At 41.8% G+C, this 57,671-nt stretch carries 52 protein-coding genes and 1 pseudogene (1 of these 53 running past the window's edge); 4 read left to right on the top strand and 49 right to left on the bottom strand.

All coding sequences use genetic code 11. The features are described 5' to 3' along the window. The 31 genes from ROSEINA2194_RS09975 to ROSEINA2194_RS09825 all read right to left on the bottom strand — a co-directional run. Positions 1 to 231: the beginning of a CDP-alcohol phosphatidyltransferase family protein gene (locus ROSEINA2194_RS09975; protein WP_007886327.1), read on the bottom strand. It extends 423 nt beyond the left edge of the window; the window shows 231 of its 654 coding nt (coding positions 1–231); its start codon is at positions 229 to 231; its stop codon lies off the left edge, out of view. Beyond that, positions 228 to 809 (bottom strand): CDP-archaeol synthase, encoded by a 582-nt coding sequence (locus ROSEINA2194_RS09970; RefSeq protein ID WP_044927587.1) that lies wholly within the window; start codon positions 807 to 809, stop codon positions 228 to 230. The genes ROSEINA2194_RS09975 and ROSEINA2194_RS09970 overlap by 4 nt, the downstream gene beginning before the upstream one ends. Positions 810 to 873: 64 nt before the next feature. Next, positions 874 to 1,227: a diacylglycerol kinase gene (locus tag ROSEINA2194_RS09965; protein WP_007886325.1), complete on the bottom strand. Its 354-nt coding sequence runs from the start codon at positions 1,225 to 1,227 to the stop codon at positions 874 to 876. 137 nt (positions 1,228 to 1,364) lie between these two features. Next, the gene (locus tag ROSEINA2194_RS09960) at positions 1,365 to 3,833 is read right to left on the bottom strand and encodes a glycogen/starch/alpha-glucan phosphorylase (protein WP_007886323.1); all 2,469 of its coding nucleotides are present in this window, start codon (positions 3,831 to 3,833) and stop codon (positions 1,365 to 1,367) included. A 4-nt stretch (positions 3,834 to 3,837) separates the two neighbouring features. Continuing rightward, entirely contained in the window at positions 3,838 to 7,002 is a 3,165-nt protein-coding gene (ileS, locus tag ROSEINA2194_RS09955; protein WP_007886322.1) for an isoleucine--tRNA ligase, read from the bottom strand. A 525-nt stretch (positions 7,003 to 7,527) separates the two neighbouring features. Further along, entirely contained in the window at positions 7,528 to 8,997 is a 1,470-nt protein-coding gene (locus ROSEINA2194_RS09950; protein WP_007886320.1) for an ISLre2 family transposase, read from the bottom strand. A gap of 116 nt (positions 8,998 to 9,113) precedes the next feature. Further along, positions 9,114 to 10,106 (bottom strand): DHH family phosphoesterase, encoded by a 993-nt coding sequence (locus tag ROSEINA2194_RS09945; RefSeq protein ID WP_007886318.1) that lies wholly within the window; start codon positions 10,104 to 10,106, stop codon positions 9,114 to 9,116. A gap of 21 nt (positions 10,107 to 10,127) precedes the next feature. Further along, positions 10,128 to 10,769 carry an HAD family hydrolase gene (locus ROSEINA2194_RS09940; protein WP_007886316.1) on the bottom strand — a complete coding sequence of 214 codons (642 nt, stop codon included), beginning with the start codon at positions 10,767 to 10,769 and terminating at the stop codon, positions 10,128 to 10,130. Between the two features lie 40 nt (positions 10,770 to 10,809). Next, positions 10,810 to 12,312, bottom strand: coding sequence for a carboxypeptidase M32 (locus tag ROSEINA2194_RS09935; RefSeq protein WP_044927585.1), 1,503 nt, complete (start codon positions 12,310 to 12,312; stop codon positions 10,810 to 10,812). A gap of 109 nt (positions 12,313 to 12,421) precedes the next feature. Then, the gene (locus ROSEINA2194_RS09930; RefSeq protein ID WP_007886310.1) at positions 12,422 to 13,123 is read right to left on the bottom strand and encodes a hypothetical protein; all 702 of its coding nucleotides are present in this window, start codon (positions 13,121 to 13,123) and stop codon (positions 12,422 to 12,424) included. A 17-nt stretch (positions 13,124 to 13,140) separates the two neighbouring features. Then, entirely contained in the window at positions 13,141 to 13,809 is a 669-nt protein-coding gene (locus tag ROSEINA2194_RS09925) for a hypothetical protein (protein WP_007886309.1), read from the bottom strand. Between the two features lie 2 nt (positions 13,810 to 13,811). Further along, the gene (locus tag ROSEINA2194_RS09920; RefSeq protein ID WP_007886308.1) at positions 13,812 to 14,636 is read right to left on the bottom strand and encodes an ATP-binding cassette domain-containing protein; all 825 of its coding nucleotides are present in this window, start codon (positions 14,634 to 14,636) and stop codon (positions 13,812 to 13,814) included. A gap of 164 nt (positions 14,637 to 14,800) precedes the next feature. Then, a complete protein-coding gene (locus ROSEINA2194_RS09915; RefSeq protein ID WP_007886307.1) occupies positions 14,801 to 15,169 on the bottom strand; it encodes a GntR family transcriptional regulator in 369 nt (122 codons plus the stop codon). Between the two features lie 754 nt (positions 15,170 to 15,923). Continuing rightward, positions 15,924 to 16,763, bottom strand: a complete 840-nt coding sequence (locus ROSEINA2194_RS09910) for a CPBP family intramembrane glutamic endopeptidase (RefSeq protein WP_007886306.1) — start codon at positions 16,761 to 16,763, stop codon at positions 15,924 to 15,926. 453 nt (positions 16,764 to 17,216) lie between these two features. Next, positions 17,217 to 17,498 (bottom strand): cell division topological specificity factor MinE, encoded by a 282-nt coding sequence (minE, locus tag ROSEINA2194_RS09905; protein WP_007886305.1) that lies wholly within the window; start codon positions 17,496 to 17,498, stop codon positions 17,217 to 17,219. Between the two features lie 15 nt (positions 17,499 to 17,513). Beyond that, entirely contained in the window at positions 17,514 to 18,305 is a 792-nt protein-coding gene (gene minD, locus ROSEINA2194_RS09900; RefSeq protein WP_021922885.1) for a septum site-determining protein MinD, read from the bottom strand. Between the two features lie 25 nt (positions 18,306 to 18,330). Next, positions 18,331 to 19,035, bottom strand: a complete 705-nt coding sequence (gene minC / locus ROSEINA2194_RS09895; protein WP_021922884.1) for a septum site-determining protein MinC — start codon at positions 19,033 to 19,035, stop codon at positions 18,331 to 18,333. Positions 19,036 to 19,347: 312 nt separating this feature from the next. Next, positions 19,348 to 20,622, bottom strand: a complete 1,275-nt coding sequence (gene purD, locus ROSEINA2194_RS09890; RefSeq protein WP_007886302.1) for a phosphoribosylamine--glycine ligase — start codon at positions 20,620 to 20,622, stop codon at positions 19,348 to 19,350. Between the two features lie 54 nt (positions 20,623 to 20,676). Beyond that, on the bottom strand, positions 20,677 to 21,309 hold the full coding sequence (gene purN, locus ROSEINA2194_RS09885) for a phosphoribosylglycinamide formyltransferase (RefSeq protein ID WP_007886299.1): 633 nt from the start codon (positions 21,307 to 21,309) through the stop codon (positions 20,677 to 20,679). Beyond that, entirely contained in the window at positions 21,303 to 22,328 is a 1,026-nt protein-coding gene (gene purM, locus ROSEINA2194_RS09880) for a phosphoribosylformylglycinamidine cyclo-ligase (protein WP_007886297.1), read from the bottom strand. Before purM ends, purN begins: the two co-directional genes overlap by 7 nt. A 250-nt stretch (positions 22,329 to 22,578) precedes the next feature. Beyond that, a complete protein-coding gene (gene purE, locus ROSEINA2194_RS09875) occupies positions 22,579 to 23,079 on the bottom strand; it encodes a 5-(carboxyamino)imidazole ribonucleotide mutase (RefSeq protein ID WP_044927610.1) in 501 nt (166 codons plus the stop codon). 252 nt (positions 23,080 to 23,331) lie between these two features. Continuing rightward, positions 23,332 to 25,359 carry an aminopeptidase gene (locus tag ROSEINA2194_RS09870; RefSeq protein ID WP_007886291.1) on the bottom strand — a complete coding sequence of 676 codons (2,028 nt, stop codon included), beginning with the start codon at positions 25,357 to 25,359 and terminating at the stop codon, positions 23,332 to 23,334. Positions 25,360 to 25,377: 18 nt separating this feature from the next. Further along, entirely contained in the window at positions 25,378 to 25,713 is a 336-nt protein-coding gene (locus ROSEINA2194_RS09865; RefSeq protein WP_007886281.1) for a DUF6142 family protein, read from the bottom strand. Between the two features lie 74 nt (positions 25,714 to 25,787). Continuing rightward, positions 25,788 to 26,171 carry a VanZ family protein gene (locus ROSEINA2194_RS09860; RefSeq protein ID WP_007886279.1) on the bottom strand — a complete coding sequence of 128 codons (384 nt, stop codon included), beginning with the start codon at positions 26,169 to 26,171 and terminating at the stop codon, positions 25,788 to 25,790. Between the two features lie 116 nt (positions 26,172 to 26,287). Then, entirely contained in the window at positions 26,288 to 26,968 is a 681-nt protein-coding gene (gene pyrE, locus ROSEINA2194_RS09855; protein WP_007886278.1) for an orotate phosphoribosyltransferase, read from the bottom strand. Between the two features lie 63 nt (positions 26,969 to 27,031). Beyond that, complete coding sequence (locus ROSEINA2194_RS09850; protein ID WP_007886276.1) at positions 27,032 to 27,937, bottom strand: dihydroorotate dehydrogenase; 906 nt, start codon at positions 27,935 to 27,937, stop codon at positions 27,032 to 27,034. Then, entirely contained in the window at positions 27,937 to 28,704 is a 768-nt protein-coding gene (locus ROSEINA2194_RS09845) for a dihydroorotate dehydrogenase electron transfer subunit (protein ID WP_007886274.1), read from the bottom strand. Before ROSEINA2194_RS09845 ends, ROSEINA2194_RS09850 begins: the two co-directional genes overlap by 1 nt. 89 nt (positions 28,705 to 28,793) lie before the next feature. After that, the gene (locus ROSEINA2194_RS09840; RefSeq protein ID WP_044927607.1) at positions 28,794 to 30,122 is read right to left on the bottom strand and encodes a dihydroorotase; all 1,329 of its coding nucleotides are present in this window, start codon (positions 30,120 to 30,122) and stop codon (positions 28,794 to 28,796) included. 43 nt (positions 30,123 to 30,165) lie between these two features. Beyond that, positions 30,166 to 31,410, bottom strand: coding sequence for a GTPase HflX (hflX, locus tag ROSEINA2194_RS09835; RefSeq protein WP_007886272.1), 1,245 nt, complete (start codon positions 31,408 to 31,410; stop codon positions 30,166 to 30,168). 33 nt (positions 31,411 to 31,443) lie between these two features. Continuing rightward, positions 31,444 to 32,529 carry a tetratricopeptide repeat protein gene (locus ROSEINA2194_RS09830; protein ID WP_172727087.1) on the bottom strand — a complete coding sequence of 362 codons (1,086 nt, stop codon included), beginning with the start codon at positions 32,527 to 32,529 and terminating at the stop codon, positions 31,444 to 31,446. A gap of 400 nt (positions 32,530 to 32,929) precedes the next feature. Continuing rightward, on the bottom strand, positions 32,930 to 35,182 hold the full coding sequence (locus tag ROSEINA2194_RS09825; protein WP_007886270.1) for a glycogen/starch/alpha-glucan phosphorylase: 2,253 nt from the start codon (positions 35,180 to 35,182) through the stop codon (positions 32,930 to 32,932). A 340-nt stretch (positions 35,183 to 35,522) separates the two neighbouring features. Between ROSEINA2194_RS09825 and ROSEINA2194_RS09820 the strand changes: the two genes are divergently transcribed. Beyond that, entirely contained in the window at positions 35,523 to 36,407 is an 885-nt protein-coding gene (locus ROSEINA2194_RS09820; RefSeq protein ID WP_044927582.1) for an AraC family transcriptional regulator, read from the top strand. A gap of 9 nt (positions 36,408 to 36,416) precedes the next feature. On the opposite strand, the gene ROSEINA2194_RS09815 is transcribed toward ROSEINA2194_RS09820, so the two are convergent. The 6 genes and pseudogenes from ROSEINA2194_RS09815 to ROSEINA2194_RS09800 all read right to left on the bottom strand — a co-directional run bounded on the left by ROSEINA2194_RS09815 (position 36,417) and on the right by ROSEINA2194_RS09800 (position 39,417). Continuing rightward, positions 36,417 to 36,911, bottom strand: a complete 495-nt coding sequence (locus tag ROSEINA2194_RS09815) for a phosphatase PAP2 family protein (protein ID WP_044927603.1) — start codon at positions 36,909 to 36,911, stop codon at positions 36,417 to 36,419. A 63-nt stretch (positions 36,912 to 36,974) separates the two neighbouring features. Continuing rightward, positions 36,975 to 37,424, bottom strand: coding sequence for a signal peptidase II (locus tag ROSEINA2194_RS09810; RefSeq protein WP_044927581.1), 450 nt, complete (start codon positions 37,422 to 37,424; stop codon positions 36,975 to 36,977). A 144-nt stretch (positions 37,425 to 37,568) separates the two neighbouring features. Continuing rightward, a pseudogene (locus ROSEINA2194_RS23550) lies at positions 37,569 to 37,667 on the bottom strand (carbohydrate ABC transporter permease); the annotation flags it as partial. 20 nt (positions 37,668 to 37,687) lie between these two features. Then, entirely contained in the window at positions 37,688 to 37,849 is a 162-nt protein-coding gene (locus tag ROSEINA2194_RS21075) for a hypothetical protein (protein ID WP_007886266.1), read from the bottom strand. A 117-nt stretch (positions 37,850 to 37,966) separates the two neighbouring features. Next, positions 37,967 to 38,422 (bottom strand): ferritin-like domain-containing protein, encoded by a 456-nt coding sequence (locus tag ROSEINA2194_RS09805; protein ID WP_007886265.1) that lies wholly within the window; start codon positions 38,420 to 38,422, stop codon positions 37,967 to 37,969. 77 nt (positions 38,423 to 38,499) lie between these two features. After that, complete coding sequence (locus ROSEINA2194_RS09800) at positions 38,500 to 39,417, bottom strand: AraC family transcriptional regulator (RefSeq protein ID WP_007886261.1); 918 nt, start codon at positions 39,415 to 39,417, stop codon at positions 38,500 to 38,502. Between the two features lie 427 nt (positions 39,418 to 39,844). Here ROSEINA2194_RS09800 and ROSEINA2194_RS09795 point away from each other — a divergent pair, with 427 nt between their 5' ends. The 3 genes from ROSEINA2194_RS09795 to ROSEINA2194_RS09785 all read left to right on the top strand — a co-directional run bounded on the left by ROSEINA2194_RS09795 (position 39,845) and on the right by ROSEINA2194_RS09785 (position 43,599). Beyond that, complete coding sequence (locus ROSEINA2194_RS09795) at positions 39,845 to 41,542, top strand: alpha-glucosidase (protein WP_044927580.1); 1,698 nt, start codon at positions 39,845 to 39,847, stop codon at positions 41,540 to 41,542. A gap of 369 nt (positions 41,543 to 41,911) precedes the next feature. Next, entirely contained in the window at positions 41,912 to 43,138 is a 1,227-nt protein-coding gene (tyrS, locus tag ROSEINA2194_RS09790; RefSeq protein WP_007886259.1) for a tyrosine--tRNA ligase, read from the top strand. A 26-nt stretch (positions 43,139 to 43,164) separates the two neighbouring features. Next, a complete protein-coding gene (locus ROSEINA2194_RS09785) occupies positions 43,165 to 43,599 on the top strand; it encodes a GNAT family N-acetyltransferase (protein ID WP_227970547.1) in 435 nt (144 codons plus the stop codon). Positions 43,600 to 43,687: 88 nt separating this feature from the next. Here the strand turns inward: ROSEINA2194_RS09785 and ROSEINA2194_RS09780 are convergent, their stop codons facing one another. From ROSEINA2194_RS09780 to ROSEINA2194_RS09725, 12 genes are all read right to left on the bottom strand, one after another. Then, positions 43,688 to 44,995, bottom strand: coding sequence for an ATP-binding protein (locus tag ROSEINA2194_RS09780; RefSeq protein ID WP_044927578.1), 1,308 nt, complete (start codon positions 44,993 to 44,995; stop codon positions 43,688 to 43,690). Positions 44,996 to 45,214: 219 nt separating this feature from the next. After that, entirely contained in the window at positions 45,215 to 46,354 is a 1,140-nt protein-coding gene (gene ytvI, locus ROSEINA2194_RS09775; RefSeq protein WP_007886254.1) for a sporulation integral membrane protein YtvI, read from the bottom strand. Positions 46,355 to 46,530: 176 nt separating this feature from the next. Further along, positions 46,531 to 47,592, bottom strand: a complete 1,062-nt coding sequence (locus ROSEINA2194_RS09770; RefSeq protein ID WP_007886253.1) for a lysylphosphatidylglycerol synthase transmembrane domain-containing protein — start codon at positions 47,590 to 47,592, stop codon at positions 46,531 to 46,533. A 39-nt stretch (positions 47,593 to 47,631) separates the two neighbouring features. Then, positions 47,632 to 48,201 carry a hypothetical protein gene (locus ROSEINA2194_RS09765; RefSeq protein ID WP_007886252.1) on the bottom strand — a complete coding sequence of 190 codons (570 nt, stop codon included), beginning with the start codon at positions 48,199 to 48,201 and terminating at the stop codon, positions 47,632 to 47,634. A 28-nt stretch (positions 48,202 to 48,229) separates the two neighbouring features. After that, positions 48,230 to 49,249 (bottom strand): glycosyltransferase family 2 protein, encoded by a 1,020-nt coding sequence (locus tag ROSEINA2194_RS09760; RefSeq protein ID WP_044927575.1) that lies wholly within the window; start codon positions 49,247 to 49,249, stop codon positions 48,230 to 48,232. Positions 49,250 to 49,366: 117 nt separating this feature from the next. Beyond that, positions 49,367 to 50,758: a magnesium transporter gene (gene mgtE, locus ROSEINA2194_RS09755; protein ID WP_055169577.1), complete on the bottom strand. Its 1,392-nt coding sequence runs from the start codon at positions 50,756 to 50,758 to the stop codon at positions 49,367 to 49,369. Positions 50,759 to 51,104: 346 nt separating this feature from the next. Then, positions 51,105 to 52,343: an aminopeptidase P N-terminal domain-containing protein gene (locus ROSEINA2194_RS09750; protein ID WP_007886248.1), complete on the bottom strand. Its 1,239-nt coding sequence runs from the start codon at positions 52,341 to 52,343 to the stop codon at positions 51,105 to 51,107. Between the two features lie 121 nt (positions 52,344 to 52,464). Next, positions 52,465 to 52,647, bottom strand: a complete 183-nt coding sequence (locus tag ROSEINA2194_RS09745; RefSeq protein ID WP_021922519.1) for a hypothetical protein — start codon at positions 52,645 to 52,647, stop codon at positions 52,465 to 52,467. 176 nt (positions 52,648 to 52,823) lie between these two features. Continuing rightward, entirely contained in the window at positions 52,824 to 53,582 is a 759-nt protein-coding gene (locus ROSEINA2194_RS09740) for an adaptor protein MecA (RefSeq protein WP_007886243.1), read from the bottom strand. Positions 53,583 to 53,715: 133 nt separating this feature from the next. After that, positions 53,716 to 54,399, bottom strand: a complete 684-nt coding sequence (locus ROSEINA2194_RS09735) for an NUDIX hydrolase (RefSeq protein WP_007886238.1) — start codon at positions 54,397 to 54,399, stop codon at positions 53,716 to 53,718. 28 nt (positions 54,400 to 54,427) lie between these two features. After that, positions 54,428 to 56,158 carry an ABC-ATPase domain-containing protein gene (locus tag ROSEINA2194_RS09730; RefSeq protein WP_007886236.1) on the bottom strand — a complete coding sequence of 577 codons (1,731 nt, stop codon included), beginning with the start codon at positions 56,156 to 56,158 and terminating at the stop codon, positions 54,428 to 54,430. A gap of 37 nt (positions 56,159 to 56,195) precedes the next feature. Further along, positions 56,196 to 57,326: a glycoside hydrolase family 5 protein gene (locus ROSEINA2194_RS09725; protein WP_172727086.1), complete on the bottom strand. Its 1,131-nt coding sequence runs from the start codon at positions 57,324 to 57,326 to the stop codon at positions 56,196 to 56,198. Positions 57,327 to 57,671 lie beyond the last annotated feature (345 nt).

Below are 57,671 nucleotides of genomic sequence, written 5' to 3'. Positions count from 1 at the left end.
AACTCCAAAAGCTTTTTGTGTTTCATTTCTGTTGCATTTTCTGGCAATAAAGCCATCAAACAAATCACACAGACCAGAAATGATCAGACAAAACATCACAAGGTTCATTTGCTCCGCTTCCTGTAAATCTATTAATATAAAAATGCCTGCAAGGGCAAAAATAACTCCAATGTACGTTAAAATAACCGATTTATTAAAGCATCCGATGAATAACTTCTTTTCCCTTTTCATACATTTCTCCTGACTTTGATTTTGTATAAAAATAAGTTTACCATAATATGAGTGAATCCACCAATGAAAATATACGCAAAGTATTGTTTCCAGGAGATTTTAGCAAATATCACTAAAATCAGCATGACTCCTATGAGGGAATCGATCTGATCTATGACAAAGAATAATTTTCCTATTATATTTGTATTTGTTTTTCCACATTCAATATCCAATCTTCTTTTTATAAATGAATTTGGCAGTTCAAACAACATGTACATAAAGCCGAACAAAAATCCTGTCAAAACATTAACCCCTACTTTATTTTCATAAAAACGATAGATTTGGTTATGATTATTGATATTGAAAGCATTACAGATAAAACCTATAAATACCTGAGATAAGATGCAACAGACAATCATGGACACAATACCTATCCATGTTTTATTGTCTCCAAATATCCTTTTCCCATCCCTGAATTTTCTGTTACAGTCAATCGGATATTTATACTTTTTATAAAAATTTGTTTTTACAAAAAGCATGTTCAATATACCACCCAATATAACGGATAACATCGTTAAATACATATCTAAAATTATCATATATTTTCTGCTATGATCCAGCGCATCCCAAATAGGATTGCCTGCCGGGTCTTTCCTCTCTTGTTTACACAAATTTAGTGATAAAAACTATTCCCTCTACAATAAAAAAAGCAAATCCCTGCATTAACACAATACCGGAACCAATATCTTTTGCTAATCGAATCTCCTCATTGTATTTACCTGATATAGCATTTGCAACATGTTCAATAGCTGTATTCGCTAATTCAGCCATCAAAACTCCACTTGTTACAATTATGTACAAAATGTAATCCAGTTTTGTTGATTTTAATAAAATATTTAAAATCAGAAAAAATAAGGCAATAAAGAAATAATATTTAAAATTTTTTTCTGTTTTAAAAGCATACTTCATTCCCTTTACAGCACATTTAATGCTGTCTAAAAAAGTTATATTTTTCATAATGATTTAGTGCCTTTCAAATCAGCTTGCTGAAAATACTTTTAGATTTCAAAAATGCAGTTCCATGATAGATACGTTTCCCAAGCAATGACTATATACCTATCACAGAACTGCCTTCTGATCAAAACATCTATTCTTTATTCCACATCAACCTTTACCTTCGGTAAATGCCAGATATCATCCACATATTCCTGAATCGTTCTGTCGGATGAGAACTTGCCGGAATGTGCAGTGTTTAAGATAGCGCTCTTTGCCCAGGCGCTCCTGTTCTTGTAATACTCCATGATCTTCTTCTGCGCTTCTGCATAAGAACGGAAGTCTGCAAGAATGAAGTAAGTATCCGCGTACTGTGTACTGTGTGTATTCAGCAGTGAATTGTACAGGTCACGGAAAAGTTCGGAGTCGTTCGGTGAGTAGAATCCGTTCACTAACTGTGTCAGAACTTTGCGGATATCCTGATCCGTGTTGAAAATCTGCATCGGATCATAATCACGGTTATGCTCATGTGCGATCACTTCGTCAGAACTCATACCGAAAATAAACATATTATCCGGTCCGACTTCCTCGTACATCTCGACATTCGCACCATCCATCGTTCCAAGTGTCAGGGCACCGTTTAACATGAACTTCATATTACCGGTACCGGATGCCTCTTTACTTGCAGTCGAAATCTGCTCGCTGACATCTGCTGCTGCAAAGATCCACTCTGCATTGGAAACTTTGTAGTCCTCGATAAATACCACTTTGATCTTATTATTGATACTCTTATCATTGTTGATCACTTCTCCAACGCTGTTGATCAGTTTAATGGTAAGTTTTGCATTTTTATAACCGGCTGCTGCCTTTGCACCAAAAATGAATGTTCTTGGAACAAATTCCATATCCGGATGCTCTTTGATCTCGTTATAGAGATACATAACATGAAGGATATTCAACAGCTGACGTTTGTACTCATGAAGACGTTTCACCTGCACATCAAAGATGGAATCCGGATCTACATCAATTCCATTGTGCTCTTTGATATATTTTGCAAGGCGCACTTTATTCTGGTGCTTGATCTCCAGAAACTCCTGCTGTGCTTTTTTATCATCTGCATAAGGCGCAAGTTTCCTGATCTGGGAAAGGTCTGTGATCCAGCCTTCTCCCACATGTGCTGTCACCCAGTCAGCCAGAAGCGGGTTCGCATGTGCTAAGAAACGTCTCTGTGTGATACCATTGGTTTTGTTATTGAACTTCTGCGGCATCATCTCATAGAAATCTTTTAACTGCTCTTTTTTCAAAATCTCTGTGTGCAGTCTGGCAACACCGTTGACAGAATAACCTGCAACGATCGCAAGATGCGCCATTTTTACCTGACCATCATATAAAATTGCCATTTTTGCAATTTTATCATTGTTGCCCGGATACTGCTCCTGGATCTGTAAAACAAAACGGCGGTTGATCTCTTCCACGATCTGATATACACGCGGAAGCAGTCTCTGGAAAATCTCGATCGGCCATTTTTCAAGAGCCTCAGCCATAATGGTATGGTTGGTATAAGCAACACAGTGGGTTGTGATATCCCACGCATCCTCCCAGCTTAAGCCTTCCTCATCCAGCAAAATACGCATTAACTCTGCCACTGCAACCGTCGGATGTGTATCATTCATCTGGAATACTGCTTTCTCAGGCAGCTGATGGATATCCTCATGATGCTTTTTGAATCTTGCGATCGCACGCTGTAAACTTGCAGATACGAAGAAATACTGCTGTTTTAAACGAAGTTCTTTTCCCTGAATATGATTGTCATTCGGATAAAGGACTTCCACCAGGTTACGTGCAAGGTTTTCCTGCTCTACCGCTTTGTTATAATCTCCTTTATCAAAGGAATCTAACTGGAAACCTTCCTTAGGCTCTGCATCCCAGATCATCAGCGTATTTACCATATGATTATCATATCCTACGATCGGCATATCGTATGGGATCGCCATAACGGACTGATAGCCTTCATGGATAAATCTGGTGTTGCCATTTCCCATGTCTTCGGTACGGACATAGCCGCCGAATTTGATCTCGTAGGAATACTCCGGTCTGCGAAGTTCGAATGGGTAGCCATTCTTTAACCAGTTATCCGGTACCTCTACCTGAAAACCATCCGAAATCTGCTGTTTGAACATACCATAACGGTAACGGATACCGCAGCCGTAAGCTGCGTATCCGAGTGTTGCCAGTGATTCCATAAAGCATGCTGCAAGACGTCCAAGACCACCGTTTCCGAGTGCAGGATCCGGCTCCTGATCTTCGATCACGTCAAGATTCAGTCCGATTTCTTCCAGAGCTTCTTTCACTTCTTTGTAAGCTTTTAAATTGATCAGGTTATTTCCAAGCGCACGGCCCATCAGAAATTCCATTGACATATAATAGACAATCTTTGGATCCTGATCGTCAAATGCCTGCTGGGTTGCCAGCCAGTCATCGATCACAACGTCTTTTACGACGTAGGATACCGCCTGGAAAATCTCCTGCTGGCTTGCTTCTTTTAACTGTTTGCGATACATATGACGGACTGTCTCTGTTACATCATTGATAAATTTTTTCTTATTGAAGACTGCTGCTGTTTTAGACATTTCCTTACTCTCCTTTTTTTACACCTAAAAGAACGGTTTCCCCATTAATATTCCATTCTTTCTCGTATCCATCCACACTGCCAGCTACAACATCAAGTCCGAGTACATCTGCTTTGATCGCATCACCATATTTGTCAAAGATGGCAGCCACTTTGTCATCTGCCTGATAAGAGATCATGATCTTATCCATCACTTCGAATCCTGCTTCTTTTCTCATGGTCTGGATCTTGCTGATGATCTCACGCACAAATCCTTCTTCAATTAACTCCGGTGTTAAGTTGGTATCAAGGACAACGGTTACTGTATTGTCCCCCTCCGTTACATAACCTTCCATCTGTGTCATTGTAATTAACAGATCTTCCTCTGCTAATTTTACATCATCACTGACAGACTTCAAAGTGATAAATCCATTTTCCTTTAACTCTGCCATAGCAGCGTTTCCGTCAAGTTCCGCTAAAGCTTTCTGGATCTGTCCTAAATATTTTCCATATTTTGGTCCTACAGTACGGAGCTGTGGTTTGAATGTATAGCTTGTGTAGGAACTTACATCATCGGTAAAGGAAACTTTCTTTACATTCAGCTCATCCTCGATGATCTCTTTGAAGTACTCTGAAAGTTCAAATGGAGCTTTGACAAACATATTTCCGATCGGCTGACGGTTCTTGATGTTTGCTGCATTACGGCATGCACGGCCCATAACCACGATCTTTAATACCTCATCCATATTTTTCTCTAACTCTTTGTCAATGTATGCTTCATTAACGGTTGGGAAGTCACATAAATGAATACTTTCCGGCGCATTTTTATCAATGCTGCACACAAGATTCTGATAGATTTCCTCTGTCATGAACGGGATCATTGGTGCTGCACATTTACAGATCTCTACTAACGCTGTGTAAAGTGTCATGTAGGCATTGATCTTATCCTGCTCCATTCCTTTTGCCCAGAAACGTTCACGGGAGCGTCTTACGTACCAGTTACTCATATCGTCCACAAACTCATCGAGTGCTCTTGCAGCTTCCGGGATCTTGTAACTGCCAAGGTTATCATCCACAGCGCCGATCACGGTATTTAATTTGGACAGTAACCATTTATCCATCACGGATAATTTATCATATTCCAGTTTATATTTTGTTGCGTCAAATCCGTCAATGTTTGCATACAGTACAAAGAATGCATAAGTGTTCCATAAGGTGCTTAAGAACTTACGCTGTCCCTCCTGCACTGCTTTTCCATGGAAACGGTTTGGAAGCCATGGAGCGCTGTTGATGTAGAAATACCAGCGGATCGCATCTGCTCCGTAAGTCTCTAATGCATCGAACGGATCGACTGCATTTCCTTTGGATTTGGACATTTTCTGTCCGTTCTCATCCTGTACATGTCCTAAAACGATAACGTTTTCATAAGGAGCTTTATTAAACAGTAAGGTGGACTCTGCCATCAGGGAATAGAACCATCCTCGTGTCTGGTCTACCGCCTCGGAAATGAACTGAGCCGGGAACTGCTGTTTGAACAAATCCTCATTTTCAAATGGATAATGGTGCTGTGCAAACGGCATTGCTCCTGAGTCGAACCAGCAGTCGATCACTTCTGGCACCCTGTGCATGGTCTTGCCACAGTCAGGACATTTGAAGGTCACAGCGTCGATATACGGTCTGTGTAATTCCACTTTGGCATCATCCGGGTTTCCGCTTCTCTCTGCTAATTCGGCACGGCTTCCGATGGACTCCTGATGTCCGCAGCCTTCACATTCCCATACATTTAAAGGAGTTCCCCAGTAACGGTTACGGGAGATTCCCCAGTCCTGGATGTTCTCAAGCCAGTCACCGAAACGTCCTTTACCGATGGATTCCGGGATCCAGTTTACAGTATTATTATTACGGATCAGGTCATCTTTGACTGCTGTCATCTTGATGAACCATGACTCTCTTGCATAGTAAATAAGCGGTGTATCACATCTCCAGCAATGTGGATATTCGTGTTCGAACTTTGGTGCGTCAAATAATTTGCCCTGCGCATCCAGATCTTTTAATACTTCAGGGTCAGCTTTTTTTACAAATAATCCAGCATAAGGTGTCTCTTCTGTCATCTCACCTTTTCCGTTTACAAACTGGACAAACGGAAGATCGTACTTACGTCCGACATTCGCATCATCTTCACCGAATGCAGGAGCAATATGAACGATACCAGTACCATCAGACATCGTTACATAAGTGTCACAGGTAACAAAATGTCCTTTTTTATGCTGTTTTGCTGCCACTTCTGCTGCACATGCATATAACGGCTCATATTCTTTGTACTCTAAATCTTTTCCGGTGTAAGTCTCTAATACTTCATATGCTTTGACACCTTCCTCTTCATTGCCAAGCTTTCCTAACACTTTGTCAAGAAGTGCCTCTGCCATGTAGTAGGTGTATCCGTCTGCGGCTTTTACTTTGCAGTAAGTCTCATCCGGGTTCACACAGAGTGCAACGTTGGATGGAAGTGTCCACGGAGTTGTGGTCCATGCGAGGAAATAAGCATCCTCTCCGACAACTTTGAAACGTACCACTGCGGAACGCTCTTTTACGGTCTTGTAACCCTGTGCAACTTCCTGCGAAGAAAGTGGTGTACCACAGCGAGGGCAGTAGGGAACGATCTTGAAGCCTTTGTATAACAATCCTTTGTCCCAGATCTGTTTTAATGCCCACCATTCGGACTCAATAAAGTTGTCATCATAGGTGACATATGGGTTTTCCATATCTGCCCAGAAACCAACGGTTCCTGAGAAATCTTCCCACATTCCCTTGTATTTCCATACAGATTCCTTACATTTTTTGATGAAAGGTTCCATACCGTACTCTTCGATCTGCTCTTTTCCGTTTAAGCCGAGCATCTTCTCTACCTCTAACTCAACCGGGAGTCCGTGTGTATCCCATCCGGCTTTACGCGGAACATATTTTCCCTTCATAGTCTGGTATCTTGGGATCATATCCTTGATAACACGTGTTAATACGTGTCCGATATGTGGTTTTCCATTTGCAGTCGGAGGACCGTCATAGAATGTGTAGGTCTCTCCCTGTTTGCGCTGTTCCATTGATTTTTTGAAGATGTCATGATCTTCCCAGAACTTCTCTGTCTGCTTTTCTCTGTCAACGAAGTTCATATTTGTTTCAACTTTGTTATACATATAATCCTCCTCAATCTAAACAAGGCTCTCATCCTGTAAATAGGACGAGAGCCTTAAATAATCGTTGTACCACCTAATTACAATGTACAGATTTTATAAAAATCATATACCCGTTCCCTGTAACGTAGGAAAAACGTCAGTGCCTACTCAGTCAAAACATTTCGGACTGCGACTGGGAAGTGATGTTCATTCCTAAGATACTCGCACCGGTTCACACCAATCCCGGCTCTCTTTGCCTTTCTCTTAACAACTACTGTCTTCGTCATCGTCTTTTCTATTTGCAATGAATGGATCATTGCCTTTAACCTTCTGTGATTATACAGAGATTTCCCCGAAAAGTCAAGATTTTCCACCTATCTTGGTTGCGTAAATTTACCCTCGGAAATAATAGTGTAGAGTCCCCACGATGTACTGATAAAGTATGAAACAACGACTTGTGGATTTAATATACATCTTTTTTGCACTCAAAACAAGCCTAGCTTTCTTTCCAGGCTGTTTTCGGCTTTTTCCTTTTTTATTTTCTGCTTACAATCCCCATATATGCGAATTGAAATAAGCTTTCTTTTTGTTTTGGAGCGAAAGTGTATGTGTGATGCAATCTACATACTTGCCTAATTCCCCATGCCTGTTCTTTTCCGCTTGGAGCATATCGCTACTGTTTATAACATCGTATTCAGCACCGGCTGCTTTAGGCAATTCCCGTTTCTGATATCTTACCAGTGCCAACATATCTCCACCATTCATTTCATATGCCCTTAGTTTTGCCATTTTTGTAGCTCCTTGAATGCTCCATCCCATTGGTCTGGAACTCATTCTGCTGGACAATACATGGCTTACATGACCTTCGGTACTGCTCCCTTTTACACCGTTTTGGTGTCTCAGGCGAAGTTTAGCTGCCATCCAATTCGAGAGTATATAGTCTCTTGCTGCAGCAATCCGCTTTAATCCCGCTTCGTTCTCCAGACAGTCTTTCAAGCGGTCAACGATTTCCTCAAAATCCTGTTTTGTTTTACTCCTGATCGCTGTTCGCAGCTCATCCAGCGCATCTTCCCTGCTGTCTTTCATGTGGCTGGTCAGTTTAATCAGATATTTTTCAAGATGAAATTCATCCAGTACATATGTGATTCCTGCAATCCTTTTCATTCCGGATTTTATCCATGTTCCACCATCTGAACTTAAATATATTTTTTTCACTTTATCTAAGTCGTAATGATTGCTGATATATTCATACACCTCATCCCAAAATTCTGAGTTTTCTTCTCCGTAGCTGGTTCCACAGAAGTAGTACGGATTTACAAGTTTGTGCCGTTTACTTTTGGGTGCCTCTTTTTCAATTCCTTCATGAATATATACAAGTTTGGTTATCAGACAGTTGTTTTTCTGATGATTTTCATTTTCAACCAGATCACCTTTCTTCTCTCTGAACTGAAGTGATGCATGGTCTTCATCTGCCTCGATATAGAGATATTCAATCTCCTTTTTCTTTTCAGGTTTCTCGTTGTTTTTCGGAAATTCGAGAGCATGAATCTTATTTTTTACTGTCTGTTTTTTTACATCTGTTGTAAGGCTAGTTTCTTCTCCGCCTCGTCGATACGAAGTCTGAACTGCCTCTTTTAGCATTCTGGCCTGCGCATCTTCTGTAATTCGCTCATGTTTCTCGAGTCCAATAATTCGATCCAACAGGTATTCACTTTCGCCTGTCTCTTTGTTTGTAAACAATGTTTTTTCAAATGTGACTGTTCCCAGTGATGTAATCAGCTGCTTGGTGTCATGAGATTCAACCACCCAATGTTGCAGACGTTTCTGGCTCTTTCTAAGCATTGTGTTCATTTCTTCCAGAGATTCCTGTATCATTCGGAGGCCAAGGTTATGCAGCTCATCAGTGAGGTTTAGAATATACTCTGCCAGTTTTTGCGGCTCCTTTATAAAATCGTCCTCAAGTTTTTCAAATTTGCTAATGCATTCTTCTTCAAAATATTTTATACTGTTATACATAGAGAACACCTTTCCTTTGTTTGTATTTTGGTTGTCAGCCTTAAATACTTTATCACAAAGTTAGGTGTTCTCTAATTTTAATTTTTATTATCCGAGTAAAATTTTACGCTAGCCACCTATCTTAATGACTTTCGTTTCGTCCTGCTGATCACATCGATAAATCTTTCGCGGATGTTCTGGATCATCAGATCTTCCTCCCGGTCATTTCCGTCAAACGGCACAAAACCGCCTGCCATCGTAGCATGCCCGCCACCGCTTCCGATGCCTTTTAACGCCTTGCTTATAATTTTTCCGGCATCTAATGTGGGACGCTCACTCCGCACAGAAATTTTGATCCCTTCTTTTTTTCTGGAATAGACCACTGAAAAAGAGACTTCCACCAATGCAAGCATAAAATCTGACACACTGGCGATCAGAGCCTCCGGGCAATCCCTTCCGGTATCTGCAAAACTGATATTCTCAAACACCTCAATGCTTGAGATCGCCTTGGAATACGCCATCAGATCTTCAAAATAGAGTGTGCTGTTCTCTAAGAGATAAATCATATCCTGATCACACAGGTCAAACATGCGCCAGATCATTTCCATATCCATCTTGCATACGCCTCTCGACAATTTCTGTGTATCCATACGGATTCCAAATGTCAGCGCTGTTGCAATTCTTTGATCCATCGGTATTTCATTTTCAAAAAAATATTGTGCTATGATCGATGCGCAAGCCCCGACACCCGGCCGGATATCCGTAAACCGGTACTCCGTTTTCTCATAAACCGGATGATGGTCGATGCAGATGATCTCATCCCCGGTCATATCGATAATGTTGGAATTGCCCTTCTGCGCATCTACCAGGATAACCTCGTCGTCCTCCGTGAGTTCACTGTCAATATTCTCAATATTTACCAGTCTGATGTCCAAAATCTCTCTCAGCTTGTCTGTACTGTAACGGTCGATTTTCCCCTTATAGCAGATCGTCGCATGAATCCCGCGAAGCTTTAACAGTTCCTGCAGGCCGAACGCACTTGCGATGGCATCCGGATCCGGAAAATTATGTGTCTGGATATAAACGTGTTCTCTGTTGATCTGTGTTACTAACTCATCTAATTTTGTCATATGATAAACCCTTATAATTTCTTACCGCAGAGCAAAATATTGGTCTGCTGTCTCTGTAAGTTCCTCAAATGTATGGATTTCCGGCACGTCCGCTGCAATTGTTCCAAACCCATATGCTGCGTGGATGAACCCGACACCTGCGTGGCAGCTGGCATCATAATCCCCCTGGATATCGCCGACATACACTGCCTCTGTCAACCCGTTCCGGTCTGCTAATAATCTGATATTATCGCCCTTCTGTCTCAGATTATTTCCATAACACTCTATATCTTCAAAGTATTTTCCAAATCCGTAATGATCTAAAAATGCCTCTATATAACCACTCTGGCAGTTGCTCACGATGTAGAGCGGATACTTTTCTTTCAGTGCAGAAAGTGTCTCCTCCAATTTTGGATACAAAACTCCACCATGCTCTCTCAGGTAGTCATTTTCCATGGAACAGCACTGATCTAACAATTTCATGCGCACCTCTTTTTCCAGTTCCGGGAAAAGAATGTCTGCGATCACATCCATGGTCTTTCCCATAACCCCCTGAATATCCTGCTCCGTCAGTTTTTTATCAACAGAGCCATCCTGTTTTATGGCAAGATTCCATGATTCTGCAACGTTCGCTGCCGAGTCCCACAGCGTTCCGTCCATGTCAAAAATAATTCCTTTTTTCATACTTCTCCTTTTCTATCCATTATCCACAAAAATTTCTTTTTTAACCAAGATTATAAACTTTTGTATATTTTTCTTTGAAATAACGAATCAGCGGTTCTGCTGAAACTTCTTTGCCGCAGACGTATCTGATCACTTCTTTCGGGCTTCTGGTAGAACCATACTGATGAATCTTCTCATTCAGCCATTTTGTAATCTCACCGATTCTTCCCTCCGCGAGCAGCGCATCCACAGAGCCAAGTTCTTCCTCCAGACGATCTAAATACATGCCGTCATAAATACTGCCAAGCAGATAGGATGGAAAGTAACCAAAAGAACCGTCAGACCAGTGCATATCCTGCAAAATTCCTTCCGCATCATCTGCCGGAGTAATCTGTAAATATTCCTGCATTTTCTGATTCCAGAGTGCCGGAAGTTCCTCCACTTTCACATGGTCGCGGAAAATTGCCTTCTCGATCTCATATCTTAAAATAATATGGAAACAGTAAGTCAGTTCATCTGCCTCTGTGCGGATAAAACTGTTTCTCACATGATTGACTTCCTTATAAAATTCATCCAACGAAACGTCCTGAAGCTGTGGCATTTTTTCCTGCACTTTTGCATAAACCGGAATCCAGAAATTCTTATTTCTTCCAAGAATGTTCTCATAAAAACGGGACTGGCTCTCATGGATTCCCATATAACTGCAGCTTCCCGCTACCGTTCCGTCATAATCCGGATTCACATTCTGCTCAAAAATCGCATGACCACCCTCATGGATTGCCGAATACATCGCACTGAGCGGATCATGTTCATAAAAATGATTGGTCACACGCACATCCTTTGACGAAAAATTCAGTGTAAACGGATGTGTAGATTCCCCGGTTGTTCCTCTGTTCCAGTCAAATCCGATATAACTCAGCAAAAGCTTCTCCACTTCCTTCTGCGCATTCCTATCAAATGAAACATGAAACTTGCTGTCATCCGGCTGTTTCGCTGCAAGCACTTTCTGCACCAGAGGAATCAGCTCTGCTTTTAAATCTTCAAACAGGCGGTCCATCGTAGCGGAATCCATTCCTTTTTCATACTGGTCTAACAGTGCGTCGTAAACTTCTTTTTTCGGATCTGTGTAACCGGTCATCTCCGCTGTCATATCGATCATTTTCTGCAAATGTGGGGCAAAAATAGAAAAGTCTGCTTTTTCCTTCGCTTCCTCCCACGCATTCTCCGATTCCGACTGTGCTTTCACGAAGCTTTCATAAAATTCTTTTGGAATTCTGCGATTTCTGTCCATATCTGTTTTCATTTTATTTACAACAAACTTCCACTTATCGTCAAGCTTTTCAAACTCTTCCGGCTCTGCCAGTGTATCCAATAACGTTTTCAGTTCATCCGAGGTCGACATGGAAAACTGCTCCGTTGAAAAATAAGTGAGTGCATCGCTGTGTCCTGCAAATCCTTCCTTTGGTGTGTTGGTTCTCATATCCCAATACAATAATGTATTTACATGGTTGAACTGTTCCATTTTCTCTAAGTATTTCTGTAACTGTTCTAACTTATCGTTCATCATAATCCCCTTATATTTTTCCGTAATCCTGTTATCTGATTAGTGGTCGTCATAACAAAAACCATGCAGGTATTTTTCGCCCACATGGTTTTATCTTATCACAAAATATTTATGCTGTCACTCGCTGTTTCCGAAGAATGTTCCATGTGATCGCAGCTACAACAATTGTTAAGACAATCACCAGAACAACCCTTCCCTGTGGTGTAAGTTTTCCACCAAGAAACAGTCCGAGCTTTGCCAGTTCACCGGAAAGCTTTTCATTCTTTTCAATATTCATAGGAGCCAGGCAGACAATCATCCAGACCGCCCATAAAATCCATAACACTTTCATGCCATATCTTAAAATAACTGCGCCGAAAAACATTTCCACTGCTGTAAATACGACCAGGACACCTGACAGATAGTTCCATGTAAAAAAGTTTGTCAGGTCAATTTCCATAACCGCCTGTGGAAATGCATTTTCCAGCAAAAGCTTCTCAACTACACCAAACACAACGATCTCAAGTTCCAGCACTGCGATCTCCAGCAGATTAAAAAGTACATAGCCTGAGACAAAGCTTTTTCTGGTCGCACCCAGGGAAATTGCCATGTTAAAATCCCCCATGAAAGAAAAAGTAATCCCAAATAAATGCATAAAGGCAAAGGCGATGAACGCCAGCATAGTTCCGGCTGTGGCACAGGTATTCTCTTTTGCCACATTCATCACGATAAATACAACGATCAGACCGATCAAGTATCCCACAGCAGTAATTCCAAGAAACTGCAAAAGCTCTGTTTTCCGCACCTTACACTGAATTAAAAAACTGTTCATTCTTTCCGCCTCCCAACTTATGCTTTCACTTCGTAATATCTCATTTCACGGAAAAGCACCGTGACACTGACTGCATACAACGCAATGCTGACAATTGCTACTATCGCAAACAATGTCCATACTACATTTGTCTGTATTTTGTTGATCCACGCCATGATCTGGTCAATGAATCCAATTCCTGTCACAAATCCGCCGACCATGCATAATACCACCATGACAATTCCCAAAATCATTCCTTTCATTCCGAAATGCATCTGTGCAACCGAGACAAGCTGTCCGACCGCTGTCATAAATATAAACAGAACTGCTATCAAAACATCCAGCTTTCCATCTAATTTTCCACTGCTCATAATGCCTGCCAGTACCATAATGATATAGGAACTCACTCCATAAGCTATGCAGAAAATCTGTGCCCCAAAGACTGCTTCCCTTCTTCCTGATCCAAAAGACAATGCCATCGGAAGATAAGCGCCCACATAGGCAACCGGTCCGATCAGTGCAAATAAAACGCTTATGATCCCGCCATAAAAATAAGCTGTTTTCCAGAAATCCCCGAATATACTGCCGCTTCCCATATTAAACAGGAATCCATATACAACCATGAAAATCAACATGATGCCGGTCAGCTGCAATCCTGATTTTCCCCAGAATAGAACATTTCTCTTAATAATCCTGCTCTCTGCCATGTCTACTCCTCCATTCCGCAAAGGGATACAAACAATTTTTCCAGATTGAGCGGCTGTATGGTGACATCATAGCCTTCCGGCAGCTTCTGTCCTTCCTCCAAAAGGATCGTCACACTCTTGCTTCTTCCCATCTTCTCTTCATGATGTCTCTCATAGCCTTCCGTTGCCTGATCCACAACTTCTGCAAGACCACTTACATGGTAGCTTCTCTCCAGAAGTTCCTGCGTATTTTCTTTCAGCAGCACCTCGCCATTTTTGATCATGACCACTTCTTCCATCAGGTCTGTTGCTTCCTCGATAATATGTGTGGAAATAACGAAGGTACGTCCGGTCTCGGTGTATTCCTCCATTAGTTTATGGTAAAAATAATCACGCATTACAACATCAAGACCTGCCACCGGTTCATCCATAAACGTAAAATCGGCTTTGCTTGCAAGTGCTACGATAATTGTCACCATGGACAGCATGCCTTTGGACATTTTATTGATACGCTGCTTTGTATTCAGTTCAAACTTTTTGATCAGTTCCTCCGCAAGTGCCTGATCCCAGTTTGGATAATAATAGGACGCAGTTTTCAGATAATCTTTTACTTTCATGCCGCTCACGCCGCTTCCATAGAGATTGATGGACAACTCTCTGGAAAAGCAAATGTGATCTAACGCCTTGCGGTTCTCCCATACATTTTCACCATTCCATGTCACAGTTCCTTCGGATGCCGGATTCTGTGCCGACATAATGGATAACAATGTCGTCTTTCCTGCACCGTTTCTTCCGATCAGTCCATAAATCTTTCCTTTCTCCAATGTGAGATTGATATCTTTTAACACCTGTTTTTTCCATAAATTTTACCAATACCATTACATACGATTGATTCCATGAATCATCTTCCTGCCTTTCTTTTCAAAACTTTAAAATACAATTTCCTGTATCATTCCTCTTATTTGCATGATTCCATGCTTCCGGTATCACTGTTTTCCATCCGGACAGCTCTTTACGCTTCATTGCCGGATTGTATCAACTGAATGACTTCTTCTTTTCCAAGTCCGATGCTCGCTGCTTCCTCTAACAGTTTTTTTACATAGTTATCATAAAATTCATTCTTTCTCCGGCTTAAGATTGCCTCTTTCGCACCTGCTGACACAAACATTCCAATCCCTCTTTTCTTATATAAAACACCTTCATCCACCAAAATATTCACTCCTTTGGCTGCTGTCGCCGGATTAATGGCATATAGCTTCGCCAGTTCATTCGTGCTCGGCACGCGTTCCTCTTCCAGAAGAATATCCCTTAAAATATCTGTCTCGATCATCTCTGCGATCTGCAGATATATGGATTTCTCCTGCGTCAAAATCTCATTCATGCATAATATACTCCTTTCTTTCCAGAAATTATTCTGTTGCTGACAGCTTTTCAAATGCGCTTATCTGTCCTCTTGTTTTTCGTTCGTTATGCGGTTCATTACTTATGTAATTAACCATAACACTATGGCACTTTGTTGTCAATACATTTTTTCAAGATTGGAATTTTACAGGAGTTTTACTTAGGAACTGCCGATCGCAGGTGGTGCGGATTTTTAGATTGAATTTTATAATTTAGGTTATGAACAAAATATTGCAGTCTGACATGTTTATGAAAACATGAATGTGAAATGGACGAATCACAAGACATTGAAAATGACTGCATTTAGTCGACACCTCCTTTATAGGCACTCATCCCATAACCGTGAATTCCATAACGCAAATTGCAGATTCTGTGGTGCTTTCTTAGGGTGTAAAGGGCAGATATAAGCGCCCTCTCACAAGTCATTATTATATATGTTGATTAAAAAAAATCGTACAGACAAATATTATGTTTCTGTTCGCTCGGCATTCCGATAAGCCTCTAAAGAGTCTTATCTCCATAGCTCACAAAGAAAATAATATTTGTCTGTACGATTTTTCTTTTCATTTACACTGTGAATGACTTGTGAAATGCCGCTTATACATGCCCTGCCAACACTATGAATTACATCACAAAATCTGCAATTTACGTTATGAAACTCTTATTTTATAATAAACTTCTACAAACTAAAAATGGACAAGTTCCTTATAGCTTCACATTTTCAAACCGTCATATCAATTTTTCCTGTTCGATTTAATCATAATAAATGCTATGCCAGCAACTATTATGTATCCTATTAACGAAATAACAGACGATTCAATTCCAAACTCACCACCTGTAATTGCAAAAACTTTTGAATCAAGAACATATGTCATTACAGAATATGGATCCATTTTTTCCCCAATGGCTAATCCGCCACCAATGATCACAATGTTCCAGATAGCATGCACTATTCCACTATTCCAAACCGAACCACTCTCTATTGCAATCATTGAAAACATAACGCCTACCATAGTTCCAGCGATAATGACTAATAAACAACTGCCTATCGAAAAATCCTGTCCCAGAACATGTACAATACCAAATAACATTGATGGAACAATTACAGCCACCTTCATATCCCATCTTTTCTTCAATGCATTGAGTATAACTCCTCTAAACACCATTTCTTCAACAAATCCAGCCGCTATCCCGGTGAACGCAACCCCTGCACTTAAAGTATTGAATATCTCATTTCCATTCATATTTGAGGAGACATACTCACCATTGAATATTAAAACATAAATTCCTTTTATAATGCATGGCAATAATATAGCTATTAAAATCCATCTTATTTTAATTTCAAATTTAGGCATTCCGAAATCCGAAACAGGTAACTTAACAATCTTGCTAATAAACATTTTCAAAATAAGATATGTTAAGCCAACATATATAATTCCAGCGATAATATTACAAATTCCATATGGAATCTTTATAATAACAAACACACTTGCAATGACTTGTGCAATAATCTGCGCAATTATTAAAATAAATATGGCAACAAAAGATATGCCAATTGCTTTTTTTGTACTCATTTTATTTCTCCTGCTATTATTTAAAAATTAACACCTTTCGAATTACCCTATTGATCAATACCATGATTTTTACCATAGCCGGGAGTTCCATAACGCAACTTGCAGATTTTGTGGTGTGCTTCGTAGCATTGATTGGGCATGTATAAGCGTCCTCTCACAAGTCATCCATAACGTAACTGAAAGAAAAACGGTGCAGACAAATATGATTTCCTTTGTGAGCCATGGAGCTGGGATTCTAACAATCATGGAAGCTTCAGCTGAACATGATTGTTGATCAGAAGCCCAGCGGAATGCCCGGCGAACAGGAACATCATATTTGTCTGTACCGTTTTTCTTTTCATAAACCTATAAAATCAAGACTTGTGAGAGGACGCTTATATCTGCCCCTTCACCCCCTGAGAAAGCACCACAAAATCTGCGACACTACGGTAAGTCAAACTCCGGTTATAAATCTTAGCGTTTATCCGGTTTATGTTTCATATCCTTGATCGGGATATTTGCAAATAATGCTGGAACCATACCATTATTGGAGTCAGATTCTGTCTCTGTGATCTTCACATCCAACGCATCTGCATCAATATCCATGTACTTGGAAATTACCTGGATAATATCCCGTTTGATCATTTCCATCATCTCAGGAGAGCAGTTGGCACGGTCAGATACAAGTAAAAGTTTCAAACGATCCTTTGCAACGTCACCAGAACTTTTCTTTTTGAATAAATCCATTAAACCCATGTGGCTTCTCCCCCCTTAGTTTTTCTTAAATAAATCCATTAATTTTCCAAATACACCCTGTTTTACTTCCAAGTCTAAAAATGGAACATCTTCTCCTGTAATACGTCTGCTGATATTGGCATATGCTTTTCCTGCAAGACAGTCAGAACCAACCAATGGTTCGCCCTGGTTTGTAGAAACAACGATATGTTCATCATCCGGCACTGCACCGATCAGATTGACAGCAAGAATATCCGTAACATCTTCTACCTTCATCATATCACCACGTTTTACCATATCCATTCTCAGACGGTTTACGATAAGGTCGATACGTTTCATCTCATTTGCTTCCAGCAAGCCAACGATTCTGTCTGCATCACGGATTGCAGATACCTCAGGTGTTGTGACAACCAATGCTCTGTCTGCGCCTGCAATGGCATTCTTGAATCCCTGCTCGATTCCAGCCGGGCAGTCAAGTAAAATGTAATCAAATTCTTTTCTCAGTTCATCGATCAGCTCTACCATCTGCTCCGGTGTCACGGCATCCTTATCTCTTGTCTGCGCGGATGGTAACAGACATAATTCAGGATACTTTTTATCCTTGATGAGTGCCTGTTTCAAACGACATTTGCCCTCGATAACATCAACCAGATTGTATACAATACGGTTCTCTAATCCCATGACAACGTCTAAGTTACGAAGACCGATATCAGTATCGATCATTACTACCTTTTTATTCAACTGTGCAAGACCTGTTCCTACATTTGCTGTTGTAGTTGTCTTACCTACTCCACCCTTTCCAGATGTGATTACAATAACTTCGCTCATGATTTCCTCCTGTGCATTTCGCATTTTACATTCTGTTTAAAATATCTTTTGTGACCGGCTCAATATAAATATTGCCATCCCTCGCCACTGCGATCTGGGACTCTGCGGTCTGAACTTTTTCACGTCTCAACAGATGTTTTCTCGTTTTTTCTTTATCCGGGCTCTTGGCGATCAGATCACCGATCTGAATCTGGATTGGGTTCATATCAAGCGCAAAAATAAAACAATTGCGGTCGCCAGCGCTGCCCGCATGTGCATTTCCTTTCAACGCTCCAAGAATGACGATATTCCCCTGCGAGATTATCTTCGCACCTGGATTCACATCCCCGATAATGGTTACGCTGGATTCACTTTCGATAACCTGTCCGGAACGCAAAGTTCCTCTGTAAAAATCTCCGGAACCGGTGTTTGCATTCATAAACTGCTGCTGTACTGCCTGATAGTACTCAATCTGCTGTTTCATGACTGCTTCCTGTTCACTGCCATTTTGTACGATGCATAAAATCTGAATCGTCGTATTCTCTGTGATTGCCTCGATAATACGGTTTTCTTCCTCTTCCGAAAGCTTTCTTCCCTCAAAAGAAATGGCTAATTCAGCATTTTTAAAGAATTTTTCTGATGCCTTGAACTTCTCAATAACATCCTTTAACAATTCCACAAACGGTATATTCGGATCCAGCACCAGATTAATACCATATTTGTTGCTTTTAATCATTACAGATTGTGACATGTAATTCTCCCTGCTTTTTGGAAAAACTGTTTCTGGAATCATTTTTCCAGTCTGGTTTTCCTGAAATTCATTCCAAAGCTGGAATGTACCAACTGTAATTATACCCGATTGGGGCAAATATGCAATGTTTTTTCGCAATTATTCCATGTCTTTCTTTTCTGAATCTAATAGAATTCAGACTTCGCGGAATTTCCATTACTATAAGCAAAAAAACCGCTCAGACCTTTTCCAGCGTTTTCAAATCATAAGAACTCCATCTGACTTTCCGAAAACCGATGCATCCGGTCTGAACGATTTTAAATTCAAAAAATATTACGCCTCGTCAATTGCTTTTCCAATATCATGGCGCATGTATTTATTGGCGAAGTTTACCCACTCGGTTGCCTCGTAGGCTTTTTTTCTCGCTTCTTTTAAATCGGCTCCTGTCGCTGTGATTCCAAGAACACGTCCGCCGTTGGTCACAATCTTTCCTGCCTCATTGAATTTTGTTCCGGCATGGAAACAGAAGTAATCCTCTTTTCCCTCAAACTTCTCAAGTCCGGTGATCTCAAATCCTTTTTCATAAGCCACCGGATAACCGTCAGATGCAAGCACAACGCAGACTGCCGCATTATCTTCAAACTGAAGATCGATCGTATCTAATTTGCCATCTACACAGGCTTCCATCACATCAATGATGTCATTTTTCATTCTTGGAAGAACAACCTGTGCTTCCGGATCGCCAAATCTGGCATTATACTCTAACACTCTCGGTCCGTCTGCTGTCAGCATCAGTCCAAAGAAAATAACACCTGTAAATGGTCTGCCCTCTGCCGCCATTGCATCGACTGTTGCCTGATAAATATATTTTTTACAGAACTCATCCACTTCTTTTGTATAGAATGGGCTTGGAGAAAAGTTTCCCATTCCTCCGGTATTTAAGCCCTGATCGCCGTCTTTTGCACGTTTGTGATCCTGTGCGGAGGACATGATCTTAATAGTCTTTCCATCCACAAAAGATAAAACGGACACTTCACGTCCGGTCATAAACTCTTCGATGACCATGGTATTTCCGGCTGTTCCGAACTTTTTATCCTCCATGATCTCTTTGACACCGGCTTTTGCTTCCTCTAATGTATTGCAAATTAAAACGCCTTTTCCGAGCGCCAGTCCGTCCGCTTTTAAAACGATCGGCATTTTTGCTGTCTCCAGATAAGCAAGTGCCTCCTGCGGATCAGTAAAGTTCTCGTATGCTGCGGTCGGAATGTTGTATTTTTTCATAAGGTCTTTGGAAAATGCCTTGGAACCCTCTAAGATTGCCGCATTTTTTCTTGGACCGAATACTTTAAGTCCCTCTGCCTCAAATACGTCCACAATTCCGCCAACTAACGGATCATCCATTCCAACGATCGTGAAATCAATTTCTTTTTCTTTTGCAAAAGCAACTAATTTATCAAATTCCATCGCACCGATCGGCACACACTCTGCAAGTGCTGCAATTCCGGCATTACCCGGTGCACAGTAGATTTTATCTACACGCGGACTTTTTGCAACGCTGGTGCAGATCGCATGTTCACGACCGCCACTTCCTACTACTAATACTTTCATGCGGATTCTCCTTCTCTATGAAATATTGGCGAAACTCTTCTTTCGGTTTCGCTATTACTTATTCTCGTCAATTCGGACTCTGCCATCTACGACAGAGACTTTTCCGTTTGCGATTAGGTCGATCGCCTTCGGCATGATGATCCACTCCGCCTGCTCCATGACACGTCTCTGCAGGATTTCCGGTGTATCATCCTGCTCTACTTCCACTGCCTTCTGTAAAATGATAGGACCTGTGTCTGTTCCCTCATCTACAAAGTGTACCGTTGCTCCGGTCACTTTTACACCGCGGGATAGCACACCCTCATGGACTTTCAGTCCGTAATAACCGGTTCCGCAGAAAGATGGAATCAGGGATGGATGGATATTGATGATACGGTTTCTGTATTTTTCGATCATCTGCTTCGGGATCACAACCAAAAATCCCGCAAGAACTATTAAATCCGGTTGGCAGTCATCTAATTTTTCCAGAAATGCTTTGTTGAACGCATCTCTTGTCCCGTAGTCCTTCGGAGAAATGCAAAGAGCCTCGATCCCATGATTTTTCGCACGTTCTAAAGCGTATGCATTTTTGTTGTTGCTGATCACAACTTCCACTTTTGCATTGGTGATCGTTCCATTGTCTATTGCATCTAAAATCGCCTGAAGGTTCGTACCACCGCCGGATACTAAAACTGCAACTTTTAGCATAAAGTTACTCCTTTTTCGCCGTCTTTGATCTCACCGATCACATATGGGGTGTCTCCGGCTGCACGCATTGCTTCCATAGTTTTCTCCACATCCGCAGGATCAACCGCAACGATCATTCCAATACCCATGTTGTAAGTATTGTACATCATGTGCTCCTCAACATTTCCCTCTCTCTCCATCATTTTAAAGATAGCCGGTACTTCATAGCTGTCTTTTTTGATGACTGCATGTTTGCCTTCCGGTAACATTCTAGGAACGTTCTCATAGAAACCGCCACCTGTGATATGGCTGCACGCCTTGACCCGAACACCTGCTTCTTTCACGTTTTTCAAAGCCTTGACATAAATTCTTGTCGGTGCAAGCAATGCTTCGCCCAATGTCTTACCGAGTTCCTCGTGATATGTATTTAATGTCTCTTTGTCCATTTTAAAGATTTTTCTGACAAGGGAAAAGCCGTTGGAATGTACGCCTGTGGAAGCCATACCGATCAGCACGTCACCAGCCTTTAAGTTCTCTCCTGTAATGATGTCTTTTTTATCTACCACACCTACAGTAAACCCGGCAAGATCGTATTCATCTTCCGGCATCAGTCCCGGATGTTCTGCTGTCTCGCCACCGATCAGAGCACAGCCGGACTGCTTACAGCCCTCTGCCACACCGCTTACGATCGTTGCGATTTTTTCCGGGTAGTTTTTGCCACATGCGATATAATCTAAGAAAAATAATGGTTCACCGCCTGCGCAGGCAACGTCATTGACACACATTGCAACACAGTCGATACCGATCGTATCATGCTTGTCCAGAAGAAATGCCAATTTTACTTTTGTTCCACATCCGTCTGTACCGGATAAAAGTACCGGCTCCTCCATTCCCTTGATTGCTTCCATGGAAAAAGCACCGGAAAATCCACCAAGTCCGCCTAACACTTCCGGACGCATGGTTCCCTTTACATATTTTTTCATTAATTCCACTGATTCATATCCAGCTTCAATATCTACACCTGCGTTCTTGTAATCCATTTTTTCTCTCCTTTATAGTAGTTCTTATTTAAATAATTGCGAAACTCATGAAAACCTAAATTGAATTGTGAAAAATTAACAAAAGCTTGAGAAAACGCTGGGGAGCGGTCGGTTCTTAGAAGGCAGGTGCAACGCAAGTCGCAACTGGCTTCTTAGTACCGTTACCAGCGACACGTAGCGAGAGCGTGTTTTCGAGAATTTTGTTAATTTTGAACAATTTAAGGATGACTAGCAGGAGTTTCGTAAACATTTAATAGTTCTTGTATCCAACTTCCTGTAATCTTGCATCTTTTGCCTGAACCTGCTCCTTCATATCTTTAGAGTAGGCTTTCAGTCTCTCTAACAAAGCTTCGTCTGAAGTTGCAAGGATTTTAGCTGCAAGAAGTCCTGCATTTGCTCCACCGTTGATTGCTACAGTTGCTACCGGAATACCGGATGGCATCTGCACGATGGAATATAAGGAATCTCTTCCTCCTAAGGAAGTGGTATGCATTGGAATACCAATGACTGGCATTGGGAAAATTGCTGCGCACATACCTGGAAGATGTGCCGCCATTCCTGCTCCGGCAATGATGACTTTAAAACCTTTGCTCTCAGCCGATTTTGCATACTCAAAGAAAACATCCGGTTCACGGTGTGCTGAGATGATCGTCATCTCGTAATCGATTCCTAATTTTTCTAATATATCTGCTGCTTTTGCCATCACCGGCATATCTGAGTCACTGCCCATTACAATACCAACTTTTGCCATGATATTCGTCTCCTTTTCTGTTCGTCGTTCGTCAAATACAAATAAATTTGTATTTTCCTCTCTTGCGCTCATTATAATATATCTCAATTAAGAAGTCCAATTAATAATTGTTATTTGTTTTATTAAATATATTTATATATTGTTGCAATTTTATTACTCAATCACTTCACCGTTTATCAAATACAAAAATTCCGGACACCGTCAAATAATCCTATTATTTTGGCAGTATCCAGAATTTTATATTTTTCCCGTTTAGCGGTCCAGCGGCTTATTCAGTTCTTCGATTCCTGCGAGCACAAAACGTCCATCGGAAATAATATCTTCTGTCGTTCCATCCTTACGGATGACTGTAATCTTGTCAAGCTCATCATAAGGAATGGTAATATCTGTATGACAGTTGAAATATGCCTTGCTCATATCCTCGCTGCGGAGTTTTGAAAAATCGTTTTCTCTTGCAACGATCTGTTTTCCATCCGGGTTATAAGTCACCATGTCCTCCTCGTGGGAATAGCAGGTATCTCCCACTGCAAAGTGAGGTCCTGTCTTTTCTGCGATCAGGATTGGCAATTTATCTGCAATATCAAAATCTCTTGCCATGCGGTAAGCTGTGGTGTTGGTTCCGATTGCAAACTCACCCATTGGCAGTGTCTCATGATTCATTAAGACATTCTCTTTGATATATTTTCTGCACTCTTCCTCTTTTTCAAAGTTTGTGCAGGTGTAATCTCTGATCATTCCGTCCTCAAAATCAATTTCGAGATTGAGGTATTTCAGTTCATTCAGATAAACCTGACTGACAAACAATTTTCCGGTTGTTCCTTTTAATACCGGGGAAGTAAACACTTCACCTACCGGGATGTTGACATCTGCCACACAGTTTTCAAATGCAGATTCCTTTGTGGCATCTTTTAATGGCCAGATAGAAACATAGAGGTCTGTCTTATTACCATTTTTACCGGTGATATGCACTTTTTCAGCCTGATCTAATACATCAATGATCTTCTGCTGCATATTCTGGTATAAAGTATAATCCAATGTATTGATCTTGACTGTCTCGGCAAAAATTTCTTCAAACTTCTCACCGATCTCAGGCACCGGATATGCAATAATCGTAAAGCTGCGCTCCTCACCGATAATATACTGATTTGTGATCTGTCCCGACATGCTCATATCGTAAACACTTAACTGCTGCTGTTTTTCATCCAGCTTTAATACCTCTTTTTTGGTCTCCGGAGAAAATGGAATCTCGCCAAACACTTCGATAACAGCAGGACCAGCCTGACCGTTTGCAAGTTTTTTCATCTCTTCAAAAGAAGTTTTCATTACTTCCAGACGTCTCTCCACATATGCCTTATCATAATATAATGCTTTATCCTCTTTGTGGTCATAATCATACTGTTTATTTGCTGCAGAGGAACATGCTCGCATTGTTACTTTTAAATTTAATTTTTCCAGATTTTTTACTGCGGCACGCACCATGCGCTCAAAACCGATCGGGTAACGCACCTGTGCCGTTGTTTTCTTTGACAAATCTTTTCCAGTTGCCGCAAAACCAATGCGGTATCCTTCTGTGTAAGTATCTGCCATTGCCTGAATCTCTTCGTCAGACATACCATTTAAAAATGCCGCGATTCCGGTCTCATTTTTTCCGATATGCTGACCATACTGGTAGAGATAACGCAAGTCGTTCAAATCTGAGTTCATCACGATCTGATATAAGAAATCTTCTTCGGAATCCACAATTTCACGCACAGAATCTCCGATAAAGATTTCACTGTAATCATGGAAATACCAATAAATCGCCTGCTCAATTGCAGTTTTATCAATCCCCTCTTTGTCTTCAAAATAATTATAGATCTCAACAAATAATTCTGCGGTGATCGTCACGTTCATTTTTTTTGCAGCATAGACATCCGTAATACGTTTACGACACTCTGCATACAGTGCAGATAAAATCTGTCCGTACTCTTCTCCCAGTTTTTCTACTGCATAAGTCGGATTTCCATAACTTTTTCCATAATTTTCCGCTTTAATATCATCATAAAAAACTGCATTCCGTTTTTCACACTCTGTAAGAGAAGCATCTATTAATGTATCTGCCTCTGCTTTCTCTAACACACTCTTTAACTGTAATAAAAATTCTGCGGTCTTTTTAAAATAATCGTCAAATGTCTCCGGCACATCCGTTTCTTTTGCAATCTCTGCAATGCGCTCCATCACAAGAGAAAAACGCTCCTCGGCCTGTTCATTTGACTCTTTATAAATATCTCTGTATCCCATCCTGATCTCCCTTATTAACTATACGATTAAAAATCCAATTACATAAATTGCAATCCACACACCGGCTGCAAGAAATGACAGCACCGTCGACATGTATGGAAACAGCTTAAAAGACTCCTCCTCCCGAAGGCTCATCACTGCAAGTACCACAGCCACAAGTGCTACCAGCATGGAGGACACTCCTGCACTTCCAAGGTACATGCTTCCATTTCCGCCATGATGAAATGAATTTACAATTACATAAATAAAAATTGCAATCGAAAGCACAGCCAGAATAAAAGCTGCAATTCCCTTTTTTGACTGTGTCTTCTCTGTAAACTTATATCCGTATTTTCTACGTCTTCTCTGTGCCATAATGATACCCTGCCACTCATATTCTTTTTCTTACTTTTCCATGTACGATTCGCAGATCCATAAAAATCTGCTTCTTACTTATTCACTATATGCCTTGCTTTTTCATATCTTTTCCACAAATAAAGCAATCCTTTGTACACCAGATAACCAAGCAGTCCACCGATCGTGTTCAAAAACAGATCATCCACATCAAAACTACCCACCTTAAACACAAGCTGAAGCAGTTCCACAAGCAGACTCAGTTCAAAACTGTATAGCACCGTCATCCACACATTTCTGCATCTTTTTGAATAGATCGGCAAAAATGAACCAAAAGGCATAAATGCAATGATATTTCCCCAGATATTGAGCACTACAGCCTGCCATCCAAGCACATGCCGGTATTTGACAAACCGCATGATCTCATGAAACGGAATCAGATTGTAATGATACGCTCTCTCTGAATAAGTCCGCCCCATCTCCTCGGAAAAAAAAGAGGAAATAGAACAGCACAGCAAAATAAATCAGAAAAAACACGAATGCCAGTACCCGGTGCTTACCTTTCCGTATCAACGGGCAGCGCTCGCTGCCTTTCTTATTTGCATCCATATTCTTCGTAGTATTTGTCAATAGCGGCTTTGATCTCATCGTTGATCACGACTCTGCCATTGTGTTCTCTGTTGTAAAGGTACTCTGTCACCTCTGCCATTGTGACAATTGCTTTTCCTTCAAAACCGTATTTTTCTTTGATCTCATCCAGCGCACTTACTTTTCCGCCCTGTCCGACTTCCATACGGTTTAAACTTACCATAAGACCAACGATCTCAACGTCTGCTGCTCCTCTTACTTTTGGAACAGTCTCTTCCATGGATTTTCCGGAAGTGGTCACGTCCTCGATCATGACAACTCTGTCACCGTCTTTCAAGCTGCTTCCGAGGAAACCGCCCTTGTCAGCTCCGTGGTCTTTTGCTTCTTTTCTGTCTGAGCAGTAACGGACTTCTTTTCCATATAATTCACTGTATGCGATCGCTGTGACAACCGCAAGCGGGATTCCCTTATATGCCGGTCCGAAAAGCACGTCGAAATCGTCTCCATAGTTGTCATGGATTGCCTTTGCATAGTACTCTCCAAGTCTCTTTAACTGGGAACCTGTCACATAGGCTCCTGCATTCATGAAAAATGGGGATTTACGTCCACTTTTCAACGTAAAATCTCCAAATTTTAAAACATCACTCTCTACCATAAAATCGATAAATTCGCTCTTATAACTCTCCATCTTGTCATTTCCTCCTGATCTTTATTTCCTGTGATCCATTATTTTCTCTTTGGCATTTGTTTCTTATTCATGCACTGCGCCAACCAGATCTTTGATATCGGCAACCTGATAACGCTCCATATAATCTCTGATTCCTGCGACGATCTCCTCTGTCACATGCGGATTTGTGAAATTTGCGGTACCTACTGATACTGCGGTGGCTCCCGCAAGGATCATTTCAATCGCATCCTCTGCATTCATGATTCCACCCATTCCAACGATAGGAATGCTGACTGCCTGGGCAGTCTGATAAACCATGCGGACAGCGACCGGGTGAATGGCCGGACCTGACATGCCGCCTGTCTTATTGGCAAGCACAAACTTCTGGCGGTTGATATCGATCTTCATGCCTGTGATGGTGTTGATCAGCGACAGTCCGTCTGCGCCTCCTGCCTCTGCCGCCCTCGCCATCTCTGTAATATCTGTCACATTCGGGGAAAGCTTCATGATGACCGGCTGTGCAGCATGTTTTTTCATTTCCTTTGTGATAGCTTCTACTGCTTTTGGATCCTGACCAAATGCAATTCCACCCTCTTTGACATTCGGGCAGGAAATGTTGATTTCTAAAAGGTCTACCGGCTGGTCTCTCAACCGTTCCACTACTTCAATATATTCCTCTGTGGAATGTCCACATACATTCACCATGATTTTTGTATCAAACTGTTTTAAAAAAGGAATGTCGCGCTCCACAAAAAGATCAATTCCAGGGTTCTGAAGTCCTACTGCATTTAACATACCGCCATATACTTCTGCGACACGCGGTGTCGGATTTCCCGGCCATGGAACATTTGCAACACCTTTTGTCACAACAGCTCCCAATTTATTCAGATCCACAAACTCTGCATACTCTGCGCCGGAACCAAATGTACCGGAAGCAGTCATGACAGGATTGTTTAAGGTTACTCCACATAAATCTACTTTCATGTTCATTAGAATTCTACCTCCTCTGCACGGAATACAGGTCCTTCTTTACAGATTCGTTTGTTCTTCACGTTGCTGTGTGCGTCTTTTTCTTTTGACTGACATACACAGGCAAGGCACGCACCAATACCGCATGCCATACGCTCCTCCATGGAGATCCAGCACTCGATGTGATTTTTCTCTGCATATTCTTTTAAGGCACGAAGCATTGGCATTGGTCCGCAGGCATAAATAATCTCTGCGTCCAGTCCATTTTCACGGATCGCATCCAAAACATTTCCCTCAGTTCCTGCGCTTCCATCCTCGGTTGCCACGTAAACTTTGCCCTGCTTTTTAAACTCATCCATCAAAAACAGCTCATCGCGGAATCCTAACACAATCTGTTTCTCACAGTTTAACTCTTTTGCAAGCTGTAACATTGGAGGTATTCCTATTCCGCCTCCGATCAAAAAGGCTTTTTTCTCTTTCTTTGGGAATCCATTTCCAAGAGGCCCTACAATGCGAAGCTGTGCGCCTGTATGCATGCCAGAAAATTCTGCTGTTCCTTTCCCTGCTACACGATACACCAGACGGATTGCGCCATCCTTTTTATCGATCTCACAAATACTGATCGGTCTTGGAAGCAGTCTGCTTCCATCATTACAATAAACAGAAACAAACTGTCCTGCTTTCGCATGTGCTGCAATCTGGTCAGTGTGCAGCCACATACTGTAAATATCATCTGCGATTTCTTCCTGACGGATGATGATCGCTGTCTCTTCAAATTTTTCTGCCATCTTTGTACTTCCTCGCTTTTTCACTCTCTCAACTACTTTACATTCTTACTTCAAATGTTTGCCTCTGTAGCTCTTAATATGGTGTGTTCCTATGCTTCTGCCTCGTAAACAACACGTCCATCCACGATGGTTGCCATCACTTTTCCGGTTACTTCTCTTCCGTCAAACGGTGTGTTGCGTCCTTTACTTGCAAATTTCGTTTTGTCAATCTTATATGTTTTTTCCGGATCAAAGATCACGATGTCTGCAATTTTGCCCGGCTGGATATCGCCCTTGTCAATTCCAACAATCTTTGCCGGGTTATAACTCATCTTCTCTGCCATCTGCATCGGTGTAAGGTAGCCCTGCAAAACAAGTTCCGTGTAAGTGAGGCATGCGGCTGTCTCAAGTCCGACGATCCCAAATGGCGCTTTTTTCATGGATGTATTTTTCTCCTCAAATGTATGCGGTGCATGGTCTGTGGAAATCACATCCATAATATTGTCACGCAGTCCTTCTTTTAATGCCTGCACGTCTTCTCTGGAACGAAGCGGCGGATTCATTTTAAAGTTTGTATCCGCATCTGCATCGATCGCAAGTTTTTTCTCCTGATCGATGGACGGCTCGATTTTATGGATATCATCCGAGGTCAGTGTGAAATGATGCGGGCATACTTCTGCTGTCACCTTTGTCTTTTCCATCTTCGCATGTTGTACCATTTTTACTGAATCTCTTGTTGAGCAGTGACACAAATGTAATTTTGCACCGGTATCCCTGCTTAACATAATATCTCTTGCTACAATGATATCTTCTACTGAATTGGTGATTCCCTTTAACCCAAGTTCTTTGGAATGCGCATCCTCATTCATAACGCCGCCGTTTACAAGGTTGATGTCCTCACAGTGGGCAAGTACCGGGATATCGAGTTCTGCCGCAATCTCCATCGCCTCACGGTAAAGTTCGGAATTCATAACGGATCTGCCATCTTCACTGATCGCCGGAATTCCCGCTTCGTACATGCCGCGGATGTCTGCTAATTCTTTTCCCTGCTGTCCTTTTGTGATGGCTCCCACCTGTAAAACATTCACGACACCAACTGTTTTTGCTTTATTTTGCACGTATTTCACAACATCCGGATTATCTACCACCGGCTTTGTGTTCGGCATTGCAAGGATAGTTGTGTATCCGCCGTGTGCCGCCGCATTACAGCCTGTCTCGATTGTCTCTTTCTGCTCCTGTCCCGGATCTCTCAAATGCACATGCATATCAATAAATCCCGGCATAACATAGCAGCCTTTTGCATCGATCACACGGTCTGCCTTTGCCTTGATGTTTTTTTCCATTTTTACGACTTTTCCATCCTCGGCGAGAATGTCTGCCACTTCGTCTGTCTCTGTCGCCGGATTGATGACATGTCCGTTTTTAATCAATAATATCATTTTTATTGTTCCTTTCTTCCCAGATAAACTACATTTGTCATTTTTATAATTTTGCATAAATTTCCATTGGCACGTAAGCACGGATATAGATTCCATCCTCACGGTATTCTTCTTCCAACAGTTCACCGGATTTGCGGACAAGCTGGATCACGCCTGCATTTGCATACGGCACTGTCCGCTCCACGAGGATTTTATTTTCACGCAGGAGCTCGGATAAAAGATTCTTTAATTCCTCTAACCCGGTTCCATTTTTCGCTGAGATCGGCAGCGTATGATCTGCTTTAAAATCATGCAGCGGCTCGCTGTCCATCCTTGCATCCTGCTTGTTGAACAGCGTGATCACCGTCTTGTCTTTCACATCCAGATTTGCCAGTGTCTCATATACGATCAGCATCTGCTTCTCATGCTGCGGATTGGAAGCATCTACCACATGTAAAATATAGTCTGCGTATTTTGCCTCCTCCAGCGTGCTTTTAAATGCCTCGATCAGATGATGCGGCAGTTTGCGGATAAATCCGACGGTATCTGTCACCAATATCTGCTGCTGTCCCGACAGTTCCAGCACTCTTGTGGTAGGATCAAGCGTTGCAAACAGCTTGTCCTCCTCCAGAACTCCGGCATTGGTCAGTGTATTGATAAGTGTTGATTTTCCTGCATTTGTGTATCCCACGATTGCAGCCACCGGCATCTGATTTTTTTCCCGCTGTGCACGGGTGATATCACGGTGCTGCCGTACTTCTTTCAATTCCCGGTTCAGCTGTGCGATCCGGTCTTTGATAAGACGTCTGTCAATTTCCAGCTTTTTCTCACCCGGACCTCTTGTACCGATTCCGCCTCCAAGTCTTGACATGGAACGTCCAAGTCCGGTCAGCCTGCTCAAACGGTACTTTAACTGTGCCAGTTCCACCTGGATCTTTCCCTCGCTGGTAGTTGCTCTTGCCGCAAAAATATCCAGAATGATCAGTGTGCGATCCATCACTTTAGTATCCAGCATATCTTCCAGATTGCGGAGCTGCGCCGGTGAAAGTTCATCATCACACACAATGCCGGTTGCGCCCAGTTCCTCCACAAGCAGCTTTAACTCCGCCACCTTTCCAGAACCGATATAAGTCCCCGGATGAATGAGCTCCCGCTTCTGGATCATGGTTCCGACTACAGTTGCTCCTGCTGTTTTCACCAGTTCCGCAAGTTCTGCAACAGAATCCTCTGCGTCATCTCCATCCTGCTCACTCACGCCTACAAGAATTACTTTTTCTTCTATCTCTTCTATTTTAAATGCTTCTGCCATTCTATTCTCCGTTATTGTTTCCTGTGGTCTCTTTTATTGTGCCGGTGTCTGCGCCTCTTCTGGTGTCTGCGCCTCTTCCGGTGTCTGTGTATCTTCCACTGTCTGCGTATCCTCCGTCACGGCTTCCTCTGTATTCTCCACAGGCGCTGTCTGTTCCATACGGTTTTTCAGGAAAATATATTCACGCTGCGCACTCGCATCATCCGGATAAACCTGTACATACTCTTGTACCACGTTCCATGCAGAATTAAAATCGGATGTATATTCATAACAAATGATGAGATTCTGCATCAGTTCTCTTCTGTTTGTCACATTTTCCATAGCAATACCCTGCTCTAAATAGGTGAGTGCACCGGAATAGTTTCCTTTTGCCATCTCAATTTCCCCGAGTGCATTCATCGCCTGGGAATCTGCGCTTCCTGAGTTTACATAATTCTGATAATAGGTCTCTGCGTTTTCAGGATCGCCCTGCGCCTCATACACCTGCGCAATGTAAAGATTTGCGATGACGCTCTCCTTATCTAAAGCCGACTTCAACTCTGTCTGGGCATTATCGTACTGTCCAAGATCATAGTAAATTCTTCCGCGCCATGCATAATCCTCGGCACTGTTGCCTTTGATATCAAATGCTTTATTTAAGTATTCTTCCCCTTTTTCCGTCATATCATAAGCAGAAAGATTCTCGTAAATGTTGACATAAAGTTCGTAATCGCTGCTGTTATTTTTTACTGCCTCATCAAAATCCGAAACGGCACCCTCGGTATTCCCCTGTTTCAGATAAACACAGCCGCGCAGATAATAAGCGTCTGCTGCCTTTTTGTCATAATCAATGATCGCTGTGTAAGTGTCCACTGCCCCTGCCGGATCACCACCGGCATACTGTGCCGCTGCCTTATAGTAGCAGATATCTAATTCGTTCTCTGTGATTTTCCCAATGCACTGTCCCAGAGCACTGTTAAACGCATCCACGGCTCCTGCGTAATCGCCGCTTTCCATCGCATTGATCCCAATCTGACGGTAAGCAGTCTGGTTTTCTTTGCGCTCATTGGTACAGCCTGTCATAAGTGTAAAGCTTAACAGGGTAAGCGCTGTGATATATGTAAATTTCTTTTTATTCATGAAATTAAGTCCTCTGTTAATTTTGTCCACAGTGCACGCCCATGAAATCAAAGATTTCATGGGCTCACGGGCATTCGCCCTATCAGTCATCAAAAATATCAAATACATCGTGCAAGCACTGCATTTGATATTTTTTCCTCCTGACACTGCTCATTGCTTTATGCACATTATAAATCATACGCCCAAATATTCCAAGCAATTTATAAAACAGATTCCTTCATTCCCCTGCCAGCGTTACTGTGCATAGTTTTTTCCTTCCGCAGTATCTGGCGCTGTTTCACTGCCTACTCCCATTATATGTGTTGTTGGCAGATTTTACAACACACAAAAAAAGAGGCGCACACCGCACTTTACATACGGCGCACGCCACTTTGTATATAGATCATATACTCCCCTAATTTTACAGATGCCAGATATCTTCGTTGTACTGTGCAATGGTTCTGTCAGATGAGAAGAAGCCTGCCTGGCTCATGTTTACGAGCATTTTTTTCGCCCATGCCATACGGTCTTCGTAATCTGCAAAGATGCGCTCTTTTGCTGCAACATATTCCTCGAAATCCGGTAATGTCATGAACCAGTCTTTGTTTAATAATTCATTGTAGAGACGCTCTAAGTTTTCTCTGCATCCGACTGCCATCATCTCGTCACTTACGATGAAGTCGATCGCACGTCTGATGTTCTCATCATTGTCATAGTAGCTTCTGGAAACATAATCTGCTTTTGCATAGTGCTCGATCACCTGCTCAGAAGTCTCACCGAAGATGTAAATGTTATCGTCCCCAACGAACTGATGCATCTCAACGTTTGCACCGTCCATAGTACCAATCGCTACTGCACCGTTTAACATGAATTTCATGTTGGATGTTCCGGATGCCTCTTTGGAAGCAAGGGAAATCTGCTCATGGATATCTGCTGCCGGGATTAATTTTTCAGCTAATGTTACATTGTAGTTTTCTACCATAACAACTTTTAAGTATGGAGAAACCTCAGGATCTTTGCTGATCAGTTCCTGTAAGCAAAGGATCAGATGAATGATATCTTTTGCAATGACATAAGCCGGAGCTGCCTTTGCACCGAAAATAACAGTGATCGGGCGAGCCGGTTTTTTGCCTGCTTTGATCTCAAAGTATTTGTGGATCACATAGAGTGCGTTCATCTGCTGTCTCTTATACTCATGCAATCTCTTGATCTGGATATCGTAAATAGAGTTCTCGTTTAACTCGATACCCTGTGTTTTTGCAAGATAATCTTTTAATTCTGCTTTCTTTGCATTTTTAACATCAAGAATCTTCTGCAATACTGTTTCATCATTTACAAATGCACCTAATTTTTCAAGTTCGGTTGCATCTTTCTTGAAGCCGTCACCGATCAGAGATTCAAATAATGCGGTGAGTTCCGGATCACAGTGTAATAACCAGCGGCGGAATGTGATACCGTTTGTCTTGTTGTTGAACTTCTCAGGATAAATCTTGTAGAAGTTGTTAAGCTCAGAGTTCTTTAAGATCTCTGTGTGAAGGTATGCAACACCGTTGATGCTGTAACCGTAATGGATATCCATGTGTGCCATATGGACACGTCTCTCATCATCGATGATCGCTACAGACTTATCATCAAATTTTTTCACAACACGGCTGTTTAATTCATAAATGATCGGCATTAACTGTGGAACTGCTTTCTCCAGGAAATGGATCGGCCATTTTTCCAGAGCTTCTGCTAAAATAGTATGGTTTGTGTAAGCACATGTTTTGGATACAATATCAATTGCCTCATCCATTAAGATTCCGCGTTCCATTAATAAACGGATCAGTTCAGGAATTACCATACTTGGATGTGTATCGTTGATCTGAACTACTGCGTACTCATTTAATTTGTGTAAATCGCCGCCTCTTGCAAGTGTCTCATCGATGATCAGTCTTGCTGCGTTGCTTACCATGAAATACTGCTGGTAAACACGGAGGATACGTCCCTTATCATCAGAATCATCCGGATATAAGAATAAAGTAAGGTTCTTTTTGATGTCCTCTTTATCAAAATCAATTCCATCACCAACTAAGCTTTCATCTACTGTCTCTACATCGAATAAATGAAGCTTTGTGGTACGGTTGTTATATCCTAATACATCAATATCGTACATTCTGGACTGCAGATTGAATCCACCGAACTGAATGGTGTATGCTCTATCTGTCTTTGTCAGCCAGCTCTCTTTCTCGATCCATGGGTTTGGAGTCTCATGCTGGAGATTGTTCTCAAATACCTGTTTGAATAATCCGTAGTGGTAATTTAAACCAACACCGTCACCGTTCAAACCAAGTGTAGCGATAGAGTCAAGGAAACATGCTGCAAGACGTCCAAGTCCACCATTTCCCAGAGATGGTTCTGGCTCAACCTCCTCGATCTCTGCAAGGCTCTTGCCATTGTCTGCCAGTAATTTTTTTACATCCTCATAAATTCCAAGATTGATCAGGTTGTTGGATAATAATTTTCCGATCAGGAATTCTGCTGAAATATAATATAATTTTCTTTTTCCCTCGTTGCTGACTTTCTCCTCTGCCATTCCTTTTGTCATTTCAAGCAAAGAGAAATATAATTCTTCGTTACTGCACTGGGAAATTGCTTTTCCTGTTCTTTTTGTTACGATTTCCTGTAAATTCATGATTTACTCCTTTCCTTGCGCCTGTTGGCGAAAGCTTATTGTATTGTCCTCCGCATTTTCTGCCGCAGTTGTTTTCGTGTTTTTTCGTAGAACTGATGTTTTATGATTACATTATATGCACGAAGGAATTTTTAATCTTGTAATATTCCATATAAAAGTGGTACAATCCTATCATGTTAAGACTGAGTTATTATTTCAACCACCTTGAAATTGTGTAAACGTCACAAAATCAGCAGTCTTTTTTTGTGCACTTTTCAATCATACTGTTCGATTTCCCAGATTACGACACAAAGTGCATGTTTTCGACACAATAGAATCATCGCAAAGGAGTATGTACCTTATGAATATACTGGAATACGAAAATTATCAGGAAAAAATCTCCCATGGAAACCCTTTATTTCCATATATCACTTATCTGTGCTCGATCCCACTGGATTTTTCGTATGTGCCGATTCACTGGCATGACGAAATGGAGATTATCTATATAAAGAAGGGACACGGCATTATCACCGTGGACTTCACACAATACCAGGTCAGTGCCGGAACGCTCGCACTTATCATTCCTGGACAATTACATTCGATTGAACAATACGAAAACGAAAGTATGGAATATGAAAATATTATTTTTCATCCGCAGATTCTTTTATCCAAGCAGACCGACACCTGCAGCACTGACTATTTTTCCCCGCTGATGGACGGAACGCTCACAATTCCGGTACTCTATCAGCCCGGTGATCCCTATTACAAAGAGATTTCCGCCTGTGTCGATGCAAACGATGAAATCAGCAAAACCAATCCGCCAGCTTACCAGCTTTTCATCAAAAGCCAGCTTTTCATGCTTTTTTATATTCTTTTCAACAAGTGCAGTTCCAGAAATGTCCAGAAAAAAGATTACAAATCTCTGGAAAAAATGAAGTTGATCTTAAAATTTGTGGAAAATAATTACATGGAAAAAATCACGATTGAAGATGTAGCAAAAGAAGTTAATTTAAGCCAGTCACATTTTATGAAATATTTTAAAAATACGATGGGAACCTCCTTTATCGACTATCTGAATGAATACCGGCTGACGATGGCTTCCAGACTTTTGATTTCCTCCGATTCTTCGATTTTAGATATCGCAGCGGAAGTGGGATTTGATAATCTTTCCTATTTTAACCGGTCGTTCAAAAAACGCTTCCAGCAGACCCCGAGGGAATACCGGAAGCGTTATGCACAGCCGTAACTAAGATTATCATATAACATAATATCCTACAATACCGCAGACGATTCCTGCCAGCGCGCCCAAAATGATATCCTTTGGCTCATGCACTCCGACCAGCACGCGCACAATGCCCAGAAGCAAACCAATGATTCCGAGCAGTACCCCTGCTCCCGGATGCTCATAAAAAATCGTCATCGCAATAATAAAAACAGAAAATACATGCCGGCTTGGAAATGATTTTCCTTTTGTGTCTTTTTCCAGTACCGGCGGCATGTCAAATTTTTCATACGGTCTTGGCGCATTGATGATTTTCCGGACAACGGAAAGTCCCACGAAGGACACTGCCGGAACGAGTATCGCCCGCCAGAGCCACGGATTTTTGTCCGTAAACAGCATGAAAAGATAGAGCGGATACACGCAGAATACCAGTGCTGTCAGCATATGATTCAGACTCGTCACACGCTTCGCCCGTTCCTGATTGCTCCGAAGCGGTTCTGTAATTTTGATATACTGTTCTTTTGTCATGGCAAAAATCATATCCTTCCCGGTAATTGTTTTATAAATCTATGGTTTGAGATTATCTTAATATTACACTTCGCTTCCGATGACTGCAAGCACTGCCCCTATAAAAATAAAGAAATCAGACACATTAAAAATAATCCTCCGAAACCATTTCGGTCCGGTCTGAAACCGCACATAATCCACAACATGGTGCTTTGTATAGCGGTCATATAAATTGCTCAGTCCGCCGCCAGCTAACATGGCAAGTCCCGTTTTTGTGAGTTTTTTTCCAGTTATCCGCATTGCAAAATAATAAATGACTGCCACAAAAGCCATGATGACACTGTGTATCGCAGTCATGGCTTTCGGATGTTTTGCGAGAAGATTTAACGTTGCACCTTTGTTGTAGAACTTCTCTATGCAGATTATTCCACCGAGACGTGGATTTTTTACTTTTCTGGCGTATTTTTTATCAATATATTTTTTTAAGAAAAAATCAAGCGTAAAAACTGCCGCTGTGATTGCGAAATAGATCATGCCGCAGGCTCCCTTCTTCCTCTCTCCTGCACTCATTGTAGCACATATTTTATTCAGTAAAAACGTTTTTATACAAAAAAACAGGAAACCTTTGAGATTCCTCAAAAGCTTCCCGCCCCTTATCTGAATAAAATATAATTCTTCCTACCCCTTCACACTTCCAAGTGCAATTCCCTGCACGATATAGCGTGACAGGAACAAATAAACGATGATAACCGGGAAAATGGAGAATGCGATCCGCACTGCCTCGATCAGTGAAGTGATCAGTACATATACCAGAATTTCTGCGCATCCTCATTTACAGGTTCCACTGCTCCCGACTCTTTCACATCACCTGTTTTTCCGCAACCCGAAAAGACAAGCGCCATGCAGCCCAATAGCAGCACTGCTCTTTTCCACTTTTCCCTCATTTTTTTATCCAACATAAAAAACCTCCCTTTTCATTTTGTGTATTTATCCTAACAAATGAAAAGGAAGGCAAAAATCAAATTCTTGCACTAAATAACATGGATTGACGGCAGGCTCATAACCTAAACTCCGGGCTACGCCATGCTGTTGACTGTTTTATATTTATAAAGCATCTCCGCATGGTTCTGTTCTTCGATCTGAATGTCTGCCAAAAGTTTTCTGACACCCGGATCACCGAATGCAAACACTTCCGTATTGTAAGTGGAAGAAACAAGTTTTTCTGTTCCGATACAGTCTGTTGCAAGAAAACAGTCCGTTTTCTTATCCTCGGAAGGTGCCATGCTGTAGGTAGCAGCCGGGTTATAATCTTTTCCATCACTGTCGTTGCAGTCGCAGGAAGGAACTTTTCCAGACAGCACCTGTGTCAGGGATTCTAAATGTTTCTGCTCTTTTCCATGCAGATCTGTGAACAGGTCAATGAGCACCTGATCTTTGGCAAGTTTACTGTATCTCTCGTATTTTTCCACGCAGCACTGCTCCTGTGTCTGTAAGTCTTTGATCACGGTTGTCTCTTTTTCGCTCAATATCATCTTTCTACCTCTTTCCGACGGATTTTAAAATCCGCACATTTTTTTCACGATGATATTATGAGTCATAAAAATGGTAATTATTCACTTCCTTCGTGAAAATCTGCCGCCCGGGCAGACAGACTGATAAATCTTTTTGGCGTCATTCCATATTTCTTTTTAAACTCCCGATGGAAATAAGACAAATTCGAAAATCCACAAGAAAGCGCCACCTCGAGCGTATTTGTCTCCCCATTTTCAAACTGGTCTGCCGCACGCTCCAGACGCACATTTTTGATGTACTGCACGCATGACATTCCCATGTATTTTTTGAAAAAACGCATAAAATAATACTCACTGAAAAAACAGATTCCGGCAAGTCCTGAAATCGTCAGTTCCTCCATATAGTGTGCATCGATATAACTTAAAACTTCTTTTAACTTTTTCGCATGTTCTGTCAAAATCGCATCTGCCTCTGTATTCCGGGTACAATATGGAATCAAAGCCGCCACAAGCTGCAACAGATATGACTTGATAGCAATCTCGTATCCGGGTGTTTTTTTGTCATACTCCGTGTTTATATCCTCAAACAGATCTGCTGCCTTTTCGTAAAGCGGATGTCCTTTTTTGATTACAAACGGCGGGATCAATTTCTGGTTCATCAGTGGATTCAAATACCGGATGGCACAGATATCCGCAGCCTTTGCACCAAGAAAATCCATATGAAACACATACGTTTCCGACTGCATGCGCTCCTCTTTTTCATTGGAAATCGCATGCAGCACCGCAGGCGGAATAAAAATCAGATCTCCCTCTTCCACATCATAAGTTTCAAGATGGATCTGATATGTGCAGCTTCCCTTCTCAATCCGTGTAAATTCTGCCTCCTCATGCCAGTGCGCCGTGACATAAGGATACTCCTTCCATAACGGTGTCACATATTTTTGCAGTGGAAAAATTTCTTCGCCGTGTCTGGCGTTCTCATGCTGGTCTAAGGATAGGGTTATTTTTTCTTTCATTGTATTGATTCCTCTTTAACATCATTGAAACAGATGGCAAACACCTTCTAAGCTGTCTTAATCCACATCAGCATAGCAGTTTTGTGCAATAATTCCTTATATTTATGCAAGATTTTTCGTTTCTTCTATTCTATTATAACAGTATCATACAATCAAGTGTAGAGATTGCGAAACTCAAAGTTGTGTAAATTTAATTGTGAAAAATTAACAAAAGCTTGAGAAAACACTGGGGAGCAGAAATCGAACAAGTTCGATTGGCACTTAGAAGGTAGGCACGACATTAGTCGTGACTGGCTTCTTAGTACCGTTACCAGCGACACGTAGCGAAAGCGTGTTTTCGAAAATTTTGTTAATTTTGAACAATTTTAAACAGCTTTAAATGAGTTTCGCAATCACCCCAGAATCGAATGAAAGAAAAGGAGAATTTATGAAAAGAAAATGGTGGCATGATAAAGTAGCTTATCAGATTTACCCAAAAAGTTTTTTGGATACAAACGGAGATGGGATTGGCGACTTAAAGGGAATCATCTCAAAGCTGGACTATTTAAAAGAACTCGGAATCGACATCATCTGGCTCTCCCCGGTTTACGAATCCCCTTTTGTCGATCAGGGATATGACATTTCCGATTACTATAAAATTGCAGAACAGTTTGGCACAATGGATGATTTTGACACCCTTGTCGCCGAAATGAAAAAACGCGGTATGCATCTGATCATGGATCTCGTCGTCAATCACTGTTCCGACAAACACGAATGGTTTCAGAAAGCACTCGCCGACCCGGACGGTCCTTACGCCGGCTACTTCTATTTCCGCGAAGGAAAAGACGGCAAGGCACCAAGCAATTACCGCTCCTATTTTGGTGGATCTGCATGGACAAAAGTTCCCGGCACAAATAAATATTATCTCCACACCTTCGCTAAGGAACAGCCCGATTTAAACTGGGAGAACCCGGTCGTCCGCAAAAAAATCTATGAGATGATCAACTGGTGGTTTGAAAAAGGCATTTCCGGTTTCCGTATCGATGCCATCATCAATATCAAGAAAAATCTTGATTTTCCATCCTTCCCGGCGGACGGTGATGACGGACTTGTCTCCTGCGATAAAATGTTAGCTTCCGCACATGGAATTGGCACATTTTTAGAGGAAATGAAACATGAAACATTTGACAAATACGACGCTTTTACGGTCGGCGAAGTATTTCATTTAAAAGAGGATGAACTGCGTGAATTTATCGGTGAGGACGGTCATTTTTCCACCAAATTTGACTTTTCCGCCCATGTGCTTTCCTATGGGGAACACGGCTGGTATGATGCTCCTGCCCTCGATTTCAACCGGTGGCGCACTGCCCTTTTTGACACCCAGAAAGCAGACCTTACCGTTGGCTTTGAGGCAAATATTATTGAAAACCACGATGAGCCACGAGGTGCTACACACTATCTTCCTGCACACGCCAGAAATGAAGCCGGTGTGAAAATGCTTGCAGCTACTTACTTTTTACTGCGCGGAATTCCTTTTATCTATCAGGGACAGGAAATCGGCATGACAAACTGTGTCCGAAACGATATTTCCGAATACGATGACATCAGCACCAAAGATCAGTATCAGGCTGCTTTAAATGCCGGATGTTCGAAAGAGGCAGCACTTCACGCCTGCTATGAAAACAGCCGTGACAATGCAAGAACCCCTATGCAGTGGGACAATTCCCTGCACGGCGGTTTCACCACCGGAACCCCCTGGCTTGCGGAGAATCCAAACTATACAAAGATCAATGTAACCGACCAGCTGAACCGGCCAGATTCCGTACTCTCTTTTTACAAAGAACTGATCGCACTCCGCAAAGCACCGGAATACGTGGAAACCTTCACTTACGGAACGTTTGCCGCTGCTTATGAAGATGTTGACCATATGTTTGCTTACTACCGCACCAATGAAGAAACCGGACAACGCATTCTGGTTGCCGGAAATTTCGGCACAGATACCGTGACACTGCCGCTTGAAAAACCGGCTGACCGGGTGCTTCTCACCAATGGAAAAACTGCGGATGTAATTTTAACCAGAAACAGAGAAAGTGCTTCTCTTGTATTGGGAAGCTGCGACTGTGTTGTTTTATTATTAGGTCAATAAAATTTTCTTTTTCCTTGACAAATCATTTTTTTCATGCTTATAATAGCGTTAATTGAAGCAGAACACAGGCTTTGACGGGAAGAAGTACAGTTAAGTGGAAGATACAGAAAGCTGCCGGCTGATGAGAGGCGCATCGGAACCTTAGTTCGAATACATCCCCGAGCTTCACACCGAATTTGTTTTTGATCATTCGATATCTTGCAATAGTAGGCTGTGACGTAGTGGCGCACGTTAACCGCGCCGGAGTGTTGTCGGACACTCACGAAGGTAGGCAGTGTGAGCTGCTTATGAATTAAGGTGGTAACACGAGTTTAACCCTCGTCCTTTTATTAGGACGGGGGTATTTTTTTAGAAGAAAGGAAAACCAAAATGACATTATACGACGAATTAGTTGCCCGCGGACTGATTGCGCAGGTAACAGACGAAGAAGAGATCAAAGATTTGATCAACAACGGAAAAGCAACTTTTTATATCGGATTTGATCCGACAGCAGACAGCCTTCACGTAGGACATTTCATGGCACTCTGCCTGATGAAACGTCTCCAGATGGCAGGAAACAAACCAATCGCTTTAATCGGTGGCGGTACCGCAATGATCGGTGACCCGTCCGGACGTACCGACATGCGTCAGATGATGACACCGGAAACGATCCAGCACAACTGTGACTGCTTCAAGAAACAGATGAGCCGTTTTATCGATTTTTCCGAAGGAAAAGCATTGATGGTAAATAACGCTGACTGGCTGATGGACTTAAATTACATTGATGTTCTCCGTGAAGTTGGCGCTCATTTCTCTGTAAACCGTATGCTCACTGCTGAATGCTACAAACAGCGTATGGAGAAAGGCTTAAGCTTCCTGGAGTTCAACTACATGATCATGCAGAGCTACGATTTCTACACCTTATACCAGAAATACGGCTGCAACATGGAGTTCGGCGGCGATGACCAGTGGAGCAACATGTTAGGTGGTACCGAGCTGATCCGCCGTAAACTCGGAAAAGACGCTTACGCTATGACTATCAACCTTCTTTTAAATTCTGAAGGCAAAAAAATGGGAAAAACCCAGTCCGGCGCTGTATGGCTTGATCCGGAGAAAACTTCTCCATTCGACTTCTTCCAGTACTGGAGAAACGTTGCAGATTCTGACGTATTAAAATGTATCCGTATGCTGACTTTCCTTCCATTAGAGGAGATCGATGCAATGGAAAGCTGGGAAGGTGCACAGCTCAATCAGGCAAAAGAAATCCTTGCATTCGAGCTGACCAAATTAGTTCACGGGGAAGAGGAAGCAGCAAAAGCAAGAGAAGCTTCCCACGCACTTTTTGCCGGTGGCGGAGATTCCGCACATATGCCAACGGTAGAGTTATCCTCTGCTGATTTTGCAGACGGCGATATGGATATCCTGTCTCTTCTCGTAAAGACAGAGCTCGCTCCATCCCGTTCCGACGCAAGACGTGCCGTAGAACAGGGCGGTGTCTCAGTTGCAGACGAGAAAGTAACCGATATCAGGACCGCTTACAATGCAGATTCCTTCGGCGCAGATGGACTTGTTGTAAAACGTGGTAAAAAGAAATTCGTGAAAGTAATCGTAAAATAATGAACTGTATCATAAGAAATGCACAAATGAGCGACTATGACTCCGTCGTCCGCATCTTAAATCAGGGGCAGGCGCTTCATATAAACTGGCGTCCCGATATTTACAAACCCAATGATGCGCTTCTGCCAAAGGCAGTATTTGAGGAAATCGTAAAAGGCGATACTTTCTATATTGCAGAAAATGAAGGAAATGTGATCGGAATTTTAGAACTTATCTTCCGGCATATTGAATCTCCTGCACAGGTGACACGGGACATTGTTTTTATCGACACAATGGCGGTTGACGAACCTTACCGCGGCATGGGTGTCGGACATCTTTTCTTTGAAAAAGTAAAAGAGATAAAAGCAAAAAAAAGGCTGGATGGCATTGAACTTCAAGTAAATGCTAAAAATCAAGCCGCTTACGAGATGTACTGTAATTACGGATTTACGGAAAAATCCATTAATATGGAATTACTGTAAAAACTATATTTACCTAAAAAAGGACACATACCTCTGATGCTATTACGCATTATCTGGTATGTGTCCTGGTTTTTATCTTCTTTTTATTTTATTGGTTGACATAATTTTTAATCCACTTTACTGCATAAAGAGGAATATTCGTCATCCAATCCTGCTCTCTATAATCCGACATTGATGTTCGGACTGCATAAGATGGTTGATACTTTTCACAAAAAGCTTTCAAACTCTTTGCTTTCAGATTTTCTTCCGCCTTTACTTCAATTGGAATAACAGATGTTTTTCCCTGAACTAAAAAATCAATCTCTCCCTTGGAATTTTGCGTTGAATAATAGTAAGGTATCACTCCGACATCTGATATTAACTGCTGCAATATATACTGCTCTGTCAGTGCTCCCTTAAATTCAGTAAAAATCTTATTTCCTTCTATAATCACTTTTGCATCCAGATCTGTCATCGCTATGAGCAATCCAATATCCACTAAAAAAAGCTTAAAAGCATCAAAATCAATATATGCTTTCAATGGAAGATCCGGTTTTTGAATCCGCTGTACTTTATGAATCAATCCACAATCCAATAACCATTGAATAGCCAGCTCAAAATCCTTTGCCCTGCTCCCCTCGCGTACCTGTCCATAAATATATTTTTTATTCTCTTTTGCAAGCTGCATCGGAATCGAATTCCACACAAGATTCAGTCTTGGAACAAGCTTTATTTCAGCATGTTTTGAAAAATCCTGCTGATAATAGTTAATAAGATTTTTCTGAATCGCACGAACACGATTATAATCCTTTTTTTCCGAAAAATCTTTTACCACCTCTGGCATCCCACCTACAAAATAGTATTCCCTTAAACGTTCTATATATTTTGTTTTGAACACTGTTACCATCTGCGTATCACAACTGTCTAACATGGAAACAAATTGTTTCTCTCCCATTGCGCACAAAAATTCCCTGAAATTAAGCGGATACAAATCAAGAAAATCTACCTTCCCAACTGGAAATGACGTACCTTGGTGTAATGCAACTCCAAGAAGTGATCCTGCTGCAACAATTGCATACTGAGGTGCATTTTCATAAAAATACTTTAATGATGTAAGTGCTTTTGGTACTTCCTGAACTTCGTCGAAAATGATCAGCGTATTCTCTGCCTCAATAGAAACTCCTGTCTCAGCACTGATCGCCAAAACCAGTCTTTCAATGTCTAAATCTCCTTCGAATACCTGTTTCATACGGGCGTTATTATCAAAATTAACATAGGCTGTCTTCTCAAAATACTGTTGACCAAATGTCTTCATGATCCATGTTTTTCCGACCTGTCTTGCCCCGCGAATAATCAATGGTTTTCTATTTTCATTCTCTTTCCATTCTTTCATTCGTGATAATGCAAATCGTTCCATGAGCCTTCCTCCAACTCCTATAATCTATAAGAAACCATTAAATTATTTCCATATATCTGCATTATAAAATTCTACCCCACAGGTGTCAACATTATTAAGGATGTAAATATGTGTTTAATCAACACTTTTAAGGACGAAAAATGTATAAACATATCATTTCTTTCGGCGAATCGATGAGATTTCCTCTCGCAGCTACCAGTTCCACATGGCAGAGTGCCCTTATTTCTTCTCTCCGCCAACCTTGCGGAAGTTATTGAAATCATTCACGACTTCCCGAACGCACCAGACCAGTGTATCGAATGCGCCTGCCTCGTACAGATTGATCAGGATCATACCGATCGGGATTGCAAGGATCATCCCCACAACACTGCCCACCCTGTAACCGATGAACATGAATAACAGCGATGCAAACGGATCAAGTCCTACGGAATCGCCGATCAGCTTCGGCTGCACGATCTGGTGCACGACAAGAGAGACCACATATAAAACGATCATGCCGACCGCCATCTTGTAATCTCCGGTAAAAAGTTTGATAACCGCCCACGGACAGAGCACTGTTCCCGTTCCAAACACCGGAAGCATATCCAGAAACGCAATGCCAAAGGCGATCAGCCATGCAAAATCTACCCGGAGGATCAAAAGACCGATCAGAAGAATGACATAAATAACGCCCATGATCTTAAACTGTGCTTTAAAATAGCCTCCTACCGCATGCACAAGCTGTTTATAGATACGTTCTGTTTTTGCAAGGAATCCGGCAGATAAATGTTTCTCCACCCCGGTGATCAGTTTGTCTTTATCTGCAATAAAAAAATATGCTGCAAGCAGTCCTACGACTATGCCAACGATCATATCCGGCAGGCTTTTGGCAAATTCTCCGATTGCCCCAAGCGTTGCAGAATCTGAGCTGGACACAAAATTTGTCAAAAAATCCTGAATCGCAGTTCCGATGGCGCTTAAATCCACATTCTGCGTAAATGGCAGTTTTTCCAGCAGCTGCTGCAGCTGATTGATTGCCTCGGAAAATTCGGTTCCGGCATTGGCAGACATCGTTGGCAGATACGCCATAAATGCACCGATTCCTTTTGCAAGGATTGTCCCTGCGCCATAGCAGGCCAGCACTACCAGACCGATGACCAGCACGATCATGATGACCGAACCATATTTCCGGTTAATTTTGATCCGTTTCTCCAGAAACTTCACCATCGGATTTGCGATCATCGCAAAAATCATTCCCACCACAAACGGCATAAAATAGATCAGCAATTTTGGAAGTAATGTGAACGCAAAAATCAATAAAAACACTGCCCAAAGCAGATTGCATGCAATTTTTAAATATTTTGTCCTGAAATTGCTCATAACTTCTCTTTTTCCTCTCGATCAAAAAAACTTTTCCATAGATTATTTTCCATAAATTGCTTTCTATTTTAACACATTCTTTTTTGAAAAAAATATATTCTCGAATCTTTTATACTTTCTTTACCAAATCTTTATTTTTCCGCCATAAGAGCTGCTCCGTGTCCTGCAAATAGAGTTTAAATCTTCTTTTTTACAAGAAAATGGTTTGCAGCCGTAACCCCGGCTCCTGCCAACAAAAGAAAATAGAAGTTCAGTCCCCTGCTGATCAGCATGGATGGGATCAGACTGCCCTTAGAAAATACCGGTGCAAAGACTGACCGATACATCAGTTCGGTGATTCCCTGCGCTCCCGGCAGCGGAAGCATATCCACCGCAATGTAGACCGATGCCTGTAATAGAACTACCTCCTGTATGGAAGTCCCCGCCTGTCCAAGTCCGAGATATACCATATAAGTAAGCAGAAATACACTACACCTCTGCAAAAACGTCACGGCGATGACCACTATTAATTTTCCCGGATGCTGCTTCAGCCAATCCACGGCATTTCTATAGTTTCCCGTAAATGTCTGCACCTTATCCATGCGCTGTGGATTTGCTTTCCAGATGTCGAGCCGGATAAACTGCTTTTCCACCCACGCCCAAACGACAATCATCCACTGTGGAAAAAGCATTGCGGCAAGTACAACTGCAACGGCAACCGTGTTCAGCGCAAGCCCCAGCAAATATAATGGAAAAAAGGACTGCAGCTCTGTTTTCAATGCGCCGCCGCAAAAAAGTAACATTCCGGCACCTAAAACTACCAACACAATTTTATAAATTACTGCCACCGTCATAAGCACTATGGTACAGTCAGAACCTTTGTTTCCATCTTTGTTCATATAATAAAGCTGCACCGGCTGCCCACCTGTTGCGGATGGTGTGATGCCCGAATAAAAAAATCCAATAAACGAATATTGGATACAACGCCACAGAGAACATACCTTTTCTTTTCCAACAACACAGAGAACGGTTGTCTGACTGTCTGTTTTTTTTCGCATGGATGTGAGCAGATACCAGATCATGCTGCCCTCTGCGCAGACAAAAAATAACGCCAGTCCTGCCGCTGCAATCAGGTACGGAACTGACATATTTTTTACTGCCTGATAAATTTCTGACAGATTCTGTCCATGGAGTAACGTATAAAAAGTCAAAAACATAATCCCAAGAAACAAGACTGTCTGCAAGATTTTCTTTTTCATATCCACGTAGCCACCTTTCCTCTTTTTTGGACAGAACTGTTACGCAATTTTTTCAACAGCACAAACCGTTTCTTCCTGCACAGACATTTCCACTAATTCTCTCAAACTTCCTTCAAAAATCCGTTTCCGTCCAAATTTTTCCATGAAATCCTTTGGTGTCACAAGGGAAAAATGTTTTTCCCAATGACAGACGCCGTACTTCTCTAATACCCGTGCCACGTAGGAAGAACAGGTGTAATGGTTTTCCTGGTAAAATGGAATGTTCCACAAAATAAATAGTAATCCTGCAACTGCATAATGATAATGAAATCTTTCCTGCATAGCCAGATGCAGTTCCTGACGGATTGCCTCCTTTTGTACAAGCGAACACTCAATACTACACACCATATAATCAGCCGTTGGAAACACCGTTAAGATTTTTCTTTTATCCTCTTTTTCAAATCCGGCAAACAGCGGAACCGCAGGATTTCTGCGTCCCACACTGTATGCCTCCTCAAGTTCCGCATCCATCGAAAGAACCACATGAATGTACTTCTGTTTGATGACCTGCCGTATCATTCCGGCAAAAAATCCCGGTGTATCTACAAATGCAATATAAATCTGTGCCATATCTTTATTCCTCTGTACTTTTTTCTTATCACTGGAACTGATAAATTTTTCTTGCCATGCGGTAGCCGCCGACTGTGATTTTTCCACCTAATCTTCCCGGCAGATAAGTAAGACCGCTTAAGGTAGAACATCTTAACCGGTAATAAAGCATCCTGTCATAATCCTTCACCTGCTCCCACATCCTTTTACGTTTCTGGAACGCCTCCTCTGTTTTGATCAGAAGAAGATGGATTGAAGAAATGGACAACATGATTGAAATATTGCGCATCATGTAAACGGCCAGTTTTGGATACATTTTTTTCACTTCTCTTAAATCCACACTTTTTGCAACAAGCTCTGTCACGCGGATCTGCTGGTCGATACGCTTCATCAGGACTTTCTCGTTGACCGACTGATCTTCCCTTCCAAGGTAGTAATGATACAGGTCAATATCCATGTAGTAGAGATTCTTCGCATACGGAAGCGGCTGATAGGAAAACAGGTTATCCACATAAAACGTGTGCTCCGGCAGTTTTACCCCCGACTGTCTCAATACTTTCGTCTGAAACATAAGTGCATGCATAATCAAATACTGCGATGGATGAAAATGTCCGATTGTGTTCCAGTTGCACATTTTTTCAGTTGGAAATACATTTCTGTAATTCATCGGTTTCTGGATTCCCTCATCCAGATGATCGTACACATAATTACAGATGATCAGATCTGGGAACTGTGCGACTTCAAAACTTTTTATTTTATCTAACATTTTCAGATAAGCATCACGGTCGAACCAATCGTCGGAATCCACGACTTTATAATAAAGTCCATGCGCCAGCTCCAGCCCTTTGTTCACACCGGAACCATGACCGCCGTTTGGCTTATGCACCGCTTTTACAATGTTTGGATAAAGCATTTCGTATTCATCTGCGATCGCACCTGTCCGGTCGGAAGAACCATCGTCAATAATGAGGATCTCGACATCCTCGCCGCCCACCAAAAGTGAATCCACACATCTTCGCATATAATTTTCTGAATTGTAACATGGGATTGTAAATGTGATATATTTCATTTGGAATGACCTCCGCTATACTCTGTAACATTTTTACTGTTAACGAGTATAACGGTTCATTCTTAAAATACACATGGATTATTCTAAAGAAAAGGTAAAGATTACCTATACAAAATGTTAAATCTTCAATAATTCGATCATAAACAGCCAGACCAGTCCATAATAAGTAACCACTGCTACCAGATCATTCACGGTTGTGATAAGTGGTCCTGACGCGACCGCCGGATCGACTTTGATCTTATGGAAAAGCAGTGGGATCGTTGTTCCGACAAGGCTCGAGATCACCATCGCAAGCATTAAGGAAACTCCCACACAGCCTGAGATCAAAAACGAATAGGAAAGCGCATTTCCTTTTATGAAACACACATAGAGTCCGATAAATACAAATGCCATAATTCCAAGAAACAGTCCATTTGCAAAACCAATGCGCATCTCTTTCAAAATCAGTCCAAACTTATCTTTCCGGTTTAAATTCTCATCCATCAGCACACGGATCGTCACCGCCAGCGACTGGGTTCCGACATTTCCTGCCATATCTAAAATCAATGACTGGAAACACATCACAATCGGGATCACTGCAACGACCGTCTCAAAAATTCCGACAACCGAAGATACCACCATTCCCAAAAACAGCAGGATGATCAGCCACGGGAGACGTTTTTTCATACTCTGAAACGTTGTCTCCTCCAAATCTTCTTCCGCAGTAAGACCGGCTAACTTCGCATAGTCCTCTCCCATCTCTTCATCCACGGCTTCCACGATGTCGTAAGCTGTGATGACTCCTAAGATTTTTCCTTCCTCTGACAATACCGGAATGGAATCCTCTGCGTAGTCTTTTAACCGTTCGATACACTCACTGATTTTCTCATGTGCTCCCACATACGGATAGGAAGTCGAGATCAGATTGTCCAGATCCTGATAATCTCTTGCCACGATCAGGTCTTTTAAGTCGATTGCTCCATAATACTGCTCATTTTCATCTACTACATAGATCGTTGAGATATTATCGTTCTCTCCCGCCTGACGGATCAGCTCATGCGTTGCCTGACGGATGTTCAGATTCTTTCCTATGACGATAAAATTCGTTGTCATTTTGCTACCGATCTCATCATCTTCATAAGATAAAATCAGTTTTACATCTTTTTCCGCATCATCATCCAGCAGATCGACGATCCTGGTCTTAGTGTCCGCATCCAGATTCTCCAGAACATCGACCGCATCATCGGAATCCATCTCCGAAATGACTCTGGCAGCATTTTCCAGGTTGATCTCCTGCAAATACTCTGCCGCATCCTCGGTATAGGAAAGGATTTCCGCAATATACTCCTCTCCAAGCAATGGATAGAGTTTTTTTCTTTCCTCCGGTGTCATCTGCTCCATTGCATCCGCAATGTCGCTCTCATGATAATCGGAGATTTTTTCGAGCAGTTCTTCTTTTCCAAGATTGCTTCGGAATAATGTTAATAATTCTTCTACATAAGTCGGTTCTTTTAATACTTCTTTTTGCATTTCTGCCTCCTGTTCTCCCTGAAAAAAGGGCATAAAAAACCACCGCTTTACTTCCAAGCAGCATGTGTAAGTTCCTGCTGTTATAGTTCATGACAATAGATTGTCCGCGAAGCGTGCACTCTATTGTATAGGCATGTAAACCGGTGGTTTCAGAAGGCATATTCTATTATCACAGAGGTCAGACGCCCACAGACATCTGCCCTGTGCCAAAGCATTCAGAAAATCCATCGGTTTTGTTCTTTCGCCCCGCACTATCACAACTGTCCATGAATGTCACCTCCTAAAAAATTTCCATTGCTATTATATAATCGTGACCGGAAATGGTCAACTCATTTCTGCCTCATTTCTATCTGTCTTTCATAAATGCTTCGATCTCGTCCGGATCACGGATAATTGCCTCTGAGAGACACTCACAGCCGTTCTCTGTGATCAGAAGATCATCCTCGATACGGATTCCGATCTCCCATTCGTCAATGTAGAGTCCCGGTTCATCAGTAATGATGGCACCCGGTTGTAATTTTTCATTGCAAGCCGCTGTGACATCATGCACATCGATTCCAAGATGATGGGATACGCCATGCATATAATAAGTATCAATCTCGTCCTCTTTTTCGATCAGACCGAGTTTCATACCGCCTGCTGCAAGCACTTTCTTTGCAATCTCATTTAACTCTTTTAACGTCATGCCCGGTTTTGCAGTCTTTGCAACCTCACGGTTTGCAGCTAAGACAATGTCGTAAACCTGTCTCTGGCGCTCTGTGTATGTTCCGTTTACCGGATAAGTTCTTGTGATATCTGCGCAGTATCCGCGGTATTTTGCCCCGAGATCCATCAGCAGTAAAGAACCATCCTCACAAATGTCAAGGTTTGTGTCATAGTGAAGCATGGTTCCGTTTGCACCGCTTCCTGCGATGGTAGGGAATGCAGTTCCCTCCGCTCCGTTATAGCGGATCATGTATTCAAAATCAGCCTGTGCCTGATATTCTGCCATTCCCGGCTCTAAATGTTTCATCACATACTGCAATGCTTTATCAGTAATGCCGATCGCCTCCCGCACAAGTGCTACTTCATCCCCGTCTTTTTGCATACGCAGTTCTGCGATCACCTGCGAAATATTTTTCACTGCATGTCCCGGATATTTTTCTGCAAATTCTTTTGCTTTGATCATATTGTAATCCGGCATGTCCTCAAACTGATATCTGTAACAGTCAAAATACAGGCTGTCAATATCTTCCCTTGCCATCATGCGGTCAACAGCGCCCTCAAAAGAATCTAAAAACATCACATTATCGATACCGGAAATCTCTTTTGCCTCATCCACTGTCACTTTTCTTCCGTACCAGCGCTCCTGTGTCGGGTCTGCTTCTTCGATAAATAAAATCACCTGCTCCTCTTTCAATGTCTTTTTCATCAAAAGAATCATATGGTCTCTTCTTAATCCTGTCAGATAAAAAAAGTTTCTGTCTGCCTCAAATGGTGCATATTCATCTGCACTCACATGGCTCTCAATCCCGGAAAATAAGATCAACGCTGACTGTCTCTCCATTTTCTCAAAAACCTGTTTTCTTCTCTCTGCAAAATTCATGGTTGTTCTCCTCTTTTTTCAATCATCTATTGACAGAAACTCAAATCGTATTTTCTGTCATAATAAAGGCAGGTTCTTTCATCTCTGAAAAAGCCTGCCCGAAAAACTTATTGGTTGTCACCTATGCCTCTGCGCTCATCTGGATTCTCGTTGTGATCTCTTTTACTTCAGCCATCAAAGCAGAATACATCTCCATCTCAATTCCAACCGGCGACATATGCGGATGCTCCTGTTTCATACGGTATGCCTGTACCAGTAAACTTCTCTTCACATCTTCAAGTTCTAAAAGCTGCTCTCTGCTCATAACCAATCTCCCACATAACATATTTTCATTTGCAGTGCACTATATCTCGTACGTGCGCCTCAACTATAATAGCATATATGGTAGATTTTAGCGCATGAAATTCATCGGCAAAAGTAACAATATTTTTTCTGACATTTGGCACATTTGTCTATTGCCTGAAAAATTTTCATCACTTTTTACAATTGCATCAGCGTTTGCAGTGCCTCATTTTCTACAATACATTTTCCGTGTTCTTTTATAAATGCAATTTGTCCGACCTCAGCATAACGGCAATTGTTATATTCTACAATTGTAAACGCAAATGGCCGTAATTCTTCCCTTGAAAAATGGATCAGATCCATCACAAGATAGTATTTTTGCTGGAATTTATAAAGACTGCTTGTAGGCATTTTTTCTGTAAATGGTGCCAGACGGATCAATCGCAGCATTTCATCCAGACTGGAAAACTCCAGACTAAACGGAACCGATGTCTCAAAAATTTCATTGTCCTCTTTCTGCTCAGTACCATTTGCATCTTCTGTCTCTGTCTTTTTTGCATCCTGGCTGTGCTTTGCCTTATATTTTTCGAGGAAATCATCGATAGCACTCTGTTTTTCCTCTTTATTCATCTGCCGAAATTCTGATAATTTTTCCGGTGCGAGCTGGTTCATCAGCTGTCCGACCGTATCCACAAGATTCTTAAAACTCATCTCGGAATCTCCGCCAAACGTGATCGCCATGCTGTGATCCTGCAAAAGTTCTGCCTTCACTACCGGTGAAATATTCTGCATACTGATATTGCCCTGCTCCTCTACCAGTTCCACCACCGCACGCATAAACTCCTGCGTCACCTCGGTATTTCCAATAATCTCATCAATATTGTATCCCATTTCACGGATTTCTTCTTCAGACAGTGCACATCTGATCTTATTTTCACCTAATCTCTCAATTTCCATATGTATTACCTTCTAAAACATCTTTCCGATGCTTTGCAATCCAAAAATACTTTATACCTTTCGAATGGCTTTGCATTCTTGGAATGCTGTTTCTTCTTATAAAGAATATGTTGTTATTTTCACAGCTATTATCCTATTTTTTTATGCATTTGTAAATAGGGTTTCGATTCCACATATCTGCCACAAAATAGGTCAATGCTGTCCATGTATACACGGAATAGAAAATGCCGTACTCATCAACGCCGTCCTTTAAAATTTTCTGTGCCTGCTCTTTTGTCAGAAAAGAAAAGCCGTCAAAACATTCACTTCCCTCTGCACCGTCCTGTGACATACCTGTCAGAGTATCCCGGTTCAACACGATTTTCACAAGTGCGTTGCTCTCATCCGTCATTCCCGGTGTGCTGAAAAGACATGGATTGATCACTTCCAGTTCATCTGTATCCAAAACCTCAATTCCGGTTTCTTCTTTCAGTTCTCTTTTCGCAGTCACAAGCAATGGTTCGTCTTCCTCTTTATCTGCCGGATCGATCAGTCCCGCCGGGACACTCAGCAAAAATTGTCCTGCCGGATACCGGAATTCACGGTTCAATAATAGCTTTGGCTCACCGTTGGATGGATTCCAGATCGTGATGCAGCTCACCGCATCCGGAAGCATATTTTGAAATTCTTCCGTAGACTTCACTGCCACAAGATCATCTGCGCTCCGTCTTGTTGCATTATAGTAATGTCTGCCCTCGGCATACTGAAGATCAAATACTTTGATAAACTTTGTTTCCAATAGAGTTTTTATATTCTGTTTTTTGATTGTTGGACGCATGGCAGGCTCCTTTCTTATTCACAATTATTTACACCCGATAGCGGTTCAGGCAGGAATAAATCTCCTGAATTCTTGGGATTGCGTATCCACCGGAGATAACGCCATGCTCTGCGGCAAATACCATTCCTTCCTGCTCTAACTTTTGTTCTAACCACTGTGCCGTTTCTGAAATGGTACGCTTTCCATCCACCAGATGTTCCACAGTATATTTCAAAAGCAGTCCCAGTGCCGCCGTCTGCTCGCTGTCGATCAACTGCTCGATATAGCGCAGATCGACATTCTGTTTTCCAAGCATAAAGCCATCCACACCAAGCGTCTTTACCTTCAAGCGCTCCGGCTCGCCTTTTTTCACTTCTCCGCTCCGGTAGTCCCTGCATTTTACCGCTCCATTCCTGTCTTTTTCCATGACACGGTGGCTATCCGGTAAAACAAATGGTTTTGCTGTCTCCTGCATGATTGGAAATTGTCCACACAGGTTCTTTGCTTTCTCTGTGATATCCACAGGTTCATACTGATCCATCTGGATCACAGTGTCTGCAATGTGGAAAAATGCTCCCGAACTTCCCGCAACCAGAATGGTAGAAATTCCTGCTTTTTCATACAGATCCCCTGCTCTGGATAAAAACGGTGTGATCGGCTCTTTGTCCGGGCTTACCACTTTCTGCATAAAGGCATCCCGCACCATAAAATTAGTTGCAGAAGTATCCTCATCCAGCAAAAGCAGTCTGCTGCCGGCCTCAACCGCTTCCACGATGCCAGCCGCCTGGGACGTGCTTCCACTCGCATCAGCAGTCGAAAAATCCTTCGTATCCCTGCCGTTTGGAAGATCATTGATAAACATGGAAATATCTACATTTTTGATAAATCTTCCGTCCTCAGAGCGGAGCTTTTGTGCCGTTTCATCTGCGATCACATATTCCCTGCCATCTCCGGCAATATGATTGTATACGCCTAATTCCAACGCATTTAAAAGTGTAGATTTTCCATGATAACCGCCGCCTACGATCAGGGTGATCCCTTTGGGAACTCCCATTCCTGTAATCTTCCCCCGGTGCGGCAGTTCTAATGTCACACGCATTGTTTCCGGAGAAACAAATTTTACAGACTGCTTCATTGGCTTGGAAGAGATACCGCTCTCCCTTGGCAGCACAGAGTCATCCGCCACAAACGCAGCCAGCCCAAGTTCTAGCAGCTTCTCACGGATTGCCTGCTGATCTTCTGCCAGTTCCACAGCCTCTTTTACTTTTTGCGCATTCAGATTTTTATAATAAAAAGACTGCTCCACGCACTGTGGCAGATATTCAAATAAGATTTTTTCGAGTTCTTTTGCATTAATCGTTCTTCCATTTGCAGGAAACCCGACTGCAAATCTGGCGGTGATCTCTTTTTCACTGATTTCACATGCTGTCCTCTGCAGCACTTCCTGTCCGCAGTGTGTCACTGAGATCAGCCCACTTTTCCCGGAACCCTTCGCTTTAAAGTTAAACTGATTCACTTTTGCCGCAAAATTGCGAAGCAGTTCATCCGCCAACGCAGTTCTTGTCAGCTTATCTTTCATCGCAAATGCCGGGAATCCGGCTGCCTTCGCATCCACTGTCACCCTCACATCCGATGGCGCCGCAAACGGATCGCCCTGCACATGGTCAATTGACAATATGTATTTGGGGAACTGGTAACTTCCGCGCAGGGATTTGTATAATGGGTAACTTTTATGGTCTATTGTTTTTAATTGTGATTGTAGGTCGTTGTATGATTGCATGGAGGGACTCCTTTTTGTATTGTGTTTTTATGAAATTTTATTGATAACTTCTATTTTGGAAGTAAGCTTTGATCCATTGTCCTGCTTCGCTTAAATCTTCTTCTGTCCAATCAGAAATTTTTGTGCTATTTGCTCTGAACACACTGCTGCTCTCATCTTTATTTGCCAAGTTCCAACACATAAAGCTTATCTGATACTTGTTTAATAAATCCAACCATTTCGCAGTAGATTCAAAGTCATTCGCACCATTTCCCGAAGCATCACACATTCCAAACTCGCTCACAAAAATCGGCAGACCATTCTGTGCATAGCTTTCCAGCCGATTGCGCAAATCATCCTTATGTGTTCCTGCATAAAAATGTAACGTATACATAACATTTTTATCTTCTAATGGCGACTCTGCTGCTTTATCAATCTCCTGACTCCATGTCGGAGTTCCTACCAGAATTACCGCATCCGGCTTTTTTTCTCTAATGACTGGAATTATTTCCTCTGCATATGCTTTGATACTTTCCCATGAAGTACCACCATTTGGTTCATTATAAATCTCATAAAGCACATTGTCATTATTAACAAAAGTTTCTGCCATCTCTTTAAAGAAAGCAATTGCCTCATCTTTATTCTGATTTGGATCACCATCACTCAAAATGTACCAATCCACAATCACATACATTCCTAAATCTGTTGCATAGGAAACGCCATCCTTAACAAGCTGTTTTAATTGCTCTTTATCTCCGCCAGAACAATATCCTCCATCTTCCGCCGTATACATTGCCAGACGTATGCAGTTTGTATTCCAATCATCCCGAAGTGTGCGAAAAGCATCCGGATTCACATACTGCGGAAACCATGCAATTCCATGCGTAGACATTCCATAAAGCTGCACTACATCGCCATGCTGATCGGTCAACTTTCCATTTTCTACATGCAATGCGCCATGCATTTCAAAAGGAGATAGCTTCTCTCTGTTTTCATTTTTTTCTGTATCTTGGATTTTCTCTGTATTCTGGATCTTTTCTGTATCCTGCATTTTTTCTGTTTCTATATTTTCGCTATTCTCCTGCATTTGTGCTTCTGATACCTCACTTTCAGTTTGATTCACTGTATTTTGTTGGCTGCATCCTGATAGCATACTGATTAGCAATGCATAACTTCCCACTTTTTTCATATATGGCATTCTCCTATAAACAATGATAATTATTATCTTTTCGCCAAGCTACTGCCCTATTCTTCTCAACTATCGAATAATACTTACTCATCCTTCCAAATTGTAAATGTGTACCGTCTCTGACAAATTACGTCATTTGACTGAAAACTATGTAAAAGCATCAAATAAGATTTCTTTATAATATCTATGATATCATATAAATAGCTTTATTTGACAGATATTTTTTAACGTCAAAGTATGTTAATTAACAACATAAGAAAAAGTCCTACCTGTCCTATTAGGAATACAATCCACGCTCCTACAAGAGGAGCGACATTCTACATTGCCAGATGAAGTCGTATATCC

Origin of the sequence: Roseburia inulinivorans DSM 16841 (genome assembly GCF_000174195.1) — a bacterium.
GTDB classification, from domain to species: Bacteria; Bacillota; Clostridia; order Lachnospirales; family Lachnospiraceae; genus Roseburia; species Roseburia inulinivorans.
Note: the sequence above shows the minus strand (reverse complement) of the source record. Positions and strands in the feature narration are given on the sequence as shown.

Bases quoted from the DNA above. Each gene is read 5' to 3' on its own strand.
- mgtE (WP_055169577.1), bottom strand. From the start codon at position 50,758: ATGCAAAAAGAAGTATTAAAAGAACCGACTTATGTAGAAGAATTATTA.
- ROSEINA2194_RS09735 (WP_007886238.1), bottom strand. From the start codon at position 54,399: ATGCGTCCAACAATCAAAAAACAGAATATAAAAACTCTATTGGAAACA.
- ROSEINA2194_RS09770 (WP_007886253.1), bottom strand. From the start codon at position 47,592: ATGAAAAAGAAAATCTTGCAGACAGTCTTGTTTCTTGGGATTATGTTT.
- ROSEINA2194_RS09820 (WP_044927582.1), top strand. From the start codon at position 35,523: ATGAATATACTGGAATACGAAAATTATCAGGAAAAAATCTCCCATGGA.
- ROSEINA2194_RS09925 (WP_007886309.1), bottom strand. From the start codon at position 13,809: ATGGCAGAGAGCAGGATTATTAAGAGAAATGTTCTATTCTGGGGAAAA.
- ROSEINA2194_RS09860 (WP_007886279.1), bottom strand. From the start codon at position 26,171: ATGGGGCGGACTTATTCAGAGAGAGCGTATCATTACAATCTGATTCCG.
- ROSEINA2194_RS09780 (WP_044927578.1), bottom strand. From the start codon at position 44,995: ATGGAACGATTTGCATTATCACGAATGAAAGAATGGAAAGAGAATGAA.
- ROSEINA2194_RS09810 (WP_044927581.1), bottom strand. From the start codon at position 37,424: ATGATCTATTTCGCAATCACAGCGGCAGTTTTTACGCTTGATTTTTTC.
- purD (WP_007886302.1), bottom strand. From the start codon at position 20,622: ATGAAAGTATTAGTAGTAGGAAGTGGCGGTCGTGAACATGCGATCTGC.
- hflX (WP_007886272.1), bottom strand. From the start codon at position 31,410: ATGGCAGAAGCATTTAAAATAGAAGAGATAGAAGAAAAAGTAATTCTT.
- ROSEINA2194_RS09800 (WP_007886261.1), bottom strand. From the start codon at position 39,417: ATGAAAGAAAAAATAACCCTATCCTTAGACCAGCATGAGAACGCCAGA.
- ROSEINA2194_RS09945 (WP_007886318.1), bottom strand. From the start codon at position 10,106: ATGACAAAATTAGATGAGTTAGTAACACAGATCAACAGAGAACACGTT.
- ROSEINA2194_RS09730 (WP_007886236.1), bottom strand. From the start codon at position 56,158: ATGCAATCATACAACGACCTACAATCACAATTAAAAACAATAGACCAT.
- ROSEINA2194_RS09935 (WP_044927585.1), bottom strand. From the start codon at position 12,312: ATGAACGATAAGTTAGAACAGTTACAGAAATACTTAGAGAAAATGGAA.
- ROSEINA2194_RS09960 (WP_007886323.1), bottom strand. From the start codon at position 3,833: ATGTCTAAAACAGCAGCAGTCTTCAATAAGAAAAAATTTATCAATGAT.
- ROSEINA2194_RS09725 (WP_172727086.1), bottom strand. From the start codon at position 57,326: ATGAAAAAAGTGGGAAGTTATGCATTGCTAATCAGTATGCTATCAGGA.
- ROSEINA2194_RS09940 (WP_007886316.1), bottom strand. From the start codon at position 10,769: ATGAAAAAAGGAATTATTTTTGACATGGACGGAACGCTGTGGGACTCG.
- ROSEINA2194_RS09965 (WP_007886325.1), bottom strand. From the start codon at position 1,227: ATGAAAAATATAACTTTTTTAGACAGCATTAAATGTGCTGTAAAGGGA.
- minE (WP_007886305.1), bottom strand. From the start codon at position 17,498: ATGGGTTTAATGGATTTATTCAAAAAGAAAAGTTCTGGTGACGTTGCA.
- ytvI (WP_007886254.1), bottom strand. From the start codon at position 46,354: ATGAGCAATTTCAGGACAAAATATTTAAAAATTGCATGCAATCTGCTT.
- ROSEINA2194_RS09850 (WP_007886276.1), bottom strand. From the start codon at position 27,937: ATGAACATGAAAGTAGATTTATGTGGAGTAACCTTAAACAATCCTGTC.
- ROSEINA2194_RS09765 (WP_007886252.1), bottom strand. From the start codon at position 48,201: ATGGCACAGATTTATATTGCATTTGTAGATACACCGGGATTTTTTGCC.
- ROSEINA2194_RS21075 (WP_007886266.1), bottom strand. From the start codon at position 37,849: ATGTTGGATAAAAAAATGAGGGAAAAGTGGAAAAGAGCAGTGCTGCTA.
- ROSEINA2194_RS09910 (WP_007886306.1), bottom strand. From the start codon at position 16,763: ATGAGTACAAAAAAAGCAATTGGCATATCTTTTGTTGCCATATTTATT.
- pyrE (WP_007886278.1), bottom strand. From the start codon at position 26,968: ATGGAGAGTTATAAGAGCGAATTTATCGATTTTATGGTAGAGAGTGAT.
- ROSEINA2194_RS09740 (WP_007886243.1), bottom strand. From the start codon at position 53,582: ATGGAAATTGAGAGATTAGGTGAAAATAAGATCAGATGTGCACTGTCT.
- ROSEINA2194_RS09845 (WP_007886274.1), bottom strand. From the start codon at position 28,704: ATGGCAGAAAAATTTGAAGAGACAGCGATCATCATCCGTCAGGAAGAA.
- ROSEINA2194_RS09970 (WP_044927587.1), bottom strand. From the start codon at position 809: ATGATAATTTTAGATATGTATTTAACGATGTTATCCGTTATATTGGGT.
- purM (WP_007886297.1), bottom strand. From the start codon at position 22,328: ATGGATTACAAGAACGCAGGTGTAGATATTGAAGCTGGATATGAATCA.
- ROSEINA2194_RS09745 (WP_021922519.1), bottom strand. From the start codon at position 52,647: ATGAGCAGAGAGCAGCTTTTAGAACTTGAAGATGTGAAGAGAAGTTTA.
- ROSEINA2194_RS09830 (WP_172727087.1), bottom strand. From the start codon at position 32,529: ATGAATAAAAAGAAATTTACATATATCACAGCGCTTACCCTGTTAAGC.
- ileS (WP_007886322.1), bottom strand. From the start codon at position 7,002: ATGTATAACAAAGTTGAAACAAATATGAACTTCGTTGACAGAGAAAAG.
- ROSEINA2194_RS09805 (WP_007886265.1), bottom strand. From the start codon at position 38,422: ATGATATTGAGCGAAAAAGAGACAACCGTGATCAAAGACTTACAGACA.
- ROSEINA2194_RS09865 (WP_007886281.1), bottom strand. From the start codon at position 25,713: ATGGCACAGAGAAGACGTAGAAAATACGGATATAAGTTTACAGAGAAG.
- purE (WP_044927610.1), bottom strand. From the start codon at position 23,079: ATGGCAAAAGTTGGTATTGTAATGGGCAGTGACTCAGATATGCCGGTG.
- ROSEINA2194_RS09750 (WP_007886248.1), bottom strand. From the start codon at position 52,343: ATGAATTTTGCAGAGAGAAGAAAACAGGTTTTTGAGAAAATGGAGAGA.
- ROSEINA2194_RS09825 (WP_007886270.1), bottom strand. From the start codon at position 35,182: ATGAATTTACAGGAAATCGTAACAAAAAGAACAGGAAAAGCAATTTCC.
- ROSEINA2194_RS09930 (WP_007886310.1), bottom strand. From the start codon at position 13,123: ATGAACAGTTTTTTAATTCAGTGTAAGGTGCGGAAAACAGAGCTTTTG.
- ROSEINA2194_RS09950 (WP_007886320.1), bottom strand. From the start codon at position 8,997: ATGTATAACAGTATAAAATATTTTGAAGAAGAATGCATTAGCAAATTT.
- purN (WP_007886299.1), bottom strand. From the start codon at position 21,309: ATGCTAAAAGTTGCAGTTTTAGTATCCGGCGGTGGTACGAACCTTCAG.
- ROSEINA2194_RS09815 (WP_044927603.1), bottom strand. From the start codon at position 36,911: ATGACAAAAGAACAGTATATCAAAATTACAGAACCGCTTCGGAGCAAT.
- ROSEINA2194_RS09785 (WP_227970547.1), top strand. From the start codon at position 43,165: ATGAGCGACTATGACTCCGTCGTCCGCATCTTAAATCAGGGGCAGGCG.
- ROSEINA2194_RS09870 (WP_007886291.1), bottom strand. From the start codon at position 25,359: ATGGGATACAGAGATATTTATAAAGAGTCAAATGAACAGGCCGAGGAG.
- ROSEINA2194_RS09795 (WP_044927580.1), top strand. From the start codon at position 39,845: ATGAAAAGAAAATGGTGGCATGATAAAGTAGCTTATCAGATTTACCCA.
- minD (WP_021922885.1), bottom strand. From the start codon at position 18,305: ATGAGCGAAGTTATTGTAATCACATCTGGAAAGGGTGGAGTAGGTAAG.
- ROSEINA2194_RS09840 (WP_044927607.1), bottom strand. From the start codon at position 30,122: ATGATATTATTGATTAAAAACGGACATGTCATCAATCCGGCGACAGAG.
- ROSEINA2194_RS09915 (WP_007886307.1), bottom strand. From the start codon at position 15,169: ATGAATGAGATTTTGACGCAGGAGAAATCCATATATCTGCAGATCGCA.
- minC (WP_021922884.1), bottom strand. From the start codon at position 19,035: ATGTCACAATCTGTAATGATTAAAAGCAACAAATATGGTATTAATCTG.
- tyrS (WP_007886259.1), top strand. From the start codon at position 41,912: ATGACATTATACGACGAATTAGTTGCCCGCGGACTGATTGCGCAGGTA.
- ROSEINA2194_RS09760 (WP_044927575.1), bottom strand. From the start codon at position 49,249: ATGAAATATATCACATTTACAATCCCATGTTACAATTCAGAAAATTAT.